We start from the raw sequence: 57,671 nt of genomic DNA on the forward strand, positions 1-57,671 counted from the left end.
GACTGAAACGTAGGAAGAATGCCGTATACAATGAGGATCAGCGCCCCGGCGATTCCGTAGCCGGCTGGCTTTGCCTCTCTCAGCCATAGCCAAACCAGATATCCGCCGCCAATTTCGGCAAGCCCTGCCGCGAGAAATAAAAGAATGGTAATCAGCATCATGAGCACTCCTCAATTTGCATTTATCTTTCATTATAGAGGAGGAGAGCTTTTAAAGCTTCGGATGATTCTCAAATTCCTTCAAATACGCTTTTCGCTGAACCTCTGTAAATTGGCTGATCCAATTGTTTTGAGCCTCTTCATTCAAATGGGGAAGTATATAGCGTTCAACCGCTTCGAAAAACAGCGGATTCGCGATGATGTTCCAGGTCGGGATTCGAACGATTCTGCCGTCTGTTTTCTCGATGATAATATCCTCAAAAAAGATCCCTTTCAAACTGTATTGATGGCGTCCCATATAAAGCCGCTTCACCTCGGAAAACAGCACGCTGCGCTTTCTCGAGAAGATTTCGCCACTAGGTCCGGTCTTTATGGTGAAAATGACATTTCCACGGCTTGTGAACGCAGGAAAAGCCATAAAGAATGTGATCAATCCATAAATCATCGCCAGTAATCCGCCGCCCAAATAAAGCAGGGCATATTTAGATTCAAACGTGAGGGCTTCAGACACCAGCCAGACTCCCACAATAAAGGCGCCCCCTGTAGCGAGGAACAGCCAAGCCCTTAGAAACATCATGCTTTTTACTTCAATCATGTGCTGCCCCTAAAGCTTCGGGTGATTCTCAAATTCCTTCAAATACGCACTGCGTTGGATGTCTGTAAACTGTCCGATCCAATTGCTTTTCGCCTCTTCATTCAGATGGGGAAGGATATAGCGTTCAACCGCTTCGAAAAACAACGGATTCGGAATGATGTTCCAAGTGGGAATGCGAATGGTCTTCTGATCAACGGTTTGGATCAATATATCTTCCTGGAAAATTCCTTTAAGACTAAATTTATGGCGGCTCATCTCAATTTTCTTGATATCAGTAAACGTAACAGACACTTTGTCAGTGAACACTTCTCCATTTTTTCCTGTCTTGATGCGGAAAATGGTATTTCCCCGCGGGGTGAAAGCCGGAAAGAAGATGATAAATAAATATAAACAAAACAAGGTGAACAGAAAGCCAGCAGGAATGGCTAATAGGTAATATTTCGTTTGAAACGTAATACCCATATAAAAGAGCCACAAACATGCTAATCCCATACCGGCAGATCCGACAAAAGCCCATATTCTCAGGAACATTTTGCTTTTGACTTCAATGATTTCTTGGTTTTTCAATGCTTTTCTCCTTTTGTTAATTCAATTCTTATCATTTTGAAATGATTTGATTTACAACATCCTTATGAGCAGGGAGGATAGAAAATTCATTCTGGGTGATGCCTGTGACAAGCCAAGTATGGTGGGCCCCCGGCAGGACAAATGCCATGTCAGCCACTTCAGGAGTGTTATCTTTGCCATATGCCAGACGCATAAGTGTATCCATTTTCCCTTTCCGCAAAGCCAGATCATTTGCAAATCGGGTAACGTCCTCTTGGTGGTCATGTTTTTCAAGGAACTCTTTTAGATATGAAGGGTTGTCTGAAGCGCCCTCCAAGAGTTTTTCAAATTCATTTGATGTCAATGTCACAATCGATTCTCTTTTATCCTCTGTATCTATTATATGTAAAAACTCATCTGTCTTAGCAAGTAACCCTTCACTTGATTCCATTTTTGTAATGCGATGGACTTGTTCATCAAAAAGGAGTTCGTGAGAGTAGGTGCCGAATTTTGATACATGGCAGGACACATTCTGTTCGGCGCCTTGCCCGTTAAATTTAGAAAGCTTCACTGTATAGTCAGCGTCGTTTAATACATGGATAAACGGACAGTACTCGTCCTTTAACCGATATTGATGGTTCCGATATTCCGCTGCATCCTTAGCTAAGAGTGAGCGGCAAGCTGCTTCGAACAAAGCGCCGAGCTGTTCATCTTCTATTTCCGGAAAATAGGCCTGCTTCAAGGCCATCCCCTGTTCAAAAAACCCTTCGCTGTAAAAGCAAAACAAGAGTTCTTCTATGCTAATTGTAAACTGCTTCATTGTTTATTCTCCTATCCAAATGAAAATTTCCCTTTAAGGAAATGGGTTGCGCCGTGTATAAGCGAATCCGCTGTTTTCTTTGCTTTTTCCATTCCTTTTTTCGCGCTGTCTATCCCTTTATGTATCGATTTATTCGCCGCATCTATGCCGTCATTCACTGATTTGACGACTTTGCCGGCGGATTCCAGCCCTTTTTTGGCTGTATCAACGACAGCATGGATCGGTTCTTTCAGCTTTAAGGCTGCTTTTTCGGCAAAACCGGCTGTATATTTGGCGATTTGTTCTCCGACGACTCCGCCAATGTATGAACCTGCTGCCCCAAGAAGGACAGTACCCACAGGTCCTGCAAAGCTTCCAATTGCACCGCCGATGACAGCACCAGCTGTGGCACCGCCGGCAACAAAAATCGTATTATTCACAGCATTCCCGACAGCCTTGGCGTTTTCACGCTTGAGAACTTCGGGTTTGTCCTGGTATTTTGCATAATTTTCAGCAATTTTCACGCCTGCTCCGAATGTTTCGGTCGCACCGGTAATCAGTGTGGCGGTAATGGCATTTCCTTTCGCGAATTTCAAGCCCGTTTTTCCCACATCCTTCAAAGTGGAGCGTACGCCGGCTTCATTAAGAAATCCTTTTGTGTAGCTTCTGACGCTGTTTGAAAAATCCACCGTGTCCTGAGGGAAGTATTTTGTAAACTTTTTATGTACCAAATCTGAAAATGGACGGTTTGTCTTTTTCAACAAATATTTAGGATTCAAAAGCACTCTTGCCGCTTTTTGATAACGTGAGCTGTCAACGGCCCTGGAAATATCCAAGAGCAGTTTTGAGTGCTGGGCTGTATGCAAGCCGCTTGGCTGTTTCACAAATTTTGTAAGCCCTAACCCGTAATATTTTCCCTGTGTCAGCATAAGAGCGGTTAAGCTTGTCATCGTACCGTATTTGTCGTAGGCATTGTAGAGCTTTCGCAAAATATCATCTTGTTCCACAAATTTATCGCCCGTTTTTCTGATGAAAATCTCATTGTCACTTAGCTTAGTGACGAGCGCTTTTCCTGAGCTCCACGCATCGCCGACTCCGGAAAAACAGCTGCTGTAGCGGGGATCGCATTGCAAAATCATCTGCCCCAGCTCCACATGCAGGTCCTTATATTTGTTTTCCATATCAGTTAATTCAGTGACTACATCATTTGCAAGCTGTTCGAGCTTATCCGGATCAACTGCAATGTTTCCTGACACACCGTTCACCTCCCGAGTTTATGTCTTTCCTCTCTTGCTTTACGCTCCAGTTCTTCCATTCTGGCAATTTCAGCTTTTCGTTCTTCTATTTTGACAGCGGCAGCCTTCAGCTCTTGGCTTGTTTCAAGCAGCTCCTGTTCGAATTGATCGTAGGCGGCTTTCGTTTCCTCGAAATCCTGGTCAAATGAATCTCTTGCTTTTCCCTGCCAAGCATCTCCCAATGCAGATAACCGGGATTCAAGCAGCATTTTGGAGCTTCTGACCTCTTCTGCGGCCGCACTGTACTTGTTTGCCAGCTCAATGACTTTATATGAGTCCAACTTTTGTCCCCTGCCTTTTCTAAATTCACGCACAATTGGATGTTTTATATAAATGATTATAAATAATTCGGCATGTATCCGAATCGTACAAAAGAACCTTTTCATAAGAATTGGAAGGGCGTATATTCACTTAAAATTCACAGTTGGTGAGACTTTAAGATTACAAAAAAGGTAAAAAAAACAAATCCCTCAGACATAAGGCAAATGAGAAATTTCCCGCTCTATGGGAAAAAACACTAAAGTTGATCAAATGACCTAAGTGCGCCAAACGTGTTACAGGACGCGCTTTCTCATGGTATAAATGAAATTGTAAACGTTATCAAGGAGGTCGTCATATGAAGAAAAAATCATTCTCAATCGTAATAGCGGGCGGAGGGAGCACTTTCACTCCAGGGATCGTACTGATGCTCTTGGACCATTTGGAGGAGTTTCCGATCAGAAAGCTGAAGCTGTATGATAATGATAAGGAGAGACAGGATCGAATTGCAGGCGCCTGTGACGTTTTTATCAGAGAAAAAGCGCCTGATATTGAATTTGCAGCGACGACTGACCCGGAAGAAGCTTTTACAGATGTCGATTTTGTTATGGCGCACATCAGAGTAGGGAAATACGCGATGCGTGCGCTTGATGAGCAAATTCCGTTGAAGTACGGAGTTGTCGGCCAGGAGACGTGCGGGCCGGGCGGGATCGCATACGGTATGCGTTCGATCGGCGGTGTGCTTGAAATATTAGATTACATGGAAAAATACTCGCCTGATGCGTGGATGCTCAATTATTCCAATCCGGCGGCGATTGTGGCTGAAGCTACGAGACGCCTTAGACCGAATTCTAAAATTCTCAATATCTGTGATATGCCGGTTGGGATCGAAGACCGGATGGCGCAAATTCTTGGCTTATCCTCAAGAAAAGAAATGAAGGTCCGCTATTACGGATTAAATCACTTCGGCTGGTGGACATCAATTCAGGATCAAGAGGGCAACGATTTAATGCCGAAGCTGAAGGAGCATGTATCTCAATACGGCTATATTCCGAAAACAGAGGCTGAAGCGGTGGAGGCGAGCTGGAATGACACATTCGCCAAAGCGCGTGACGTGCAGGCCGCAGATCCTGACACACTGCCGAATACGTATTTGCAATATTATTTGTTCCCGGATGATATGGTGAAAAAATCAAATCCGAATCATACGCGGGCAAATGAAGTGATGGAAGGGCGCGAAGCTTTTATTTTCAGCCAATGTGACATGATTACACGTGAGCAGTCCACGGAAAACAGCGAAATCAAAATCGATGACCACGCATCATATATCGTTGATCTTGCCCGGGCGATTGCCTACAACACAGGTGAAAGAATGCTGTTGATTGTTGAAAATAACGGCGCAATTGCGAACTTTGACCCGACTGCGATGGTCGAGGTGCCATGCATTGTCGGCTCAAATGGGCCTGAACCGATTACCGTCGGCACCATTCCGCAATTCCAAAAAGGGCTTATGGAGCAGCAGGTATCCGTTGAGAAGCTGACTGTTGAAGCGTGGGCGGAGAAATCGTTCCAAAAGCTGTGGCAGGCGCTAATTTTGTCAAAAACAGTGCCGAACGCGCGTGTGGCAAGACTCATTCTCGAGGATTTAATGGAGGCCAACAAAGACTTCTGGCCTGAGCTTGATCAAAGCCCGACCCGCATATCATAACTGAAATTCCCCCATTTTCGAATCTGTAATTGTATATAATAGAAAGAAAATGGGGGGATCTGATATGCAGCTCGAAGAACTGATCAATCAGCACTACAGCAAATTGAATGACAACGATTTTCATATTTTAAAATATATATTGAATCATAAGCACACATGCTATCACCTTGGAATCGACGCGCTGGCCAAAGCTTGCAGTGTATCGCGTTCCTCAATTTTACGGCTTGCCCAAAAGCTCGGTTTCAGCGGTTACAGTGAATTTCGCGTCTTTTTAAAGTGGGAAGATCAGCCGGAAGAAGGCGAGAGTATGAGTTTTCAAAAGCTGCTTGATGATATTGAAGCAAATTTGAAGTTCTTACGGACAAAGGACATGACGGACATGTGCCAGCTGATTGATGCAGCAGACCGCATTTTCGTCTACGGTTCAGGAAATGCGCAAAAGATATGCGCCCGCGACCTGCAAAGAATGTTTATTCCGCGCCATCGCTATCTTATTTTAATTGAAGACACAAATGAATTTAATTTGATGCGCGATGATTTTAAAGTAAACGATCTGTTTATCATCATTTCTCTTTCCGGAGAAACACCGGAGCTGATTCCTCAGGCAAGAATGCTTTCTGCAAAGGGTATTCCCTTTATTTCCATTACGAATTTAAAAAACAATGTCCTCGCCCAGCTGACTCCGCATAATCTTTATGCGACAAGTAAACCTGTGACATTAAGCGATAAAACGGAAATTGTCGCTTTTGCACCGTTTTTTCTCGTTGGCGAAGCATTGTTCCGCGCATATGTTGATTACAAAGAGGCAGAAAAAAATGACAATGAGTAGCAGGGGGTTCTGGTATGATGCAAAAAATTCAGCGCTTTGGAAGCGCGATGTTTGTGCCTGTTTTATTATTCGCGTTCGCCGGCATTATCGTCGGTATCAGCACGCTCTTTAAAAATAAAACCCTCATGGGCCCGCTCGCCGATCCTGACGGTTTTTGGTATCAGTGCTGGTATATCATTGAGCAGGGCGGCTGGACTGTTTTTAACCAAATGCCGCTCTTATTCGCCATCGGCATCCCGGTTGCTTTGGCGAAGAAAGCTCAGGCACGCGCTTGTTTGGAAGCGCTTACTGTTTATTTGACATTCAATTACTTTGTCAGCTCGATATTGACGGTATGGGGAGGAGCATTTGGCGTCGACATGAACCAAGAGGTCGGCGGAACGAGCGGGTTAACGATGATTGCGGGCATTAAAACGCTCGACACCAACATTATCGGGGCCATCTTTATTTCTTCGATTGTCGTCTTTTTGCATAATCGCTATTTTGATAAAAAACTGCCCGATTTTCTCGGCATCTTTCAAGGCTCAACATATATCGTGATGATTTCCTTCTTTATTATGATTCCGATTGCCTTGGCTGTGTCTTATATTTGGCCGATGGTTCAATCGGGAATCGGCTCGCTTCAAAGCTTCCTGGTTGCTTCTGGGGCGGTGGGTGTTTGGATATACACGTTTTTGGAACGGATTTTAATTCCGACTGGCCTTCATCATTTTATTTACACGCCGTTTATTTATGGCCCGGCTGTAGCGGAAGGCGGGATCGTCACGTATTGGGCACAGCATCTTGGCGAATATTCGCAAAGCGCCAAACCGCTGAAGGAGCTCTTTCCGCAAGGCGGATTCGCGCTTCACGGCAACTCGAAAATCTTCGGTATTCCGGGTATCGCTCTGGCTTTTTATGTGACAGCCAAAAAGGAAAAGAAAAAACTCGTCGCAGGGCTGCTGATTCCTGTCACACTGACAGCGATTGTCGCCGGGATTACAGAGCCGATTGAGTTTACGTTCTTATTCATTTCACCTTTCTTATTTGCGGTTCACGCCGTGCTTGCCGCCACAATGTCGACAGTTATGTATATGGCCGGCGTCGTCGGAAATATGGGAGGCGGGCTGATTGAGGCGGTAACCTTGAACTGGATTCCGCTCTTTGGCAGCCACGGTATGACATATGTGTATCAAATTTTGATCGGGCTCTCGTTTACAGCAATTTATTTTTTCGTCTTCAGATTTTTAATCCTCAAATTCAATATCGCTACACCAGGACGGGAAAAGGATGAACAGCAGGAAACAAAGCTATATTCGAAAAAGGAATATAGAGAACGAAAAAACAAGGAGGAAACGGCCTCCGCTGCTGAAACGGCTGATGACACCGCTTTTCTGTATATTGAAGCGCTGGGCGGAAAAGACAACATCACTGAAGTCACAAACTGCGCCACCCGCCTCAGAGTCAGTGTCAAGGATGAAACAAAGGTTGAGCCCGACAGCGTATTCCGCGCGCTTGGCGCACACGGCGTTGTCAGGAACGGGAAGGCGTTTCAGGTAATTATCGGATTAAGTGTACCGCAGATGCGGGAGCGTGTGGAAAAATTACTAAATGAATAGTGAAAATTATTTTATCTTGCGCTGTTTAAAGACAGCGCTTTTTTTGTTTGTCATACGTTTGCCACTTATAAGTGCAAGGGATGTTATGTTTCTTAAAAACTGAAACCAATAGGGGGAGTAAAAATGGAAAATTATACAACGTTTTTAGGTCTTTACAAACCTGAAAGCACTGAAAGTATTGAAATTGATTCCAAGCTTGCCGAGAATTTCGAAACGATTGATAGTAAAATTGGGATTGCATTAAGTAATGGAATAACAACTTTTGAAAACTTAAATGAAAGACTCAAAATGTATGAGAACAGATTTGAGTACCTTGATGAACGAAACGTAATGGATTATGGAGCTAAAGGAGACGGAGTCACAGATGATACGCAAGCATTTCATGATGCGATGGCCGAAGGCGGTTATCTCGTAAAAGTCCCTGCAGGCGTATTTAGGGTATCTGGCTTGCTCGTTCCTTCGAATACAATGCTGGTTGGAGCGGGTAAAAAAAGGACCATCATCAAGTTATTAGACGATACGCCAGTTGGTCACTCTGTACTCACCAATAGTGATCATACAAATGGTAATGAAAATATCTACATTGGACATTTGACACTGGACTGGAATAAAGATACGCGTCCTGCTGGATGGAAGATCCCTAAGGGGCCCACTTCAAGCTGCTTGCTTTTTGCAAATGTGGATTACTCTTTTGTAGAGCATGTTTTTGCAAAGAATGCCGGCCTTCACGGGTTTGATGCTACAAGCCCTAATTATAACAGACACGGAGAAAATGGTGATCCTACCTTTTATCAGCCTGGTGGCTGCAACTTTGTAACCTTCTCATATTGCGAAGCAACAGGCTCTGGCGATGATAATTTCACATGTCACTTTGGAAAGCATACGACTTTCAGTCATTGTCTTTCTTACCATCCGATGGGGTTAAATGATGGGTCTTCAAATACAAACTGTTTTGAAATCGATGATGGCTCTCAGGATGTAATGGTTGATAGCTGCATCGCAATTGGAGGAGTTCGAGGATTTGAAATTAAAGCTCATGATTATGCTCCGGCTGCAAAAAGAGTTCAACTTGTGAACTGCCGTGCCTATGAAAATGCAATTAGTTTTTGCATTCGGCATATAGGACACCACACAGCAAGTGATCCTCAATCAGCATCAGCTCATGACGTTCAGCTGGCTAACTGTATCGCATATAACCCTAAGCCGAGTGATCTGTACAAAGGGGCAGGGCCGAATGCATTGCAAATTTCAGGTTACGATGGCGTCAATGTGGTTAATTTTCATGCTATATGCGATGATTCCTCCATTAACTATAAGGGAAATTCAGTCGTAAGCGTGTATTATAAAGGGCGTCTAATCAATTTAAAGAATATAACGATTCGAGGATTTAAAACTGCTGATAATGATCTTTATATTGTAGGTGGCGACAATTCTGTCGGCAAGGTAATGATTGATGGTGTGACATTGATCGATTCAGCCGAAAAGGGTGTTGTTTTTGGGAGCGGTATGTACGAGTCTGTAGTTAGTAATGTATGGGGGCAAAGATCGCCTAAAAATAACAGTGGTACAGTTGGGATTTTTTCTGTTGACCCTGATCTTAATGTTTCTAATTGTGACTTTTCAGGCTACGAAACAGATTTTAAGATTGGCGGCGTCGTGACGCCGTACTTTTTGTTTAAACATAAAGGAAGCGGGATTATTGGCTCTCGTGATTCCCACGCTACTGGAAATAATAATTTTGTAGCTGGATCTGTTCGAAGCAGAGCAACTGGGGCTGCTCAATCTTCTGTGATAGCCTCATATAATACGATCAATCCGAACTCAGACTCAGTTGCTCTAGGATGGGCAAGTGGGAGCACACCATCCTCATCAAACAGAAAGATAGAATTTCATGCAAAAGATGGAACGATTAAGGCTTCAGGAAGCATAAAAAGTTCCCAAACGTTCTCGGATTACGCTGAATATTTTGAGAGCCTAAGCGGTGAAAAAATTCCGGCAGGAACCCTAGTTACTTTGGAGGGTGATAAAATTAGACCTGCAAAAAAAGGTGACTTTATGCTTGGAGTTATTTCTGAAACAGCTGGTGTGATACTTGGTGAGTCAAGCTTCCATTGGTCTGGAAGATACCTGAAGAATGATTTTGGCGGGTATATTTATGAAAAACAGAAAGGTGCCAATGGCCAAATCGTCATGGCGCCTATGGAAAACCCTGATTATAAGCCAGATAAGAACTATGCCTCTAGGGAAGAGAGGGATGAATGGAATGTTGTGGGCCTTGTAGGACAGGTTTATGTCAGATGCGACAGCACAGTAGAAGCCGGAGACTTTATTCAAGCGCATAACAACGGAATTGCTACAAAAACGGTATCTCCTAAACAAAGGTGGCAGGTCATGAGAGTCATCAAAGAGTTCGACAAAAGTAAGGGATATGGAGTGGTTTTAGTTTTTATTCGGTAACAGTAAAATGTACAGATTCTAAATAGAGTGTTTAACAATGCACTCTATTTAGAGTTTTAATTAGATTTTAGAAATTTTTCACCGCATTTTTATCAGATTATATTCCTCGCAAAAAGTCTTCGTTTTAAAATTTATATTTTTCATTATTCCTACGGTTCCAGCAATCTTTCTAATTTATCTAAGTCCATCCAGCACCTCAACTTTAGTAGAGTAAAATCTTTGATGTTTTTTAATGAAAGCAGATCAGCAGTGAATAGCTCTCGAATAAAAGATAAAGTGATTTTGGTTATCGATAAATTCAGTGCTTTTCTATGTTTTCATAACACTTCATGACAGTAAAATTCTTTCATCAAGCCCTATAAACAATTAAAATAAAAAGTACATATTGCTAAAAGGGGTTTGGAGGCTTTTACATGCAAAAGGCTTTGTCGTTTTTAAAACCATATTCATTGCTGGCGGGAATCGCTCTGATTCTTATGTTGACGGAGCTTGCAGTTGAACTGATGCAGCCTTTATTGATTGCAAAAATCATCGACGATGGGATATTGAAGCAAGATCTGCGGCATGTATGGATATGGGGCGCGGTCATGATCGGGCTGACCGTGTTATCCTTTGCGGCGGGGATGCTGAATTCCTTTTATGCCGCCCATGTCAGCCAAAGCTTTTCCTATGATACGAGAAGAGGGCTTTTTCAAAAAATCCAGTCCTTCTCCTATTCCACATTTGGACAGTTTTCGTCCTCTTCTTATATTACAAGGCTGACAAACGACGTCACACAGGTTCAAAATATGATTTTTATGAGTTTGCGGTTTATGCTGCGGGCTCCCTTAATGATTGCAGGCGGCATTGTGCTGTCGCTTGCTGTTAATGTGAAGCTCGGCTTTTTTCTGCTTGTGACCATTCCGATCCTGATCTTGTTTTTGCTATGGGTATTAAGGAAAGGCGGAGCACTGTTCCGCTCAGTGCAGAAAAGGCTGGATCAAGTGAACACCATCATGCAGGAAAATTTAATCGCAATCAAGCTGATCAAAGCGCTGCTTCGCGGCAGCCACGAAGTCAAACGATTTATCAAAGCCAACACAAGGCTGATGGAAAAAACGGTTTCGGCCTTTCAGCTTGTGGAATTCACGATGCCTGTACTGATGCTGCTGATGAATCTCTGCATCCTTTTGATTTTGTGGGCGGGGTCCTACAGTATTACGAGCGGAAGCACTCAGGTTGGCGATGTTGTTGCGATAATTAACTACGCAACACGAATTACAGGCGCGCTTTCGATGTTTCCGTTTTTGATTATGATTTTCACCCGGGCGAAGGCTTCAGGGGATAGAATCGGTGAGGTGCTTGAAACAGAAGGCGACGAGCGGGAGGAAGGCATCATATCTGATCGTTTGTCAGGACGGATTGAGTTTCAGCATGTATCCTTTCGCTATCCTGAAATGGACAGAGAAGCGCTCAGGAATGTCTCATTTTCCGCAAAGCCAAGAGAAACGATCGCGATTCTCGGTGCGACGGGCTCGGGCAAGTCCACGCTTTTTCAGCTCATTCCGCGGCTTTATCAGCCGGATTCAGGCCGCATTTACATAGATGAAAAGCCGGTTCAAGATTTTCCGGCTGAAGGGCTGCGCAGGCAAATTGGATATGTACCGCAGGAAGTCCTCTTGTTTTCCGGCACAATCAAAGAAAACATCGCTTGGGGCAAAGAAAATGCTTCACTAGATGAAATAATGGATGCGGCCAAACATGCGCAAATTCATGAAACGATTTTGAAGCTCCCAAATGGATATGACACTGTTTTGGGGCAAAGAGGCGTCAACCTGTCCGGCGGCCAGAAACAGCGAATTTCCATTGCGCGGGCACTGATTCGAAAACCGGCTATCCTTCTATTAGATGACAGCACAAGCGCGCTTGACCTGCAAACGGAGGCGAAGCTGCTTGAAGCAATCAGCACATACCATTGCACAACTTTGATCATTACACAAAAAATAACCACGGCGATAAAAGCTGATCAGATTTTGCTGCTTGAGGACGGCGAACTGATTGAAAAAGGCACTCACAGTGAGCTGCTTTCTGAATCTCAGTTATACAAGCGCATTTACGAGTCACAATTCGGAAGGGAGGGGAGCGAGTCATGCTAAAAGACATCCGCAAGCCATTCCAATATCCCAAACTGCCAATTGACAAAAAAGAAGGCGCGAAAAAGCGGGCGAAAGCAAAGGATACAAAGGGCACACTGAGACGAATCTGGTCTTACTTGGCTGAACGAAAAGGACTGCTCATCCTTGTCATGCTGATGGTTGTCATCAGCGCGATATTCGGGCTCCTTGGCCCCTTTGTGATCGGAAAGGCCATCGACCATTTTATCGTCGGGAAAACGGTCAGCGGCTTGATTCCCGTTTTGCTTCTTCTGCTTGCTATCTATATCATTCAGTCCCTGTCGCTTTGGTTTCAAAACTATTGGATGATTACGATCTCGCAGGGCACGGTTTTCAGAATGAGAAGCGAATTGTTCACCCATCTGCATGAGCTGCCGATTCCATTTTTTGATAAACAGCGGCACGGCGAGCTAATGAGCCGGGTGACGAATGACATCGAAAATGTCAGTTCTACCTTAAACACGTCAGTCATTCAAATTTTGTCAAGCGTGATCACCTTTGTCGGGACGATTGCGGTGATGCTGTACATGAGCCCGCTCCTTACATTGATTACGCTGACCATTATTCCGGTGATGGCAGCGAGCCTGAAATGGATCACCAACCGAACGGGAAAGCTGTTTAAAGAACAGCAGAAAAACCTTGGTGATCTGAATGGGTATATTGAGGAATCTGTTTCAGGCGCAAAGGTCATCAAAGCATATTCACGTGAGAAGCAGATTACTGCTGAATTCCTCGAAAAAAACGCTGCACTCAAGACGTCGGGCTTTTGGGCGCAGACGATTTCCGGGTTTATCCCGAAGGTCATGAACTCTTTGAATAACTTAAGTTTTACAATGATAGCGGCAATCGGCGGTTTGTTTGCGCTGAAAGGCTGGATCTCGATCGGCTCCATCGTCGTCTTTGCCGAGTATTCAAGGCAATTTACACGCCCTTTAAACGATCTGGCCAACCAGTTTAATACGATACTGTCCGCAATCGCCGGCGCTGAACGGGTGTTTGACGTGCTTGATGAAAAAGAAGAGCGCGAGGATGAAAAGAACGCCGTGCATCAGCCCATCCAAACAGGCAGCATTGAATTCCGGGATGTGTCCTTCGGTTACGATAAAGGGCAGCAGACCCTGAAGCATTTACAGTTTACCGTGCCTGCGGGGCAGTCCATCGCGTTTGTCGGACCGACGGGGGCGGGGAAGACAACCGTCACCAACCTTCTCGCCCGTTTTTACGAGCCTAACGATGGAAAAATTTTAATCGACGGTACAGATATTAAAACCCTTACTAGAGCAAGCCTGAGAAAAAACATGGGGTTTGTTCTTCAGGATTCTTTCTTATTTCAGGGAACGATCAGAGAAAACATTCGCTACGGCAGGCTTGATGCTTCTGATCAGGAAGTCGAAGCCGCTGCAAAAACAGCGAATGCCCATAGTTTTATTGAAAGGCTGCCAAAAGGGTATGACACCGTGCTGACGCAAAACGGTTCGGGCATCAGTCAAGGACAGAAGCAGTTGATTTCTATAGCAAGGGCGGTGCTTGCCGATCCGGTTCTTCTCATTTTGGATGAAGCGACAAGCAACATTGATACCGTTACAGAAGTCAACATTCAAGAAGCGCTCGCCCGTTTAATGGAAGGAAGAACAAGCGTCATCATTGCCCACAGGCTGAACACCATTCAAAGAGCGGACCAGATTGTGGTGCTAAAAGACGGTGAAATGATTGAAAAAGGCAGCCATGACGAGCTGATTCGGCAAAAAGGATTTTACAGTGACTTATATGAAAGCCAATTTGAGAAATAGACCTTTGTCCTGCACAGAGGTCTTTTTTGTTACAGTTTTATAGTACTTTTATTTCATTTTCGTAAAATGTAACAAAATTACTTGACGTAAACAAGTTATGTATATATACTAGCTTACATTAAGTAAGTGATAACATTTATCAAGGAGGATAAAATGAATAAATCATTTGAAATTGGCACATTACTTTTAAGAGTTATTACAGGTATTATCTTTTTTGTTCACGGTTTATCAAAGTTTCAGGGGATGGAGGGCACCATCCAATTTTTCGGCAGCATAGGCCTTCCAAGCTTTATGGCGTATGTCATCGCAGCGATTGAACTCATTGGCGGAGTGCTTGTCTTCTTCGGATTGGCTACACGTATTGTCGGTGTCCTGTTCGCTCTTACACTGATCGGCGCCATCATCACTGTTAAGCTGAAAGCGCCATTCATGGGCAATGCAGAATTTGATTACCTTCTGCTTTTGACATCCATTCACCTGGCGCTTACTGGAAGTCGATTCCTGGCGCTGGACCCATTTGTGTTTAAAGGAAAAAAGAACGAAAACGTTTCAGCATAAGAAAAGAGGCATGCAGCATGACCAGCATTCATGAGGATACACACATTGGCTATGCCAAACTCACAATTCGCAGTCTGGAGCGTTCGCTTCAGTTCTACTGTAACGTTATCGGTTTTCAAGTCTTAAAAAAGACGGATCGCCAAGCTGAATTAACGGCTGACGGGAAACGCGTCCTGCTTATTCTTGAAGAAAATCCGAGCGCTGTCGTCTTGCCTGAACGGTCTGTGACAGGCCTTTATCACTTTGCGATTCTTCTTCCGGACAGGAAAGAACTTGGGATCGCGCTCGCCCGCCTGATTGAACACGGCATTGCTATCGGACATGGAGACCATGCTGTCAGCGAAGCGCTCTACCTGTCTGATCCTGACGGAAACGGCATTGAAATGTACGCTGACCGCCCCCGCAGCACGTGGCAGCGTGATCTGGAAGGAAACTACGTCATGACGACAACCGCTGTTGACATTGAGGGCCTTCTGGAAGAGGCAGGAGATGAGCGGAAAACATCGCTTCCGAACGATACAATCATCGGACACATTCATCTGCATGTCAGTGATTTGAAAGAAGCAAAGGCGTTTTATACAGATATACTGGGCTTTGACATTGTCGGAAACTATGCGGGCATGTCCGCCCTCTTCGTTTCAGCCGGGGGGTACCACCATCATATCGGCTTAAACATTTGGGCGGGAAGAAATGCGCCGCCTAAACCGACAAATGCCAGCGGACTAGACTATTACACTGTTGTCCTGCCTCACCAAGAGGAGCTGGATTTGGTGGCAAACCGAGTCAAACATGCCGGGTATTCAATTGAAGAGACGGAAAACAGCTTTCGTGTGAAAGACCCTGTTTCCGGCGCCTATATTAGATTTGTGATTTGACTGTAATCCCCTTGCCGAAAAAACGGCAGGGGGATTTTTTATTTTTGTCCGCCTTGTTATGATGGGAGAACCAACTTGTTAGGAGGCGTTAACATGGAACTCAACCACCTTGTGACGGGCAAAATAGTATTAAATCAATATGTGCATCGCTTAGAGCAAAAGGATGTTTCATTTTACGTCCATTATTGGGGAGCAATGACGAACCACTATAACACACTGCTTCATAAGCATTCCTTTTATGAAATTTGTTACGTGGTAAGAGGTGAAGGATATTACCTTGAAGGCGATCGTACATATCCGCTTCGGGAACAGACGATTTTTTTGTCAAAGCCGGATCATTTGCACCAAATCAAAAGTGAAACAGGACTGTTCATTTTTTATGTCGCTTTTGAGCTGAGCGAGGATCAATCAAGCGCTGAATGGATCAACGTGATGGAAGAAGTGAAACAAAGTCCCCTTGTCACAGTGCAAATAAAAGATGGCGAACCTCCGGGCATTCTTTGGAAAACGTTAATGCTGCAAGCAGCTCAGCCAGTCAATGCTTTTGACAAAGAGATCCTATCCCAATTGTCGCACGCATTGATCCTGTCATTAATCCAAACCTTTCTCCCGTCCGCCCGCCGCCCGAAAAACAAGCAGTTCATTCAAAGCTCATCTGCTTTGCTGACGGAGGTCAAACTGCACATTAAAGACAATCTGTCACAGTCTTTAAAGCTGACGGATGTTGCCGGCCATTTTCATATCTCAGGCAGGCACTTATCACGTTTATTTGCAGCAGAACTGGGTGTCAGCTACTCTGAGTTTGTCCAAAATGAAAAAATCAATAAAGCCGCCGCCCTGCTGAAGTCAACGAATCTATCGATAAAGGAAATAGCAGAAGAAATAGGATTCTCTGTACATTATTTTACACGCGTATTTTCTGCCAAAATCGGCAGCTCTCCAGGGCTTTTCCGTTCCCTTTATAAAGACTCAAAAATGACCGCATTTCAAATCAATAAGCCTTTTCAAAAAATCGAACAGGCCGAGCCGCACGAATAAGATGTCCTGAAATGACAAAATAATGTCTCCATATGATAAAGACGCAAGAAATCTCGTTGTCTTATAATTTTTTAAGAAAGCGGTTTCTGTTTGAAAGCCGTCTTTTCTTAACATTTCTGTCCCATGTACATGATCGAATTGACATCGGTAATTTGCTGTACGATGGCGGATTCCTATCCCAATGAATAGACTGCGCCTGATCTACAGCTCTTGAAAATCTTTTAAAATATGTGCCTGAAACAAAAGGGCGGTCACTTGAACAGCTTGAGCAATCATTCCGCCAGTATGGCCGCCAAGCTGATCAGGACATGCCGACTCAATCGACTCACTTATCGTAATCCGCAGAGATCAGGAGGAATCTATCTATGAAACTATCTTATGTAACAGACAGCCTAGGGCATTTGCCTTTTGAAGACATGCTCGATTTTGCTGCAGAGCTTGGGATCGATACACTTGAAATGACAACCGGGGGCTGGTCGCCGGCACCTCACTTGAATCTTGATGAACTGCTGCAAAGCAGCGAAAAAAGAAAAGAATTTTCACAAGCGCTGGAAAAGCGGAACATGACACTTTGCGCATTAAACTGCTCGGGGAATCCTTTAGATCCAGGCGAACTGGGCAAATCGCACAGAGAAGTAACGGACAAAACGATGGAGCTGGCTAGATTATTAGGTGTCAAAAAAGTGATCATGATGAGCGGCCTGCCAGCCGGCGGCCCGGACGACAAAGTGCCGAACTGGATCACATACACAGTGAGCTGGCCTCCCGTTTTAAAAGATATCCTCAACTATCAATGGGAAGACGTTGCGATTCCGTATTGGAAGGAACTTGTCAAAAAAGCGGAAGCCTGCGGAGTTGAAAAAATCGCGCTTGAGAACTTCAGCTCTCAATTAGTCTATAATCCTGAGACTCTCTTTCGACTCAGAAAAGCGGTCGGCCCGATGGTCGGTTTGAATCTTGATCCGAGCCACTTATTATGGATGGGTGCAGACCCGATCATCGCAGCAAGGGATCTCGGCGAAGCCATTCACCATGTTCATGGAAAAGATGTCAGAATTGAAAGATATTTAGTTGCGGTAAATGGGTTTTTAGAAACAAAAGAAGTGACAGATCCTGCGAACCGGGCATGGAATTACGTAGCAGTCGGCTGCGGACAGGATTTACAGTGGTGGAAGGAATTTTTTTCAGTTGTAAAAATGATGGGATATGATGATGAGGTTTCTTTAGAAATGGAGGATCTGACGATGTCACCTGAAGCGGGCATCCGCACTTCTGTAGAAGCATTAAAACAAACCATCAGCCAATAGGAGGTTTTCATGATGCTAAATGGAGAAAGAATCATCTCCAAGCCGCTGCGCTGGGCAATGGTAGGCGGCGGACGGCTTAGCCAGGTTGGGTATAAACATCGTACTGGAGCGCTGAGAGACAATACTGCTTTTCAATTAACTGCCGGCGCTTTTGATATCGATGCCGAAAGAGGAAAAGACTTCGGGATGAACCTTGGAGTGGATGCGGAACGCTGTTATCCCAACTATCAAACCATGTTTGCCGAGGAAGCGAAAAGACAGGATGGCATAGAGGTAGTATCGATTGCCACTCCGAACGGCACTCATTATGAGATTTGTAAGGCGGCGCTTGAAGCAGGACTGCATGTCATCTGTGAAAAACCGCTGTTCTTCACTTCAGCAGAGGGTTATGAAATTAAAGCGCTCGCAGAGAAAAAAGGGAAAATTGTCGGCGTGACGTATGGTTTTTCAGGCAATCAAATGCTTCTTCAAATGCGTGCGATGATTGAACAAGGAATGATCGGCGATATTCGCGTGGTTGACTTGCAGTACACACACGGTTTTTGTTCAGCAGATGAGGGCGAGAACATAAGCGCTGCACAGAAATGGCGTGTCGACCCTGCGATCGCCGGGCCAAGTTTTGTACTAGGCGATTTATCTACCCACACGTATTATATGTCACAGCTTATTCTGCCTAAGATGAAAATTAAAGAGCTGCTGTGTGATCGACAGAGCTTCGTCGGCAGCCGCGCACCGCTGGAGGATAATGCCCATGTGCTGATGCATTATGAAAATGGAGCGGTTGGAACAATGTGGACATCGTCAATCAATGCCGGATGTATGGATGGCCATAGAATCCGGATTGTCGGCTCAAAGGCAAGCATTGAGTGGTGGGACAGCATGCCAAATGAACTGACGTATGAAGTGCAGGGAGAGCCGAGCCAGACACTCGTTCGCGGCATGCCGTATTTAGATGATGTTTGCAGCGCCGATGAACGACTAGGCGCCTTACACAGCGAAGGGCTGTCTGAAGCATGGGCCAATATTTATCTTAAATTTGCCATTGCGATAGACGCCAAAAACCGTGAAGAGGAAGAAATCTTGAATAACTTGGTTTATCCTGACATTGATGCAGGGATTGAGGGCATTCGCTGGATTGAGAACTGCGTGCGCTCGGCAAACCAAGGGTCAGTTTGGGTTGAATTTAAATAAATGAGGGGATGCGCCGCATATGACATAAAGTTCATATGCGGTTTTTATTTTCCAGAAACTCCTGTCAAAAATGCCCTGAGGCAGGTATGATAAGAAGGGAATTGGGTAACGGGAGTGATGAGCGTGAAGGCTCTTTTTTTTACGAGAATGTTCACCTTGATGGTGAGCTGTTTAATGTATCTGTCCATTGTGAAAGAGGATAACTGGTTTGGATATGTATTTATAGCAGCAGGTGCTGCCATGTATGCAGCCAATCATGTTTTGCTGACAAAAGAGACAAATGCCATCTGGTTCTGCCTGATTGATATTGCAATCGGCTTTTCGTTCGGATTTATCTTTCCCGGCACAGGTTTGTTCATTATTATGCTTTGTCCGGTTGCGGTCGCCTTTTTTCTGCGGGGGTTTCCTAAAAGAACAGCATGGTCTGTCTTATGTCTTTCCTCTATTTTATTTTTGACGGTCCTCATCCGTACATATGCGATGTTCGGCAATGAATTTGTCATTGATCATTTAACTAGCATGACATTCGTTGTCTTCTGCGGTGTCGTGGGCAAATTAATCCGCAAGCTGACGGATGCGCAGGAAACGGCAAAACAGCAGTACCGGGAACTGACAGAATCCCACTTGGCGCTGTCTTCCGCACATCAGGAGCTGCATTTATATGCGAAGCAGGTTGAAGAGCTGACCGCCATTTACGAGCGGAACAGAATGGCAAGGGAAATCCATGATACAGTGGGGCATAAAATGACGGCCCTTCTCGTCCAGCTGCAGCTTTTGCGTGAATGGCAAAAAAGAGACAGCCAAAAAGCGGATGAGACAGTAGGTGTCTGTGAAACACTTGCCCGTGAAGCGCTTGATGATGTCCGCTTATCAGTACGCACTCTGCAAACTGAAAACGATCCTTCGCTAATCGAATCGCTGAAACAGCTGACAGAGGACTTTTGCAAAAATGCAGGAGTCACAACAGAATTTGCGGTCAGCGGTGATCCTGCAATTATCCCGCTGTCTCTCCATCCGACCCTGATCAGAACGGTGCAGGAAGCACTGACCAATGCCAAACGGCACGGCGGCGCCGCAGGTTGTTCGATACAGCTTGCCTGCACAACGGACAGCATCAGCCTTGTCATTAAGGATGACGGAAAAGGCAATCCCGAGGCAGCACTTGGATTTGGTCTCTTGAATATGAAAAAGCGGGCAGCGGAACATGGCGGTATGATCCGCTTTGAAAGCGAACGGGATCAAGGATTTACTGTAATCGCCGAATTTTCACTTGCCAATAAAAAATGGAGCTTCAGACCCGTGCAGCAAAAGGAGAGTTTATCATGATTAAGATCATCATTACCGACGATCAGGATATCGTCAGAGAAGGGCTGGCATCCTTGCTTCAGCTCCGAGAAGAGCTCGATGTGATCGCAACGGCGCGAAACGGACAGGAAGCCTTCGAAAAGGCGAAAGAGCTGGAGCCGGATATCGTGTTAATGGACATCCGCATGCCGGTCTCCAATGGTGTCGAAGGAACAAAATTGATTACAAGCTCTTTGCCCGGCGTAAAGGTTTTGATGCTGACAACCTTCAAGGACTCAGAGCTGATTGCTGAAGCGCTTGAAGAAGGAGCAAGCGGGTACCTATTGAAGGATATGTCGGCAGATACGATTGTAAAAGCGGTGATGACTGTTCATTCTGGCGGAATGGTGCTTCCTCCGGAATTGACTGCCCAAATGCTGAACGAATGGAAACGTGAAAAACAGCTGAAAGGAATAAATGAGATAGAAAAACCTAAGGAGCTGCTCGACCTGACCGAGCGCGAATTCGAAGTTCTGGCTGAGCTGGGGTACGGGCTGAATAACAAAGAAATTGCCGAAAAGCTTTACATTACAGAAGGCACAGTCAAAAATCATGTTTCAAATATCATCAGCAAGCTGGCTGTCAGGGACAGAACCCAAGCAGCCATTTACTCGGTCAGATATGGTGTATCTGTCTTTTGACATATGACGTTTTGCATATACGCTTCTCTGAAAAGGCCTTTTACAGGCCTTTTTTTCATGCCCTATGTTCTATCTGCCGCTACATGCCGCACGCCTTTCTTTCTTCTACAATGGCAATGGATCAAAAAAAGGAGTGAGACGACGTGCTGCAAGCAGAAAACATCAAAAAGGCATATGGAAAAAAAACAATCGTGAAAGGCATTTCTTTTTCCCTCCAAAAGGGGGAGTCGTTCGGTCTGCTCGGGCCAAACGGTGCGGGGAAGTCCACAACCATCTCGATGATTTCCGGCCTTGTGCCGCATGACAGCGGGAACATCACGGTGGGCGGCTATGTCATCGGAAAAGAAACGGCCAAAGCGAAACAAAAAATCGGCATTGTTCCGCAGGAAATTGCATTATATCCGACGCTGACGGCTCATGAGAATCTTATGTTTTGGGGGAAAATGTACGGACTTACGCACGGTGAGGCCAAAAAAAGATCGGCTGAGGTCCTTGAATATGTCGGTCTGGCTGAGCGGGCTAAAGATAAGATTGAAACGTTCTCCGGGGGGATGAAACGAAGAATCAACATCGGTGCGGCTTTAATGCATAAGCCCGAGCTGCTGATTATGGATGAACCGACTGTCGGTATTGACCCTCAATCGAGAAATCACATTTTAGAAACGGTCAAACAGCTCAACGAAACGGGCATGACGGTGATCTATACGAGTCATTACATGGAAGAGGTTGAGTTTTTATGCGATCGGATCGGAATTATTGATCAGGGGGAAATGATTGCAATCGGTACAAAAACTGATTTGTGCAGCCGTCTTGGAGGCGATACCATCATTCAGCTCACGGTCAGCGAAATCGATGAAGCGTTTCTTTTGGCGATCCGTTCCCTGGCTCATGTCAATGATGTAACAGTCCAGGAGTCAGAGCTCAAAATTGACATTTCTGCGGCCCATCATGAGAAAGTCGTCACCAGTCTGCTTGCTGAAGCCGCTGCTCATCATATAAACCTGCTGTCTCTTCAGGTGCAGGAACCGAATCTAGAGCGCCTGTTTTTGAATCTGACCGGCCGCACGTTGCGGGATTAGGAGGGACGGCCATGAAAAAAAGCATATGGATCGCATGGAAAGATGTCAAAATCAGAATCACGGACAGAAAAGGGTTTATGATGCTTATCCTAATGCCGCTGATCCTAACCTGTATTTTAGGCGCGGCGCTCGGATCAGTTGTTGACGGAGGCAGCGGGATTGATGACATCAAAGTCGGCTACGTTCAACCAGACCAGTCAGATGCAGCGAACATGTTTACGAAAGATGTGCTTAAAAAAATAAAGTCAATAAAGGTCACAAAAGCCGGCAGCGAAGACAAGATGAAAAAACTGCTTGATGAAAAGAAAGTTGATGTAGGTATCGTCATCCCGAACCATTGGGAAGCCGGCAAAACCTCAGCTGTTGTTTATGCCGCTCCTGATCAAACATTGAAAAGTTCCATCATCGAAACAGCTGCAAGCTCTTTTATAGAGCAATATAAAGCGGTAAAGGAAGCCGCGTCAGCCTCGATGGACTACATCAGCAAAACGGAAGCTGTAAAACAAGGAAAACTTGACCCTGCACAGTTTGCAGAAAAGCTGGCAAAGACGCTTGAAAAAGAAACAGGTGACAAGCTGACTATTGCAGAAAAATCTGTCGGCAGCAAGGCCGTTACCAGTTTTCAATACTATTCGGCGGCAATGCTTTGCATGTTTATGCTGTTTCATATGACAGTCGGGGCGAAATCGTTTTTACAGGAAAAGGATACGGAGACGCTTGCCAGAATGCTGATGACGCCTGCGCAAAAATCCGTCATTCTCTTCGGAAAATGGCTTGGGACGTATCTGTTTGCCATCATGCAATTTTTCATATTTCTGATCGTTACAATCAATGTTTTTGGTGTGGACTGGGGCGGCAATTTGCTGTTTGTGAGTGTACTCGGGCTTTCTTACGCCGCAGCTGTATCCGGCATTTCAATGCTGCTTGCGTCGTGCATCAGCGATATGAAATCTGCAGATGCGATAGGCGGCTTCGGCATTCAATTGCTTGCGGTTCTCGGCGGGTCCATGCTGCCGCTGTACCAATTTCCGGACGTCTTGCAGTCTATATCCAAAGCGGTGCCAAATCGCTGGGCGCTTGACGGATTTCTTTCTTTAATGGAAGGGGGAGGCTGGGCTGACCTTCAAAAGCCTGTGCTTCTTTTTGCGGCGATTGGCCTTTGTTCACTTGTAATTGGTATCAGACGGCTTCATACAAGATAAGGAGGTACACTAGGGTGAAAAAAATCATAGCCATTTGCGGCATTGAGCTTTCTCTCATTTTTAAGAAGCCGCAGAACTATTTGATCATGTTTGCTGCCCCGCTTTTGCTTACCTTTGTATTTGGGAGTATGCTCGGCGGCAATGATGATAAGGTGCGGCTTGCAATCGTTGATCAGGACGATACGATTCTCTCACAGCATTATATTCGGCAGCTGAAGGCACACGATGATATGTATACATTCGAAAACGTGCCTGAAAACAAAGCGTCAGAAAAGCTGAAACAAAAGAAAATTGCCGGGATCATCGTCATTTCCCGCTCGTTCCAGACACAGCTGGAAAGAGGCAAAAAACCTGAGCTGATTTTCCGTCACGGCCCTGAGCTGTCTGAAGCGCCGATGGTCAAACAATATGCAGAAAGCACATTGGCAACGCTCAATATTCAGGTGACCGCGGCGAAAACAGCATCTCAGACAGCGGGAGAGAACTGGAAGGCGGCGTATAAAACGGTTTTCGCCAAAAAACATGAAGATACAGTTCCGGCAGTAAAACGACAGACGCTCAGTGATAAAAAAGAGGGTGCGGAAGCAAGTGACACAGCCTCCAGAGCAGCAGGTTTTTCCATCCTGTTTGTCATGCTGACCATGATGGGAGCGGCTGGAACCATTTTAGAAGCAAGAAAAAACGGCGTCTGGTCCAGATTGCTTACAGCCTCTGTCAGCCGAGCTGAAATCGGTGCTGGGTATGTGCTTTCCTTCTTTGTCATTGGCTGGATTCAATTTGGCATATTGCTTCTTTCAACCCATTGGCTGTTTGGCATCAACTGGGGGAATCCGGCTGCGGTTATTGTATTAGTGTCACTTTTTCTATTGACCGTTGTCGGCATTGGATTGATGATTGCGGCCAACGTAAGAACGCCAGAACAGCAGCTTGCGTTCGGCAACTTGTTTGTCATCGCAACATGAGTGGGCGATGAGCGGGCTGACGGAGATTATCGCTAACGGTGCCCGCGTCACAGATATTCTGGGGATCTGCGGCATCTTGCTTGCTTTTGCAGCAATCACTTTCGCAGCGGGGCTTAAGGTGCTCCGAGCCTAAAAAAAAAATCATCTGTCCCTCGGACAGATGATTTTTGCAATTATTTTGTTTCTTTTTCTGACAGCTGCAGCCTCCGTTCCAAATGCTGTTTCACGGATGGCCACTCACTGTCGATGATGCTATAAAATACCGAATTGCGGAATGTTCCGTCTTTTCTGATCATTTGGTTTCGCAATATGCCTTCTTTAATTGCCCCCAGCCGTTCAATGGCCTTTTGTGATCTGATGTTCCGCTCATCCGTTTTGAATTGCACCCGAATCGTCTTCAGCTGTTCAAAGCAATATTGTAACAGCAAATATTTGCATTCAGTGTTGACTGAGGTGCCCCACACTGAAGGGTGAAACCACGTCCAGCCGATCTCAAGGCTCCTTGAAGCGGATGACATATACAGAAACCGTGTCGTGCCGACCATTTTTCCAGTCTTACGATGAATAATCACGAATGGACATTCTGTTCCTGTTTCTTTCGTTTGCAGCGCCTCCTCAACAAAAGCCTCCGTACCACGCAGTGTTGTGATCGTTTTCGGTAAATGGGTCCAGATGTTTTCATCATTTGCCGCTTCATATAAACCTTGAATATGGCTTTTGTCCATCGGCACCACTCGAATCAGTTCCCCTGTTAATTCGTGCAATGTCACATTCATCGTTCTCCCCCCGCATTACGTATTGGAGCAGCCTGAAGGCCGCTCCCGGTTAATCCTTATCTATCATAGCTAAAATTGATTCCAGCCATGAAACGTAATTTTTCTCCCGCTCCAGCGCTTTCGTCAGCACAAGATAGTGGCCGAAGTCCGGTGAAGAAAATGACATCGGCTCTGCTGAAGCCATAAGCTTTTCATAGCTTCCCTGTAAGTCAGAAAGCTTGGCCTGGCGTTTTTGCAGCTGGTCTTTGAACAAATCAGAAGCCTCCTGGCGCGATAGACAAGAAATGAAATAAGCCTTCAGCATAAATTCATCTTTTACCGTCTCGGGTATCGGCTGGTGGCGGATCAGCCAGTCATGCAGCTCCTGCTTTCCGCTGTCTGTCAGGGTGTACATCTTTTTCTCCAGCTTTGTGCCCTGAATCGTTGTCCGAAACGTGATAAATCCTTCATCCGTCAGCTTTTTGAGCTCAGGGTAAATCTGGCTGTGCTTGGCGCTCCAAAACTGGCCGAGCTCCTCTTTAAAATAACTCGTAATATCGTATCCACTCAATTCGCCTTTTCGCAAAAGCCCTAATATGGCGTATTTTAATACTCTCATGCGATCCTCCATGTCTATGGCTGTTTCACAAAACTGATGAGCCGGTGCTCAACTGTGATTCTAACTGCCTATTCCCCTTATTATAGAAAAGGGAGGAAGGGAACACAACCGGGCCACTTTGGAAATGAAAATAAAAGGGATGTCAGAAGGTATCCGATTTATCTCCGTCAATATAAAAGAGATTTAAATTTAATTTTCAGAAAAAATAGTAACTATATTGATTTTTTATGTATAATAGGAAATTGGTGGTATCAACAATTTAAGGGGGAATAAACGTGAAAAAAGTACTTATGGCATTCATTATTTGTTTATCGCTGATTCTATCTGTTTTAGCCGCTCCGCCGTCTGGCGCAAAAGCTGAATCAGTACATAATCCTGTCGTTCTTGTTCATGGAATAAGTGGTGCATCATACAACTTTTTCGCTATTAAAAACTACTTAAATTCTCAAGGCTGGCAAAGCAACAAACTGTACGCAATTGATTTTTATGATAAAACAGGAAATAACCTAAATAACGGCCCGCAGCTTGCTTCATATGTTGACCGTGTTTTAAAAGAGACGGGGGCAAAAAAAGTAGATATTGTGGCTCATAGTATGGGAGGCGCCAATACGCTGTACTATATTAAATATTTAGGCGGGGGCAATAAGATTCAAAATGTCGTAACGCTTGGAGGGGCTAATGGTTTAGTGTCATCAACGGCGCTGCCGGGTACAGATCCTAATCAAAAGATCCTCTATACATCTATTTACAGTCTCAATGATCAAATTGTCATCAATAGCTTGTCTCGGTTACAAGGAGCGCGAAACATCCAGCTTTATGGCATCGGTCATATTGGCTTGCTCTCTAATAGCCAAGTGAACGGCTATATCAAAGAAGGGCTGAATGGCGGAGGCCTCAATACAAATTAATATCTTCATCAAAAACCTGCAGTCTCCGTTACGGCAGGTTTTTTGCATTTTTCTAGCAATCTCGTCTGAGAAAGATACACCAATAAGCCAGAGGGGTTTATGACCTTAGTCTATCATGCATACGTCAATTTATGACATCAGGCACTTTTTCAAATAGAGCGGACATGTTAAGGTACAACCATCGATTTCTATTAATTTGAAATAAAAGGAGCGCTGTTATGCAAATTAAAGAAATTTTTATGATCCGCTGCATTTCGTGCTTAAGTGTCGTCTTGCTCCATATCATTTCAATGGTCCTGATGCTTCAGGCAGAAGCTCTCGCAGATATTTCTCACACCGTAGATTCTTTCCGCACACTCCTGATGTTCAGCACGCCTGCCTTCATTTTCATCTCTGAATTTTTGCTGGCCCGTTCTTATCCTGACGGGGTGCCAAACGGTTTTTTAAAGAAGCGGGGAAAAGTGATTTTCGTTCCTTTTTTATTTATCGCGGCCATCGATGCACTGCTGATGACCAGTGCGATGGGGGGAGAGATCACCTTTCTCGCGATCGTGCAAAAGTATTTGGCGAACGTATTGTTAGGAAACTTTATCGGATACTTCATTCTCGTCATCTTTCAATTTTACATTCTGCATATGATGTTTCATGAGTATTTGAAAAAAGCATCGCCGAAATGGGTGCTGTCCATCTCATTTGTGGTGACAGCCGCCTATTTAAGCTATTTTTCAGCAGTCAGCCCGGCTCCCGCTTCAGAAGAGGGCGGTGGGTTTCCGTTCTTCTGGGTTCCGTTCGCAGGCTGGCTTTTCTACTTTTGTCTTGCCTACTATTGCGGAAAGGAGTATAAGCGCTTTTTAGCCTTGCTGAACCAATACCGCTTAGTGATATACGGCGCCGCGCTAGCTTCTGCTGCGCTGGTTGTCACTGTTTCTTATGTCGGTGAAATCGGCATGATCAGCTCAAAACGGCCTGATATCATGCTGTATTCGACAAGCATGATTTTCCTGTGCTTTCACTTGTTTTCTAAAATGAAGCATGTGCCGAAAATCATGATGTTTATCAGCAACTATTCCTTTTCGATTTATCTGCTTCATGCTTATTTTATGATCATAGGCTACGTTTTGCTTTTAAATATGCCCGGGATTCCTGCCGTACCGGCTGTTCTCCTGTTGTTTGCCGTGTGCACAGCCGGCCCGATTCTGACCTCATGGGCACTGAATAAATTCAAATACGGTTATTTATTTGTGGGGAAGATTTATCAGCCAAAACAGAAGAAAGCCACATTAGAAGTGCGTGATCACGCAGGGTGAAAACAAGCGGCAGGAGAGAGGTTCCTGCCGCATTTCTTTATTTCTCATCTACTTGCAGTACCGTTTTTAAATACAGTTTTGCAGCTTCAGCAAGTCCAGATACATCAGCCTTTTCTTCATCGAAATATAGCGCGTTCTGGATGATGCCGTCATTCATATTGAGGAAAAATTTCGCGATCGTCGCCAGAGGCTGCAGAGGCTGAAATTCCCCCTGATCGATTCCTTTTTGCAATAGCCTTGAAAACCTTGCCACAAAAAGATCATACCGATTTTCCAAATACTTCCGCCGTTCTTCATTGCGCCAAGCCGTCACTAAATATTCAAACTGCACCGGCGCCAGTGTATCCGCTGCATCACGCAGGCCTTCAGCCAGTTCATCCAAATAGCTGGAGATGGCGGCCCAAACACTTCGGTGTTCAGCTGAGTCATCAAGCTTTCGGAGCCCTTCATCTAGCCCTGCTTCAATGATTCGCCGAAACATCTCCTCGGTGCTTGAAAAATAAAGATAGACACCGCCTCGGCTGAAACCTGACTCTTCCACAACGTCCTTCATTGTCGTTAATTCGAATCCTTTTCGTTTAAAAACCGTTTTGGCAGCCTCTAAAATCTCTGCCTGCCGTTTATCCTTGTGCTCCTTTGTTACTTTCGGTGACAAGATATCGCCTGCTTTCTGCAACTTTCTTACCTACAAGTGTAATCAACCCGACCATGATCAGCAAGCAGCCACAGACAAGAAAAGCAAGTGATACACCGATCCATTCCGCCAGCACGCCCCCGCCCGCCATGCCGAGGATGGAGGCGAGGGTTGTCGCGCTCTGAATGGCGCCAAACACCCTGCCGCTGTAATCGACAGGCACTGTTGTTTGCACGAGAATTTGAAATGGAATATGGACGAGACCGAAAGCCGCTCCCATGATGAAAAAAGCGAAAATAAAAAGAGCAATGCCGGCTATTCCCATTCCGCTCAGAAATGGCATACCTCCAGTTGCTAGTCCAAGCAGAAAGGTCCCAGATGAGAAATAAAGAAAATAAGAGGTGATTCGCCGTCTGCCGGCAATTGCCGCCGTAAGGAGCATGCCGGCTCCGCTTACGGCCATGCACCAGCCTGCAAGCTCAGGCGGAGCGCCTGAAAAAGAACGGATAAGAATGATAGCCTGGGAATCACCAATCTGCAAAACAAAGAGAACGACGCAAGCTGTGAGTAAGCCTGTTAAAAGAAGCGGCATCCGTTTCAAATACTGAAGGCCTTCTTTGATAGAAGCAAGTGCTGATGTTTTTTCTTGAGGTGTATTTGCTTTTTGTAAAAAAGCATCTTTGGGGAGGAAAAACAAAATGACAGCGGAAAGAAGAAAGGCGCCGGCGTTGATATAGAAAACAGAATGTATAGAGACAGCAGCGATCAGCATGCCGCCAAGGGCAGGGCCGAAGATTTTTGCGCTGTTATCAATGATGCTGCTGACGGAAACGGCCTGCTGAATGTGTGCTTCCGGAGCCAATTCCTTAAGCTTTCCGTTTTTAGCAGGTGAAAAAAGTGAAGAAAAACAGCTCTGAAGGCATAGCAATACATAAAGCTGCCAAAGCTCACTGACATAAACGCAGCTGATAACAGTGAGGGCACGGCCGATTTCAGACAGAAACATGATCGTTTTTCTGTCAAAACGGTCGGCAAGCAGACCCGATACAGGTCCGAGTACAATGACAGGCAAAGCAAACGACATCATTAAAAGCGACATATCTAATGGTGAAGCATGAAGCTGAAAAGCGGCTAATGTTAGCACGGCCAAAATGTGAAGCCAGTCTCCAAGTGAAGAAATGGTTTGTGAGGCTAACAGTGTCATCAGTCCTTTTTGATTGCGAAACAACGGTTTTTCCATGATTCATCCTCCTGATCATTAAAATGACACTTGTGTCGTTTTTATTGTATGGGAAAAAGACACAATATACAATCTTTTTCTTGTAAAATAAAGGAGAAGATTGAACAGAAGGGAGAACATACATGACAACAGCCAATCTAAGCTATCCAATAGGAGAATACCAGCCGAGGGAATCGGTATCGAAGGAGCAAAAAGATGAATGGATTCAAGTACTTGAAGAAGTGCCGGCAAAATTGAAGCAAGCTGTAGAAGGCATGACGGACAGCCAGCTTGACACACCGTACCGGGACGGTGGATGGACCGTTCGGCAAGTTATTCATCATCTGGCTGACAGTCATATGAACAGCTATATTCGTTTTAAATTGAGCTTGACGGAAGAGACACCGGCTATCCGTCCGTATGATGAAAAAGCATGGTCGGAGCTAAAAGACTCGAAAACGGCAGATCCGAGCGGCTCACTCGCGCTTTTGCAGGAGCTTCACGGAAGATGGACGGCTCTGCTCCGCACTCTGACGGATCAGCAATTTAAGCGCGGGTTTTATCACCCTGATACAAAGGAAATCATTACCATGGAGAACGCGCTCGGCCTGTATGTCTGGCACTCACATCATCATATCGCTCATATTACGGAGCTTTCCAGACGGATGGGGTGGTCTTAACGCTTTTGCCGGCGGAACACCGGAATACTGATAGCCGCAATCACCAGAAGTGAGATCACAGCAGCCGCTGCATATAAATGATCATAGCCGCTGGCGACACTCGCATGAATGGCGTCGCTTATCGCGGTTTTGACTTCAGGAACGGGAATGTGTTCGATTTGTTCTTGTAAAGAAGAAACATCAGAACTGTCGATCTCCGGAATCATCTGCATCGCCTTTTCCGAATGTCCGCTGTCCGATAAGCGGCTGCTGATCTCATCACCTATTTGGTCAAACCCGGCTGTGATAAAACCTGCATAAAGAGTAGGCGCCAAGGTCAGTCCAATTTGCCTTACTAATGAAAGCGTGCCAAGAGCTGTACCCTTATTTGTTTTTGCCGCTTCTGATACAAGGACGTTCAGCGGAGCGCCTAACAGAAAGCCAAAACCGATCCCAGCTGCCACACTTGCGATCACAAACTCCCATTTTTCCGTTACCCAGAGCGGAAATAAAGCAAACCCCGCACATGAGATGATTCCCGAAAGAATAACGGTTTTTACAGGACCTTTTTTGTCGGTAAGCGCTCCGCCAAGCCAAGCGCCGATTCCGGAAGCCAACGCAAGCGGTGTCATCCAATAGCCTGCTTTTGCGGCAGGGACACCCAAATACTGCTCGACATATGACGGGATAAAAATGACTGCCGCCAAGAGCCCCCCGGATAACAAACCGATGATAAGCGTGCGCTGAAACATATGGTTTCGCAGCAGAGAATACGCCAAAATGGGATCGCCTCCTCGCATTTCAACTCTCTTTTCATACGAGATAAGCGCTGCAAAACAAAGCATGCCAAAAATAATACATCCATAAACCTCCGGATTCCCCAAGCTGTGTAAGAGATTTGCCCCGTCAAGGTTCGTCATGCCGTACATCACGGCTAAAATCGACAGGGATAGAAGGAAGATTCCGGCGGCATCGAGGCGCTTAGCCTCAGGTGCTTTTGTTTCCGCAATAAAACATGCGCCGAAAACAACCAATAGCACGGCAATCGGCAAATTAATCAAAAACAGCCAATGCCAAGACCCGGTCCAATCAAGCAGAAAGCTTCCGATATTTGGCCCGAGCACAGCGGCCATCCCGTTCATTGCGCCAAGCAGCCCAAGCGCCTTCCCCTGTTTTTCCTTTGGGAGGGTCGCGAGAATGTGAGAGCTTCCGATGATGAAAATCCCGCCGCCTCCAAGCGCCTGAATCAGCCGCGATATCAGAAAGAGCGGGAAGCTTTGGCTCAAAGCAACAAGCAAAGAACCAAGTCCGAACAGGCAAACCTCAATGAGAAAGAGTTTTTTTCTGCCGTAGCGGTCGGAAAGCTTTCCGACGATTGGCACACTGACGCTAAGACCGAGCGTATAAAGGGTAATGCCCCATGATCCCCAGGAAGGTGAAACGGCAAACGACTCGTTTATCGTTGTTAAAGCAGCTGAAATAATTCCGTTATCCAGCGCAGCCATAAACACACCAATCGTAAACAGGCTGATCGCCCACTTTTGGCTTTTCTGCTCTGTTAATGCTTCAGACATATTCATCAACCCCTTTTTGGTTCACTCGAAATATATTATTCATTTTAAATGAACTAAATGTCAAATAAAAAAAGCCTGCTCCCGCAGTTTGCGGATGACAGACTTACAGATTTATTCTTTTTTCGCTTTCTCTAATGCTCTTGAAAGGATAGACAGCCCTTCGGAAACAGCCTGCTTTTCTTCAGGGGACAGCAGCTCTAATGAACGCTTCAATTTCAGGTGGCCTTTTTCATACAAACCCCGGAAAATATTTTTCGCATTCTCTGTCAACTGAACAACTACAGAGCGGCGGTCCTCTTCAGAATGTGAGCGTTTGACAAATCCTGATTTTTCAAGCCGGTCAAGCAGCCCAGTTGTATTGGACAGGGAAGCCCCCATTTTTTCAGCAATGTCGCTCACTTTCAATGTTCCATGGTTGTTTAATAGCATCAGCACCTTCATTTGCGGCATGCTCATATCCAGCTTCATCCACTCGGACACATCACCGAGCCCGGCGGAAGTTAAGACTTTCATATAGAGCACCCATATTTCCCGTTCTTCCGATGAAAGAATGTTTTCGTTTAATACTGTTGTATCGTGTAAATTATATTCCATTTCATCACTTCCTCATCATTCACTCCTCTTACCATATTACTCGATTTTCATACCTGAAAGAAAGTGAGCAGAAACCGCATGCGGGACTTTGTCCGAAAAATAACGGTAGTGTATAATGAGTTGGAGATTATTGGGGGAGAGGATCGAACTAGAATATGATTGGAGAGACCATTGCTGATTAAAAAGAATGCTATATCAATATTAAAAATCGTTTTTCCTATTGCTGTTTTGCTATTTGTTATTTATCAATCGAAAAAAGAACTGACAAATCTGTCATTCAAACGTACGCTCATGGTCATCAACGGACTGGAACGAACGGACTTATTCATGCTTGTGTTGATCGGCTTGCTGGCTGTTGCGGCCATGTCGCTGTATGATTACGTCCTGAAATACTCACTGCGCCTATCGATCACAAATGGAAAAGTATTCAGGGTTTCCTGGATCGCCAACTCATTTAATAATGTGCTGGGCTTCGGCGGTTTAGCCGGAGTCGGGTTAAGAATGATGTTCTATAAGGAGCATACGAAAGACCATAAGGCACTCGTAAAAGGAATCGCCTGGCTCACATCATCTATGCTGCTCGGATTATCTGTTTTCAGCATTTTCGTCGCTGCGAGAGTGCTGCCAGTGGATGAAGTGATTCATGAAAAGCCTTGGCTATGGGCGGTCGTTATCGGTTTTGCGCTGATATTGCCGCTATCTTTGGCGGTGTCCAAAATAAAAGACCGCAAAGCTGGGGACGAAGAGAATGCGGATAAAGTGAAAAATCCGATTTTCGCATATATTGGAGCTTCAGTTGTTGAATGGCTCATGGCCGGGACCGTCATCTATTTTGCTTTGTTCGCTATGGGCATTCATGCAGATATCAGGTATGTGTTCGGGGTGTTCGTCATTGCGGCGATCGGAGGAATGATCAGCCTCGTGCCGGGCGGCTTCGGCTCGTTTGACCTTTTATTTTTGCTGGGGATGGAGCAGCTTGGCTATCATCAGGAGGCCATCGTTACTTCTATTGTGTTGTACAGGCTCGCCTATTCATTTATCCCATTTATCTTAGGACTGTTCTTTGCCGCAGGCGACCTGACGGAAAATACAATGAAGCGGCTCGAAACGAACCCGCGCATCGCACCGGCAATTGAGACGACAAACGTTCTGCTTGTTGTTCAGCGTGCGGTATTAGTGAGAATTTTGCAAGGCTCGCTTTCCCTTATTGTGTTCGTAGCAGGTCTGATTGTCCTGGCCTCAGTTTCCTTGCCGATTGACAGGCTGACGGTTATACCGCACATTCCGCGCCCGGCGCTTTTGCTGTTCAACGGCCTGTCCTTAAGCTCAGCGCTCATTCTGCTGATTTTGCCGATCGAGCTTTATAAACGGACAAAACGTTCCTATACGATGGCCATTACAGCGCTTGTCGGCGGCTTTGTGTTCAGCTTTTTAAAAGGGCTTAACATCAGCGCGATATTCGTACTGCCGATGATTATCGTATTGCTTGTGCTATTGAAAAAACAATTTGTCCGCGAACAGGCATCCTATACACTGGGACAATTGATATTCGCTGTGGCGCTGTTTACTGTGGCGCTCTTTAACTACAATCTGATCGCGGGCTTTATTTGGGACCGGATGAAGAAGGTGCTGCGTCACGAATATTTCGTCCACAGCACCTCGCATATTACACATGCAACCATCATGGCGATCATTATTGTGCCGCTGTTCTTCTTGATATTTACAGTGGTCTATCATAAGAGAACGAAACCGATCGGAGAGAAAGCTGACCCTGAGCGTCTTACTGCGTTTCTCAATGAAAAAGGCGGCAACGCGCTGAGCCATCTTGGTTTTCTTGGAGATAAGCGGTTTTATTTTTCTAGTGATGGGAATGCACTGCTTCTGTTTGGGAAAATCGCCAGAAGGCTGGTCGTGCTCGGCGATCCGTCTGGCCAAAGAGAATCATTCCCGCTCGTGCTGGAAGAATTTCTGAACGAAGCGCATCAGAAGGGATTCAGTGTTTTGTTCTATCAAATTGAACGAGAGGACATGGCGCTGTATCACGATTTTGGCTACAACTTCTTTAAACTTGGCGAGGAAGCATATGTAGATTTAAATACATTTACCTTGACTGGGAAGAAAAAAGCCGGCCTTCGGGCAATCAATAACCGCTTTGAGCGGGAGGAGTATACTTTCCATGTGGATCATCCCCCATTTTCTGATGCGTTTTTGGAGGAGCTGAAGCAAATCTCAGACGAATGGCTCGGCTCGAAAAAGGAGAAGGGATTCTCGCTCGGATTTTTTGATCCTTCTTATTTACAGAAAGCGCCGATCGCCTATATGAAAAATGCAGAGGGAGAGATCGTTGCATTCGCAAATGTCATGCCGATGTACCAGGAGGGAGAGATATCGGTTGACCTAATGCGCTATCGCGGCGACGTTCCAAATGGCATTATGGACGCATTGTTTATCCGTATGTTTTTATGGGCAAAGGAAGAGGGCTGCACGTCATTTAATATGGGGATGGCACCCTTGGCTAATGTCGGCACTGCCTTTACATCCTTCTGGTCCGAAAGGTTTGCCGCTGTCATTTTTAATAATGTCAGATACATGTACAGCTTCAGCGGCCTAAGAGCCTTTAAAGAAAAATACAAACCGGAGTGGCGAGGGAAATACTTAGCGTATCGGAAAAACAGATCTCTTTCTGTTACCATGTTCCTCGTTACACGTCTGATTGGCAAAAGCAAAAAAGACTCCGTCTAATAAGACGGAGTCTTTTTTTTATTTCGTTTTTAAGAAGTAGGTTTCAATATCATCAAGCAGATAGTTTGCGGCTTTAATTCCGCCTGCGGTTGTCCACACGACGTCATCGACTTCATGTGCATTACCTGATTTCACGGCCTTTAGGTTTTTCCATAGTGAACTGCTTGTCCACTGATTGGCCCATTTTTCATTTTCCTTTGCATTATCGGCTTTATAAGTGAAATAAAACAGCACATCAGCATCCATATCAGGAATAGATTCTTTACTGTCGGTTGAGAACGTAAATTGGTCCTTTTGTTTCTTGAACAGTTCTACTTGTTTTTCAGGGCGTTTGAAGCCAAGCTGGTCTAAAATAATCCCAGGGAATGAATCGGTATAATAGATTCTTGACTCACCGGATAAAAAGCGTACGACAGAAACGGTTTTGTTTGTCTGGTCGCCCAGCTTGTTTTTTAAATCAGAAACGCGTTTATCAAAATCGGCAATGACTTCCTTGCCTTTGTCCGCCTTATTCACCGCGTTGGCGTATAGAGTCAGGTTATCCTTCCAGTTCCCGGCCAAAGATTCAGCGAAAACAGTCGGCGCAATCGCATTTAACTGATCATAAATTTTTTCCTGGCGCACTTTGTTTCCAATAATCAAATCAGGCTTTAATTCTGCGATGGCTTCCACATTCGGTTCCGTTTCAAGACCGACGTTTTTAACACCTTTCATGTCATCTTTCAGATAGTCATACCACGGGTCGCCCTTCCATGACTTTACGGCTCCGACCGGCTTAATGCCAAGCGCTAAGAGCGCCTCTGTTCCTTCATTAGTTAAAACAACAATCCGTTTTGGATTGGCGGGAATGTTGTCTGATGTCCCCATTGCATGTTTGACCGTTCTTGTTTTGCTGCTTGACCCCTCGCTGTTACTTGAACTTTCTGAACTATTACAGGCAGAAAGTACTATAACGGCCATTAAAAATACGAATAGCATGCTGATATGCTTTTTCATCTTTTTCCTCCCAATATTGAAATTCATTATCATTTAGATCATAATAAGCAGTGTTAAGAGTGTCAATCCCTAATTGAGGATTATTCTCAAAAACAAACATTACATAGTAAATAACTAGGAGAATTAGATCATGATCTGCAAAAAGGCATCTTCAAAATGGATTGTGTTAGTATGTCTGATTTTCATTTTACTGGCGGCTGTCTGCGCAAGCGTCGTGTACGGCTATACAGGTACGTCATGGAGACAGGTCTATCAGGCGTTTACTTCCTTCAACGGAACAAATGAGCATGTCATCATCAAGGATGTCAGGCTTCCACGCGCTTTGGTTGCGACAGTCGTCGGCGCCTCGCTGGCAGCCGCGGGCGCTCTCATGCAGGCGCTCACAAAAAATCCGCTTGCGTCACCGGGGATTTTCGGAATTAACGCCGGTGCAGGTTTTTTTATTGTTGCCGGATCGTTTTTTCTGCATATTCAGTCACCTCAGGCATTAGTATGGAGCTCGTTTCTGGGGGCAGCATTTACCGCCGCGATCGTCTATGCAGCAGGCTCGCTTGGGAGGGAAGGGCTGACGCCAATCAAACTGACGCTGGCGGGAGCTGCCATGGCAGCCATGTTTTCTTCTCTGACACAGGGCTTGCTGTCTGTCAACGAACTCGAGCTTGCCCAGGTGCTTTTTTGGCTGACTGGCTCTGTGCAGGGCCGGAGTCTGGATCTGTTGATGACGATGTTTCCATATGCAGCGGCAGCGCTGGTAATCTGCTTCTTTCTCGGCCAAAAAATTAATCTCCTCGTTATGGGAGAAGATGTGGCAAAAGGACTCGGCCAAAAAACAGGCCTGCTGAAATTTGTGATGGCGCTTTGTGTTGTCATGCTTGCAGGGTCCGCTGTCGCCATTGCCGGGCCGATTTCTTTTATCGGCATCATTATTCCGCATTTTGCCCGCTTTGTCGTTGGTAATGATTATCGCTGGGTTCTGCCATTTTCCGCTGTTTTGGGTGCCATTTTGCTTGTTTGCGCGGATATCGGTGCGCGATATATCATTATGCCTCAGGAAGTTCCTGTCGGGGTCATGACCGCCATCATCGGAATGCCTGTGTTTGTGTACATCGCAAGAAGGGGGGCGAAGCTATGAAACTTCGTTTTGGCGTTACTGCGGCTGAAAAGAAAGCGTGGATCGTCTTTTTGGTTTTACTGGGGTTAACAGCTGCTGTACTCATCATAAGCGCTGGTCTCGGACAAAGGTTTATTCCTCCCTGGGATGTAGCAAAAACATTCTTTGGTGCAGGTTCCAAGCTGGATGAACTGATGATCATGTCGTTCCGCATGCCAAGAATTTTGACGGCTTTATGCGCCGGCGTCTGTCTGGCAGCGGCAGGCGCGATATTGCAGGGGCTCGTCAGAAACCCTCTCGCATCTCCGGATATTATCGGAATAACAGGAGGAGCGGCGGTAGCGGTCGTGCTTTTAATGATGTTCTTCTCAGACCGCAGCAGTTCACTTACGATCAGTCTGTCATGGCTTCCAGCAGCCGCATTTATCGGCGCATCGGCTGTCGGGCTCATCGTCTATTTACTGGCATACAAAAATGGCGCCTCCACATTTCGGCTGGTGCTTATCGGAATCGGATTTTCAATGTCGGCGCAGGCGATGACTACCCTGTTGATGATCAAAGGCCCCATTTACCGGGCATCACAAGCCAATGTGTATATCACTGGGTCAGTTTATGGGTCAAACTGGCAGCATGTAAAAATAGCTATTATCTTATCTGCCATTCTCTTATTCATTTGTTTTGTCGCGCTAAAAAATATGAATATACAGGTGCTGGGTGAAGATATTGCGGCGGGTGCGGGAAGCGCTGTGCAGCGAAATCGTTTCTTCTTGCTCCTTTTGAGTACGGCTCTTACGGGTTGTGCAGTTTCAGTTGCCGGCACAATCGGTTTTGTCGGGCTGATGGCGCCCCATATTGCAAGACGGCTTGTCGGCTCATCTTATGGCGCGCTACTCCCAGCGTCGGCACTTATTGGAGCTCTGCTCGTTTTAACAGCTGATATCGTCGGCAGAACCTTATTTGCTCCGGTGGAAGTGCCGGCCGGCGTCTTTACAGCGGCTATCGGCGCACCTTATTTTATTTATTTGCTCTATAAAACAAGAAATTCTTGATCGTTACACCCATTTTCTTAAAAAAGAAAATGGGTTTTTTTGATAATGACTGAAGATTCGTAATTATTTTTGCTATACTGACAGAGACATTGATAAAGAAAGGGCGGCAGATGAATGAAAGAAGCAGAGGTATTAAAATATGAAGCATTTACAAGCAGTCCCGGCAAAGGAAACCCCGCAGGTGTCGTATTGCAGGGAGACGATTATACGGAAGACGAGATGCAGATCATAGCTGAGCGTGCCGGGTATTCAGAAACCTCCTTTATCCGAAAAAGCGAGTCGGCCGATCTTGAACTCCGTTACTTTACACCTGGACACGAAATGAATTTGTGCGGTCATGCGACAGTTGCTTCTCTTTACGCATTATGTGAGAAAGGAATGCTGGAGAGCGGTAAAACGTACAGCATCCAAACGAAAGCGGGTATCCTGCCTGTGAAGATTTCTGAAAAAGATGGCCGTATTCATATCACGCTTGAACAGGCCTCTCCGCAATTCAAACCATTTACAGGCGATCGGAAAAAACTTGCGGACGCACTGGGTATCACCGATGAAGATTTTCATGAAGACCTTCCGATTGTGTTTGGCAGCACTGGCATATGGACAGCCATCGTTCCGCTTAAATCATTGGAGGCTTCCAAAAAAATGGTGCCAGATAACAAACAATTTCCGGAAGTGTTAGTTGATCTGCCAAAAGCTTCAGTCCATCCGTTTACCTTTGAAACCGTCCATCCCGACAGCGACCTGCACGGGCGCCACTTTTCATCCCCGTATTCGGGAACGATTGAAGACCCCGTGACCGGCACAGCATCCGGCGTGATGGGGGCTTATATGAAACATTATGGCAATGCCAAGCAGCATAAATTTATCATTGAACAAGGGCAGGAAATTGGAAAAGACGGAAAAGTGGAGATCGAAATGAACGAAGCCGGCGGCCATGTGAAAGTGAACATGACAGGAACAGCCGTTTACTCAGAAACCCGTATTCTTAAAATCTAATACGGATGATGGTTTACAAAAAGATGCACTTTCCGTTATCATTATGAAATGATAATCATTTTCAATTGCATAGGAAGGTGAGACGGTATGCCTCAAACCGAACAAATACATCAGCATTCAGCACTGCGGGACATCATACGCAGCAGAAGATCGATTCGAAAGTTTAAACAAGAGCCAGTACCTTCAGCAGTCATTCTTGACATGCTTGAAACGGCAAAATATGCGCCAAATCACAGAGTGACAGAGCCATGGAGATTTATTTACGTTTCCAGTGAGACAGGTAAAGCGAACCTCATCAATACATTTGCAGCGTTCTCTAAGAAATTCAAGCCGGATATGACAGAGGAAAAGCTTCAAAATTTCAAAAACACACTTGGGCGCGTACCGGGATTTCTCCTCGTCGTATTTCAGGAAGATGAAAACGAAAGAGCGCGGGACGACGATTTTGCGGCAACAAGCTCGTTAATTCAAAATCTTCAGCTTCTTGCTTGGGAAAAAGGAATCGGCATGGTTTGGAAAAGCGGAAAAATCCTATACGACAAAGAAGTCCATCAGGCCTTTGGTTTGCAGGATAATGAGCGTTTCGCCGCCATCATACAAACAGGTTATCCTGACGAGGCGCCGGATGTGAAAAAACGCACACCGATCCGCGACCGGTTCATTGAAATGTAAAAAACCCCTTGTCTCAAACGGAGACAAGGGGTTTTTCATTAACGAGATTTCTTTTTCGCTCTGTTGTCGGCTGCTTTCGCACGCTCTTGCGCTTCGCGATCATCTGCATCAGCAAGTTCGCTTGAATATTCTTCGTAAACGCCGTCAGTTTCCCTTTTTAATGCATCGGGAACTTGTGGAAGTTTTTGTTTGTTTTTATCACGGTTTTTGTGGATATGATTTCTGCCCATATCAAATTCCCCCTAAAAAGTGATATCAAACAAATATAGTATTTGGTTTTAAGGGGCTATGTATTCCTACTTCCGCTTAGCAGCTTTTTCCGCTTTTTTAAATTCGCCTGAATAAAGAACTTCCTGCATTTTTTTCAGGTTGGCGCCTTGCTGATGCTTCTCCCTCTTTTTTTCCATAAAAAGGACCTCCTTCAACCAAGTTATTCTTAAGGTTGACGCTTCCTGCTGTTTTTATACAGTCTTTCGATCCGCTATCAGCTGTGAGAGTGCAAATTCAAGATCTGAATATGTAAAACGAAATCCAGAGGTTATCGCTTTTTTAGGAAGAGCGCGCTGTCCTTTCACAATCAAAAGACTCATTTCACCCAATGCTTTTGATAAAAAGAATTCCGGTACGGGGAGCCAGTGCGGGCGGTGCTTCACCCGTGCAATCGTTTTTCCGAATTGCTTCATGTCCACAGGATTGGGCGCGGTGACATTCATTGGGCCTGAGATGCCGGCGTTTTCCGCCGCATATCGGATCATCTGGGCCGCATCCTCGACATGAATCCATGACAGCCACTGCCTTCCCGTTCCGATCGTTCCGCCGGCCAGAAACTTATAGGGGAGAACCATAAGCGGGAGAGCGCCTTTTTCTCCAAGCATCACGCCAAATCTCGCATAAACCGTCCGGATGCCCATCGCCTCAATATGCTGTCCTTCCTTTTCCCACAGGCGTGCAGTATGGCTGAGAAAATCCTCATCTGACGTTGCAGAATCCTCTGTGAAAGTTTTCTCAAGGCTTGTGCCGTAAATACCCACGGCACTGGCTTGGATCAATGTCTTCGGCTTCTCCTTCTGTTTCTGAATAAGCCGCTGCACTTCACGCGTCGCATTGATACGGCTGGAGAGAATGTGCTGCTTTGTTTTATTTGTCCAGCGGCCAAAAATCGATTTTCCCGCAAGGTTTATCCAGACATCAATATGAGGAAGTTCCTGCTCCGGGGAGGCTCCTTCCGTCAGCCATTGGACATATGTCATATTTTTTTGTTCAGTTTCCCTTGCGTTTCTTGATAAAATATAAACATGGTGTCCCTGGCGGGTAAGAACGCCTGTCAGATGCTGGCCGAGAAAACCGGTTCCGCCCGTCATTGCGATATTCATGAACATCTCTCCTCATCGTTCTAATAAATATACTTTACCTCATTGTAATAAAAGAAAACGTGTTTCAGGCCTGAGAAGGGAGATTAAGATGCCGTTTATTACAAAAATATCAACGCAAAAAAAGAATACGGAACGCTTCAATATTTTTCTGGATGATAAATACGCCTTCAGCGTGGACGCGGATGTGCTCGTGAAATTTGAGCTCAAGAAGGGAAAAGAACTCGATGATCTTGACATCATTGAGATTCAATACGGCGATGAAGTGAAGAAAGGCTTCAACCGTGCGCTTGACTTTTTATCCTATCGAATGCGGTCGACGAAAGAGGTCGAGGACCACTTAAAGAAAAAAGAAACCTCGCCCCCCGTCATTGCGGAAGTCATCCATAGGCTTAACGATTACAAGTACTTAAACGACCAGGAATTTGCCGCAGCCTATGTCAGCACTCACAAAAAAACAAACGGAAAAGGCCCTGATGTTTTGTTCAGAGAGCTAAGAGCGAAGGGAATTGATGACGATACAATTAAGGAGGCGCTAAGTTCCTTTTCTTTTGAAGATCAGACAAGAGAAGCGGTCAAGCATGTTGAAAAGCTTCTCAAAAAAGATAAAAAGCTTTCGACGAAAGAACTCAAACAGCGCGCCCAGCTGCAGCTTCAGCGCAAGGGCTTCTCATTTGATGTTATCAGCGCGGCGATGGATCAGATTGAATATGAAAATGATGAAGACACAGAGAAAGAAGCGCTGCGCCTTCACGCGGAAAAAGCGTTTAGAAAATACCGCTATGACGGCTCATATGAAAGCGCCATGAAGGTCAAACAATTTTTATTCCGTAAAGGATTCTCACTCGATTTAATCGAGCAATTACTGCAGGAAGAGGAGTACTGAAATGGAGAAACGATACAGTCAAATGACACCTCACGAACTCAATACCGAAATCGCATTACTTTCTGAAAAAGCAAGAAAAGCCGAACAGCATGGAATCATAAACGAACTGGCAGTGCTCGAACGGAAAATTACGATGGCAAAAGCATATTTACTGAACCCGGAAGATTACTCACCGGGAGAAACATATCGTGTGGGAGATACTGAGGACGAGTTTACCATCAGTTATTTAAATGGCGTTTTCGCATGGGGATACAGAACCTCTTCCCCTCAGCAAGAGGAAGCGCTGCCAATCTCAGTATTGAAAGAAAAAGAATAAAGCGTAACGGGGAGGCTGATTATCAGCCTCTTTTTGTTTGCAGCACATTTACACGAATTCTTAAAGAAAAAATCATTGAATTCACTTCAAAAATCTTTTAAGATGAAACTCGTTGTTTTTTAAAATCAAAGGAGGCGATGACGTTGAGTATCAAAAACCCATCTGTAAAATTTATTATATTTGTTCTTATGATTTGTACATTTTCAATCGGCTATACAGAATACGCGGTGATGGGTATTTTGACGTCGATTGCCAATGACTTTCATATACAGGTTTCATCCGCAGGGCTTCTTGTCACGGCTTATGCGGCAAGCGTTTGTTTGACAGGACCGCTCGTCACCATCATTTCCGTCAAGCTTCCGAGAAAGCCTGTGCTTCTTGGGCTGATGGCGATATTTATCCTTTCAAACCTGATGAGCGCACTGGCGCCGAATTTTGCTGTATTGGCCATTTCAAGAATTTTATCTGCGTCCATACACGGCGCTTTCTTCGCGATTGCCATGGTATTCGCAAGTGAAATGGTTCCGCCGGAAAAGCGTGCTGCAGCTGCTGCTTCAATGAACGGCGGACTGACAGTGGCTCTAATGCTTGGTGTTCCATTCGGCTCTTATCTTGGAGATGTCCTGAATTGGAGAGCGGTGTTTTCCATCATTACGGCACTTGGTGTCATCGGATTTTTAGGCCTTATGGCTGCAGTGCCGAACAGAAAACCAAAGGTGATCCCAATGCTTATGAATGAGTGGGGGGTTTTTAAACACAAACAAGTGCTGTTTTCCTTCGCGATTACCATTTTAGGCTATTCCGGTGTCTTTATCGCCTACACCTTTATCGAACCCATTTTGAGGCATTCAGCCGGATTCAGCACGGTTGGCATTACAGGTGCTCTCTTTGCGTATGGATTAGGAGGCGTTGCCGGGAATTTCTTTGCGGGAAAAGTACCGCTGCCTTTGCTGACTCGGACGATGATCGGCGTAATGATCGGTTTAATCGGTGTTCTGGCTGTATTTCCTTACATCGCCATTTACCCGGCTGCAGCCATTGTGGCAACGTTCCTATTCGGGGCATGCGCATTCGGCACGCCGCCTCTTCTGCAAACAAAGGTCATTTCCTCATCTGAGGGCGGCACAACCATTGCCGCAGCTGTCAGCGTATCAGCATTTAACCTTGCCAATGCCCTTGGTGCATGGATCGGGGGAATGATTTTAAACGGAACAGGCTCTTATTCCTGGCTGTTTGCAGGAGGTGCGCTTATGACTGCATGCGGACTTGTGCTTTCTACCTTCGCACACTTATCAGAAAAGAAGAGCGTCTACGAATATCAAGTCAATAAAGGGTAAAAACAGCTGCAGTGTATGCAGCTGTTCTTCTTTACCGTTTGCCTGAGGCTCTCATTCTTTCTTGAGGATGCTGATTGATAGATCCGTCAGCACGCTTTGAAGCATAGTCGTCCTTTGCTCTCGGTTCACCCTGAAATTTGTTTTCGTTTTCGTAAGGAAATCCTTTTTCTTTATTTCGGACCATGTCATATCCCCCTAGATTCGAGATCAAAAAGTTGCGTCTTTCCAGATGAAGACGTAAGGTTAGTATATGGAGAACACCGCGTAATAAAGCGTTATTTTTTTCCTGAAGAAAGGAGACTGCACACATGAATATGTACATTGAGAAACTGACTAATCTGCTTCTGGAAAAGAACGAGATGATCAGCTATATACAGGCAAAAACGTGGGTGGAATTGTTATGGAGCGATTTCGAAGCAACCTATGCAAAAGCCGGACACGCCTATCAAGGTGAAAAAATGACTGAAAAAATCGTCACACAATGGATTGAAAACTATGGCGGCCAGCTTCACCTTTTTCAAAGCTCCCGTAACGACGTGAATGATTACTTACATCAAAGCAGAGGCCTTTTGCATTAAAAACCTGCCGTTAACGACCGGCAGGTTTTTTCATTTTCTTAAAATTACCTTAACAGGAAGAAATCATAAACAAAACATGTTTCACCAGCCTGTCAATCAGGGAATACCACTTATATCTTGTCAAAATGCGAGGAGGAGCTTTATATGAAAAAGAAACAAGTAATGTTCGCTTTAACAGCTGCCGCAGGACTGGGTTTGACAGCACTTCATTCCGCTCCCGCAGCAAAAGCTGCGCCCCTTCATGACATATCTGTCAGCATGCCATCATCCGATTCTTACATCATAAAAACAGGAAAGCTGAATGTCCGGACTGAGCCAAATCATAAAGGTGACATTCTCGGCACTGTATCATCAGAACAAAAAGTAAAAGTCTATGGATTTGTAAATGCCGATTGGGCTCAAATTCATTTCAAAGGAAAAAAAGCGTATATTTCAACCCACTTTTTAATGAAAACCGCAAGCCAAGCGAAAACAATGAAACAGACAGCCTTCTATGCACCGACGCCCGAAAATGGAAAAGCTAAACAGCTCTCATCTGGAACAGAGGTGACAATACTTGGGTGGGGATTCAGTGAAAACGGCGGATTTGACTTCACTTGGGCGTTCGTGGATTATGGCGGAGTTAAAGGCTATATTCACACAAAGGATTTACAAATGCGATAAAAAGGCAGGCCGAGGCTTGTCTTTTTGCCTATGCATGAAACATTTCTTCTTTCTGCACGTAACAATGAGAAAGGAGATGATGATATGACGGGTTTAGTCGGCGGAGGGCTTATGATCATTGCGGGCATACTGATCAAACTGTTTCCTCCCAAATCGATCAACAGTGTGTACGGATACAGAACGAGACGCTCAATGTCAGATCAAAGATTATGGAATGAAGCGAACCGTTACAGTGCATCATTAATGATCCTGTCAGGCTTGGTGATTGCGGGAATGGGTTTGCTGCTGGGATCAAACTTGTTTATTCTTCAGCTTATCCTGCTGATTGCCGCCTGTGTCATAACATTTATGCTGACGGAGAAAAGGCTGAAAATCATGACGCACAGTCAAGGAGGAGATAGAAGTGGACGGAGTTAAATGCCAGTTTGTCAATACGAACGGAATCACGCTCCACGTTGCAGCCGCAGGACCGGAAGACGGCCCGTTAATTGTCCTGCTCCATGGATTTCCTGAGTTTTGGTACGGCTGGAAAAATCAAATCAAACCGCTTGTTGATGCGGGTTACCGGGTCATTGCTCCTGATCAGCGGGGCTACAATCTCAGTGACAAGCCGGAAGGAATTGATTCGTATCGGATTGATACATTAAGAGATGATATCATCGGGCTCATTACGCAATTCACTGATGAAAAAGCAATTGTCATCGGGCATGACTGGGGAGGGGCTGTTGCATGGCATTTGGCTTCCACACGCCCGGAGTATCTTGAAAAACTGATCGCGATCAATATCCCGCACCCGCACGTCATGAAAACCGTAACGCCGCTTTATCCGCCGCAATGGCTGAAAAGCTCGTATATCGCATACTTCCAGCTCCCCGATATACCGGAGGCATCACTAAGGGAAAATGATTATGAAACATTAGATAAAGCGATTGGATTATCCGACCGTCCCGCGCTTTTTACATCCGAGGATGTCAGCAGGTACAAAGAAGCGTGGAAACAGCCGGGCGCGCTGACAGCTATGCTGAACTGGTACAGAGCCATCAGAAAAGGAAGCTTGGCAGAGAAACCCTCTTACGAAACAGTACCTTACCGAATGATCTGGGGAATGGAAGACCGCTTTTTGAGCAGAAAGCTTGCGAAAGAGACGGAAAGGCATTGCCCGAATGGACATCTCATCTTTGTTGATGAAGCTTCCCATTGGATTAACCACGAAAAGCCAGCCATCGTCAATCAGCTGATTTTGGAATATCTTAAGAACCAATAAGCCAAAATTTCTCTCCATCCGTCTGTCATAATGGCAGACTTTTTCTGTGCGTTTTTTTCATAGTCTGTTTTAAACATGACAAAATAACATTAAAAATCATGAATGTCACCATAAAATTGTAACAAAAAACAGGTTTAAACGACTTTAAAAAAAGGAATAGCCTTACTGAAGATTTGTGTAAAACTCCCCTAAGGCAATACTTAAAAAGAATAATAAAAAGAAGGTGCCTTAATGAAGCAAGGATTAATCTCGATTATTATCCCGTCTTACAATGAAGGGTATAATGTCAAACTCATTCATGAATCTTTAAAAAAGGAATTTAAAAACATTCATTATGACTATGAAATATTCTTCATAAACGACGGAAGTGTTGATGACACGCTTCAGCAGATCAAAGACTTGGCAGCGACGTGCAGCCGGGTAAAATATATATCTTTTTCTCGAAACTTTGGAAAAGAAGCCGCAATTTTGGCGGGCTTTGAGCATGTTCAGGGCGAGGCGGTTATTGTCATGGATGCCGATCTGCAGCATCCGACATATTTGCTGAAGGAATTTATCAAAGGCTACGAAGAAGGGTATGACCAAGTCATTGCCCAAAGGAACAGAAAAGGGGACAGCTTTGTCCGCTCACTCTTATCATCTATGTATTACAAGTTCATTAATAAAGCGGTGGAGGTCGATTTGCGTGACGGTGTCGGTGACTTCAGATTGTTAAGCCGCCAAGCTGTGAATGCACTTTTGAAGCTAAGCGAAGGAAACCGCTTTTCAAAAGGCCTTTTTTGCTGGATTGGCTTTGATCAGAAAATTGTATTTTATGAAAATGTCGAACGAAAAAACGGCACCTCCAAATGGTCGTTCAGCAGTCTGTTTAACTACGGAATGGACGGCGTCGTTTCATTTAATCATAAGCCGCTGAGATTATGTTTTTATACAGGCATTTTCATCCTGCTGCTTTCCATCATTTATATCATTGCCACATTCGTTAAAATTCTGACTAACGGTATTTCTGTGCCTGGGTATTTTACCATTATCTCAGCAGTGTTATTTCTTGGCGGAGTACAGCTGTTAAGCCTCGGAATTATAGGCGAATATATCGGCCGAATCTATTATGAAACAAAAAAACGCCCGCATTATTTGATCAAAGAAGCGAATATCCCGAACAAAGACCTGCCTGAAACGAACGAATTAAAAAGCATGCGGCGTCTGACAAAAATGCACTGAAAATACCAAGCGCCATTGGCAGTGCTTTTTTTGCGTGTCTATTATCTTAAAAGCAAGACTGGAGAATTTATATGAAAAGAAAACATATCATGATCTACGCGGCCAGTCTGCTGGTGTCCGTTCTGGCACACGCTTTTTTTGTGAAAGAATGGGCGGAAGGCAGGTATATGACAGGTCCGGGTGACGGGCTTGCGCAAATGATCGTATTTAAAAAATTATTATTTGACCAATATACAAACGGGAATCTTTTCTACAATTATTCATTCGGACTTGGCGGCGGCACATTCAGTCAGCTCGGCTATTATTTTTCTGCGTCTTTTCTTTTTCTTGCTGTATCCGCCGCTGTTTGGATGCTTCAAGCCGTCCAGCTGATCGGAGAAGCGGATACGCTTTTTTGGGCTGAGTCAGCTGTTTTTATCAGTATTTTCAAATTGAGTTTGATCATCTTTACGTCCGCTTCTGTTTTTCATTATCTTCTCAAGCACAGGGCGGCATCGTTCACGGGAGCTGTGTTATACGGCGTCTCAATTATTTATTTCCGTCACGAAGCATATTGGGAATTTTTTACCGATACAATGGTTTGGCTTCCGCTGCTTGTGCTTGGCGCAGAAAAAATTATTAGAGAGCGGCGCCCGGCGTGGTTTATCGTTGCGTGTTCGCTGACGTTAATCAACAATTTTTACTTTGCATACATAAACCTTATATTCATCGGAATCTATGTGCTGTTCAGATGGCTGATCCGACTGGAACCACATGAAGAGAAAAAATGGATTCAAAGCAGATTATTTCTGGTTTCAGGCTTCATTTCTTTTGGCATCAGTGCGGCGGCGTTTGTGCCGGTGGTATACGGTTTTTTAAACAACCTGCGCCCTCCATACAGCCAGAAAATAGAGTGGCTCAATTTCGATGATAATATCTTATTTTCCAGCCGGATTATCATTGTGCCGGCCGCTTTTCTGCTGTTTTTGTTTATTATTTCTTTTTACAAAAACCGTGTGTTTCGTCTCTTTGCCGGATTGAGCCTGCTGTTTATTCTTTTTCATTTCAGTCCGTATGCGGCAAGCGTCTTTAACGGCTTTTCCGCCCCGCAAAACCGGTTTGAATATGTTCTGGCCTTTACCATTGCGGGAGCAGCTGCGGCTGGTTTGTCACAGCTGTCTGATTTGAAACGGAAAGAACTGCTCTTGGCCGCAGCTGTCGTCCTGCTTCTTTACTTGTATCATATTCAAAGGTATAAGCTCGATATATGGAAGCCTGCGAATGAAAGTATTCTATTGCTCTTACTCATGACAATCGCAGCCTTGTTTGCTGCAGCTTTTGCGAAAAAACGGGCAAAAATGGCTGTGTACGGTATAATCATTCTTTCTTCACTGTTTGTCGCCAACTCCTATCAAAAATACGCACTCTCAGAGGGCGGCGATTTGGACAGTGTGACAAAAGAATATCTTACAAGTGAGGAATACAGAGGGCGGGAATCATCTGAGCTCATTAGACGTTTACAGAAGGAAGACGATGATCCGCTCATGAGAATCGACTGGATGAACGGGGTCCGCAATAATACGCCAATCATTTACGGGTTTAATGGCTTCAGCGCGTATTCCAGCATTTTAAACAAAGATCTGCTGGCCTTCTATTGGAATGATTTAAGCATCGATATGGGCAGGGAAAGCGTCAGCCGTTACGCGTCATTGGGAGACAGGGCGAATTTATACAGCCTGCTTTACGGCAAATATTATATGACCGAAAAAACAAACGAAGCCTGCGTCCCGTACGGCTTCAAAAAGCATTTAGAAACAGAGCATTATGCAGTTTATGAGAATCAGTACATGCTTCCATTCGTCAAAACAGCCGATGCCATATACAGCGAAAGTGAGCTGGACCGATTGCCCGCTCTTGCGAAAGAACAGGCGATGCTGAAAGGAATCATATTAAAAGATCCATCAGGAAAAACGGAGCAGACACCAAAACCGTCCAATTTGATAACCAAGTCGGACATTACCGCAAAACAAGCCCAGTATCAAAACGGGCTGCTAACCGTAACTGGAGAAAACGGAGGAGAGCTGATCATCACCCCGAAACAGCCATCATCCGCTCCGGGAGACTACTATGTCAGCTTTTATTTGAAAAGCAAAGCAAAAGACAAAGGATTTACGTTAAAGGTAAATGATTATGTCACAACAAGGAAATCGAACAAATCGATATATAAAACCGGAGTAAATAATATAACGGTAAGAGTGCCTAAATCAGGACATATCTCAATCCATCTTCCGAAAGGAACCTATGAGCTGAGAAACATAGCGCTCTATGAAGAAAATTACCAAACGCTGAAAAACGCTGTAATGAAAAATAAAACAGAGAAAGCAGACAAACTGAATTGGAACAAAAATCGACTGACCTTTGCATATCATCTGTCAAAAGACCAGTACATCATGCTTCCGATCCCATATGAAAAAGGCTGGGAGCTGAAGATCAACGGAAAAACACAGAAGATCGAAAAAGCGGATTATGCTTTTATAGGCTTCAAGGCGCAAAAGGGAGACAATCACATTGAGCTGACTTACTATCCGCCATACTTCAAAATATCGGCGCTCATATCTCTTGTCAGTCTGCTGCTTGCTGTTTTCTATATAAGACGTAAAAAGCCCGGCTCTATATAGAGCCGAGCTTTAATTTTTTCTGAAGTTTTTCTTCGCTGAATATCCATCCCGTATAGGACGAACGAATCGTGAGATCATGGCCGATGTGAACAATTGCGACAAACGGATAATGGCCTTTGCTCCGATAGCGCAGGTCGATAAATCTCACCTCATAATGATCTTTAAACGTATCCACTTCCCACCGGTAAACCGGAGAAAAGGACAGAAACGCCGCGATGTTATCATCCTGCTTTGCCGCATGCATTACATCGGTTTCAGGAACAGGCACCCGATTAAATGTATCCAGAATCACGACATGTCCTTCCATGCTTCTTCCTACATAGAAAGCATGTGCTGTCGTCACTGCGATTCGCCATTGCCTGAATTTCATCGTTGGAGAAATAATAATGCTTTCGATCTCATCATGAATCATCTCATGAAGCTTCCGTTTAATTCTCAGCTGCATGATCAGGCGCACCAAGTAGTAGCCTGCCAATATGATATATAAGCTGAGAAACGTGATGCCGGGACTCCCGCCTGCATACCAAATCGCAATAGCTGCCAGATGGCTGATAAAAATAAACGGATCAAACGTATTAATCAGCCCGAGCGCAACCCATTTTTTCGAAAACGGACGAATGGCTTGTGTTCCATAGGCGTTGAATATATCAACAAAGACATGCAGAACGACTGCCAGCAGTGTCCACAGCCACAGGTGCAGAAAATCGGCCTGAGGATAAAATAAATACAGAATCGCCGGGATGATGACAGACCAAAACAAAACGGCGGGAATTGAATGGGTAAATCCTCTGTGATTCCTTATATAAACAGCATTGTTTTTAAGCTTTAACACAGTATCAATATCCGGAGCCTGAGAGCCCGCAAGCGTTGCGATCATAACAGCGTGAGCCATTGCCGGATCTGATCCGACAACAGGATCAAGCGTCGCAATACCGCCCAGTGCGATGCCCATAACGACATGTGTGCCCGTATCCATAGGTGACCTCCTTGCAGGATGATCCTGCACATTCACTTTGTAAGAAATTCCCCATTTTCATATACCCAATTTTTAAACTGATTCAATCGTTCTCATATGTTTCCGCTTTTTCTTTATTACTATTTAATGTAACATATTATCGTACTGTGCCCTTAGTGTACAACAAAAAACAGTCTAAAGAAAAGCGGGGCGCGAAAGACTGGGGAGAAACACATATGAACGTACTTGAAGACAAATTAAAACAAAAAGACATACAGCAATTTCGCGATGATTTAATCTCATGGTTTGAACGAGAGCAGCGCGTTTTGCCGTGGAGAGAGGACCAAGATCCTTATAAGGTGTGGGTATCTGAAGTGATGCTGCAGCAAACGAGAGTAGAGACAGTGATTCCTTACTTTCTCCGGTTTGTGGAACAATTCCCGACAGTGGAAGCGCTCGCTGATGCTGATGAAGAAAAGGTGCTGAAAGCATGGGAAGGGCTCGGCTATTATTCGCGAGTCAGAAACCTGCAAAGCGCGGTAAAAGAAGTGAAACAGGAATACGGCGGCATTGTCCCTCCAGACGAGAAAGATTTTGGCGGGTTAAAAGGCGTCGGCCCTTATACAAAGGGAGCGGTGCTCAGCATTGCCTACAATAAACCCATTCCCGCGGTTGACGGAAATGTGATGCGTGTCATGTCCAGAATTCTTTCTATTTGGGATGATATTGCCAAACCAAAAACAAGAACGATCTTTGAAGACGCCATACGGGCTTTTATTTCCAAAGAAAAACCATCTGAATTTAATCAGGGCTTGATGGAGCTTGGAGCCTTGATCTGTACGCCAAAATCACCCTCATGCCTGCTTTGCCCGGTTCAACAGCATTGCTCAGCATTTGAAGAAGGCACTGAACGGGAGCTTCCGGTAAAAAGCAAAAAGAAAAAGCCCGGGATCAAAACCATGGCTGCGATCGTACTGACTGATGAAGACGGACAAGTGTATATCCACAAACGGCCGTCTAAAGGTTTGCTCGCCAACCTGTGGGAATTCCCTAATCTTGAAACACAAAAAGGGATCAAAACTGAGCGTGAACAGCTCATTGCTTTCTTAGAAAACGAATATGGAATACAAGCTGATATCAGTGATCTGCAAGGTGTAGTCGAGCATGTTTTCACCCACCTGGTATGGAATATTTCAGTGTTTTTCGGTAAAGTAAAACAAGTGTCGGATACCAGCGAGCTGAAAATAGTAACGAAAGAAGAGCTCGAACAATTTGCGTTCCCGGTGTCACATCAAAAAATCTGGAAGATGGCAGTAGAAGCAGCCGCTATCTCGGCTGCTCCGTAAACCATTCTTAATCGTAAGAGACGCGCGTGCCGTGGCTGTAGTCCGCTTCATTGCGCTTCATTCCGCCGCGCGCTTCAATTTCTTGCGTTAATTCCCGGTATTTTGATTGGCCTTCTTCGTTCAAATAAGGCATAATTTGCTGAAAGGCATGATGAAAATAAGCGAGTTCACTGTTCTTCCAATCTTTTTTGGAAACCATGTTCAATTCGCTCATATCACGTCCGACATACATAACAGAAGACCCCCTTTAAAGTTCTTGCCATTATTGTTTGTGGAAATAAAAGAACTATACGCTACAAGGAGATGAGGAAAAATGGAACAAAATAAATGTGCACTCGTAACAGGAAGCAGCCGCGGTGTCGGAAAAGCGGCCGCGATCAGACTTGCTGAGAACGGCTATAACATCGTCATTAACTATGCACGCAGCAAAAAAGCAGCATTAGAAACAGCGGAAGAAATCGAAAAGCTTGGCGTTAAAGTGCTTGTCGTAAAAGCAAACGTAGGACAGCCTGCAAAAATCAAAGAAATGTTTCAGCAAATTGATGAAACGTTCGGCAGACTTGATGTTTTTGTCAATAATGCCGCTTCAGGAGTACTAAGGCCTGTCATGGAATTAGAAGAAACACACTGGGACTGGACGATGAACATTAATGCGAAAGCATTGCTTTTCTGCGCTCAGGAAGCTGCAAAGCTAATGGAGAAGAACGGAGGCGGGCATATTGTCAGCATCAGTTCATTAGGCTCTATCCGCTATCTTGAAAACTACACCACGGTCGGTGTATCAAAAGCAGCGTTAGAGGCTTTAACCCGTTATCTTGCGGTTGAGCTTTCACCAAAACAAATTATCGTCAATGCTGTTTCAGGCGGAGCGATCGACACAGATGCGCTGAAACACTTCCCGAATAGAGAAGATCTGCTTGAGGATGCGCGCCAAAACACGCCGGCGGGACGCATGGTCGAAATTAAAGACATGGTTGATACTGTTGAGTTTCTAGTGTCTTCCAAGGCTGACATGATCCGCGGACAGACAATTATCGTTGACGGCGGACGCTCACTGCTCGTTTAAAAATTTTTAAAAAAGAGGAATAGCTATACGATCACCTGCACATTCTAATGACCGTGGAGGTGATAACAATGGCTAACTCAAATAACTTCAGCAAAACAAACGCTCAACAAGTTAGAAAACAAAACCAACAATCAGCTGCTGGTCAAGGTCAATTTGGCACTGAATTTGCTAGCGAAACAAACGCTCAGCAAGTCAGAAAACAAAACCAGCAATCAGCTGGACAACAAGGTCAATTCGGCACTGAATTCGCTAGTGAAACTGACGCACAGCAGGTAAGACAGCAAAACCAATCTGCTGAACAAAACAAACAACAAAACAGCTAATCACTGAAACAGAAAAAAGCACTTCATCTTCGGGTGGAAGTGCTTTTTTCTGTTTGAAAAACGACAAAACTTGTGGAAGGTCTACAGAATGAGTCAAAGGGTTTGCTTTATGGAGATCGAAATGATTAAAGGAGGAAATGTTTATACTTTCATCAGGCTGAAGGAGGAACCGATGACGGAATTTGAAAAGCTGGTAAGTGAACAGATGAAAACGATGGATAAGCTTCTCGATCTCCAATCAGAGCTCGACCGCTGCAAACAAATTGAGGCGGAACTCCGGCATTTGGAAAGGGATGCAAGGCTGCGTGGGATACAGGCTGAAATTGCGGTAAAACGGAAACACCTTGCCGATATACAGGATATGTTTCAAAAGCAGACAGAGCAGGTCATTCGTTCATATCGCAGCTCAGAAAAGCCGTCTTCCTTTGTGTAGTGCAGGAATGTGCCATTCCCCGGCCGGAATGGCTCTTTTATTTTCATTTTTCAATTTGTAACGTTATAATAGGTAAAAGACGTTGTCGGTAAGCAAATTTGGACATACTAACTGTAGGGCTTTATAGAAAGTAGGGGAGAAATATGGGCTATCCCAAGGAAGGAGAAACCATTCAAATTCACAGCTATAAGCACAACGGGCTGATTCATAGAATTTGGAATGAGACAACAATCTTAAAAAGTACAGAAATGTGTGTCATCGGAGCCAATGACCGGACGATGGTAACCGAATCAGACGGCCGGACATGGATAACCAGAGAGCCCGCAATCTGTTATTTTCACGCAAGACAATGGTTTAATGTCATCGGGATGCTGAGGGAAGACGGGGTTCATTATTATTGCAACATCAGTTCTCCGTTTGCCTATGATGGCGAAGCAATTAAATATATTGATTATGACTTAGATGTTAAGGTTTTTCCTGACATGACCTACAATATTCTCGATGAAGACGAATATGATGATCATCGGAAAGCCATGAATTATCCAAAAGAAATCGACAGTATTTTAAGAGACTACTTAAATACGCTGCTCCATTGGATTCACCAGCGTCAGGGACCGTTTGCGCCCGAGTTTGTCGATATGTGGTATGAACGGTATTTGCGCTATACAAAATAATGGTTACGTAAAAACCTGTTGCGGGGTACAACAGGTTTTTCACATGGGCTCACACACATCATGATAAAGAGAGAGGGGGAATCAACGTGGGGGTTATGAAACGCTACATGCAATTCGTCAAACCTTATAAGAAGCAAATTTTCGTTACAGTGTTAATCGGGATCGTAAAATTTTCCATTCCGCTTGCTCTCCCATTGCTTCTGAAGTACGTAGTTGACGACATTATTCAAGGAGGCGGCACGGCCAGTGACAAAACCACGTCATTGTTCACGATTATGGCGATCATGTTCGCCTTATTTTTAATTTTGCGCCCGCCTGTTGAATATTATCGGCAATATTTTGCCCAGTGGACTGCCAGCAAGGTGCTTTATGATATAAGAGCTAAGCTGTTTGACCATATACAAAAACTGAGCCTTCGTTTTTACGCGAATACAAGAACAGGGGAAGTCATTTCCCGAGTGATTAATGATGTAGAACAAACAAAGGATTTCGTCATCACAGGGCTGATGAATATATGGCTCGATATGCTGACGATTTTGATTGTAATCTCTATCATGCTCACACTGGACGTTAAATTAATGCTGATCTCTATCGTATTATTCCCATTATACGGAATCTCAGTGAAGTATTTTTACGGCCGTTTACGAAAGCTGACAAGGGAGCGCTCACAGGCTCTTGCTCAAGTGCAGGGGCATTTGCACGAACGCATTCAAGGCATGCCTGTCATCAGAAGCTTTGCGATAGAAGATCATGAACAGGCTCAATTTAATGAGAAAAACAGCCATTTCTTAGATAAAGCCATCCGCCACACGAATTGGAACGCCAAAACCTTTGCGGTGGTCAATACCATTACAGATTTGGCGCCGCTCATCGTCATAGCGTGCGCCGGGTATTTTGTCATTAATGGACCGCTGACAGTCGGAACAATGGTCGCGTTTGTCGGATATATTGACAGAATGTACAACCCTGTTAGAAGGCTGATCAATTCCTCTACAACTTTGACACAATCAATCGCATCAATGGACAGGGTGTTTGAATTTATTGACGAGCCCTATGAACTCACTGACAAACCAAATGCGATAAAGGCCGATCAGATTCGCGGAGGAGTGGAGTTTCAAAACGTTTCGTTTCAATATGAGAAGGACAAAGAAAATATTCTTCATGATGTATCCTTAAAAGTAAATAGAGGAGAAACTGTAGCTCTCGTCGGCATGAGCGGAGGAGGAAAATCAACGCTCGTCAGCCTGATCCCAAGATTTTATGATGTAACAAGCGGCAGACTGCTGATTGATGGGACGGATATTCGCGATTATGAAGCAAGAAGCCTTCGCAACCAGGTTGGTATGGTGCTTCAGGATACCTTTTTATTTAGTGAAACGATTCGGGAAAATATCGCGATCGGCAAGCCTGATGCCACACTTGAAGAGATAATCGAAGCCGCCAAAGCTGCAAATGCCCATGAATTTATCATGAGTTTTCCAGAAGGATATGAGACCCGGGTGGGAGAACGAGGCGTTAAGCTTTCAGGCGGACAAAAGCAGCGGATCTCAATTGCGCGGGTATTCCTGAAAAATCCGCCGCTCCTCATTTTAGATGAAGCTACATCAGCTCTGGATTTGGAAAGTGAGCATTACATTCAAGAAGCGATGGACAAACTGGCGAAGGATAGAACAACTTTTGTTGTCGCCCACCGTTTATCGACAATCACCCATGCGGATAAGATTGTTGTCATGGAAAACGGCACAATCATTGAAATCGGAACCCATGATGAACTCATGGACTATGAGAGCCAGTACAAGCACTTATTTACCATTCAAAATTTGAACTAAAACATCAATCTTATATCCTTTTAACGAAGGATATAAGATTTTTTTGTATATAAAAAAACCCGGCTGTTTAACCGGGTTACTCTTCTGTTTCTATTTCGCAGTCTTTCGGATGATACGTTTGAAAACTTGTGATAAGTGTTTCCAAATGTTCAAGCTGCTCGCGATATTCTACGGCACTTGCCATAATATTAAGCATGTTGTAATCAATAAGCTCATCATCCGTATTCTGCTGATTTTTTAAAAATGACTTTGTTAAAAGCTGCTTATATCGAATGCCTTCTTCATCTGCGTCATCATGCGGCTTGATTTTGCCGACAAACCTCATCAAAATCAGTTCATGCCAGTAAAGCAGGTAATCAAGCTCTTCAGTCAGTGTTTCCTGAAACTCTTCCGGCATATGATAGATCTCGTTTTCCAAACGATGCAGTTTCTTCAATGTATCAAGCGCCCGATTTGCAGTAATAATGGCCTGTCTGAACAAGACAAGCTTTCTTGATTTTACATAAGTCGTTTTCTTAAAGTAGCTTCTCTCTTC

General features: G+C 44.8%; 58 protein-coding genes and 1 pseudogene (2 of these 59 running past the window's edge). 39 read left to right on the forward strand and 20 right to left on the reverse strand.

Annotation, left to right across the window (positions count from 1 at the left end):
• The 6 genes in view from MHH79_RS04385 to MHH79_RS04410 are tightly spaced (at most 49 nt apart) and all read right to left on the reverse strand, a layout consistent with a single transcriptional unit that may run on beyond the window.
• Window positions 1–161, reverse strand: partial view of a YnfA family protein gene (locus MHH79_RS04385; protein ID WP_015383120.1) — the start only. Its footprint begins 169 nt before the window's first position; only the first 161 of its 330 coding nucleotides appear in the window; its start codon is at window positions 159–161; the stop codon falls past the left edge of the window.
• Between the two features lie 49 nt (window positions 162–210).
• Window positions 211–753, reverse strand: a complete 543-nt coding sequence (locus MHH79_RS04390) for a YfjD family protein (protein ID WP_198511530.1) — start codon at window positions 751–753, stop codon at window positions 211–213.
• A gap of 9 nt (window positions 754–762) precedes the next feature.
• Entirely contained in the window at window positions 763–1,320 is a 558-nt protein-coding gene (locus MHH79_RS04395; protein WP_003244496.1) for a YfjD family protein, read from the reverse strand.
• A gap of 31 nt (window positions 1,321–1,351) precedes the next feature.
• A complete protein-coding gene (locus tag MHH79_RS04400; protein WP_003243767.1) occupies window positions 1,352–2,119 on the reverse strand; it encodes a hypothetical protein in 768 nt (255 codons plus the stop codon).
• An 11-nt stretch (window positions 2,120–2,130) separates the two neighbouring features.
• Window positions 2,131–3,354, reverse strand: coding sequence for a hypothetical protein (locus tag MHH79_RS04405; RefSeq protein ID WP_015482965.1), 1,224 nt, complete (start codon window positions 3,352–3,354; stop codon window positions 2,131–2,133).
• A 5-nt stretch (window positions 3,355–3,359) separates the two neighbouring features.
• Window positions 3,360–3,674, reverse strand: a complete 315-nt coding sequence (locus MHH79_RS04410; protein ID WP_003243177.1) for a WXG100 family type VII secretion target — start codon at window positions 3,672–3,674, stop codon at window positions 3,360–3,362.
• Window positions 3,675–4,009: 335 nt separating this feature from the next.
• On the opposite strand from MHH79_RS04410, the gene glvA reads away from it, so the two are divergent.
• From glvA to MHH79_RS04490, 16 genes and pseudogenes are all read left to right on the forward strand, one after another.
• On the forward strand, window positions 4,010–5,359 hold the full coding sequence (gene glvA, locus MHH79_RS04415; protein WP_014476180.1) for a maltose-6'-phosphate glucosidase: 1,350 nt from the start codon (window positions 4,010–4,012) through the stop codon (window positions 5,357–5,359).
• 64 nt (window positions 5,360–5,423) lie between these two features.
• Entirely contained in the window at window positions 5,424–6,188 is a 765-nt protein-coding gene (glvR, locus tag MHH79_RS04420; RefSeq protein WP_015482966.1) for a MurR/RpiR family transcriptional regulator GlvR, read from the forward strand.
• Window positions 6,189–6,202: 14 nt separating this feature from the next.
• The gene (gene malP, locus MHH79_RS04425; protein WP_251218320.1) at window positions 6,203–7,786 is read left to right on the forward strand and encodes a PTS maltose transporter subunit IIBC; all 1,584 of its coding nucleotides are present in this window, start codon (window positions 6,203–6,205) and stop codon (window positions 7,784–7,786) included.
• 123 nt (window positions 7,787–7,909) lie between these two features.
• On the forward strand, window positions 7,910–10,243 hold the full coding sequence (locus MHH79_RS04430) for a peptidase G2 autoproteolytic cleavage domain-containing protein (protein ID WP_251218321.1): 2,334 nt from the start codon (window positions 7,910–7,912) through the stop codon (window positions 10,241–10,243).
• Between the two features lie 413 nt (window positions 10,244–10,656).
• A complete protein-coding gene (locus MHH79_RS04435) occupies window positions 10,657–12,378 on the forward strand; it encodes an ABC transporter ATP-binding protein (RefSeq protein ID WP_309529777.1) in 1,722 nt (573 codons plus the stop codon).
• A complete protein-coding gene (locus tag MHH79_RS04440; protein WP_340035011.1) occupies window positions 12,372–14,186 on the forward strand; it encodes an ABC transporter ATP-binding protein in 1,815 nt (604 codons plus the stop codon). Before MHH79_RS04435 ends, MHH79_RS04440 begins: the two co-directional genes overlap by 7 nt.
• Before the next feature lie 153 nt (window positions 14,187–14,339).
• Window positions 14,340–14,744, forward strand: a complete 405-nt coding sequence (gene catD, locus MHH79_RS04445; protein WP_015252533.1) for a DoxX family oxidoreductase CatD — start codon at window positions 14,340–14,342, stop codon at window positions 14,742–14,744.
• Window positions 14,745–14,761: 17 nt separating this feature from the next.
• Entirely contained in the window at window positions 14,762–15,619 is an 858-nt protein-coding gene (gene catE, locus MHH79_RS04450; RefSeq protein ID WP_063335705.1) for a catechol 2,3-dioxygenase, read from the forward strand.
• Between the two features lie 93 nt (window positions 15,620–15,712).
• The gene (locus tag MHH79_RS04455) at window positions 15,713–16,657 is read left to right on the forward strand and encodes an AraC family transcriptional regulator (RefSeq protein WP_063335706.1); all 945 of its coding nucleotides are present in this window, start codon (window positions 15,713–15,715) and stop codon (window positions 16,655–16,657) included.
• Between the two features lie 365 nt (window positions 16,658–17,022).
• The gene (locus MHH79_RS04460; protein ID WP_309529775.1) at window positions 17,023–17,964 is read left to right on the forward strand and encodes a sugar phosphate isomerase/epimerase; all 942 of its coding nucleotides are present in this window, start codon (window positions 17,023–17,025) and stop codon (window positions 17,962–17,964) included.
• 9 nt (window positions 17,965–17,973) lie between these two features.
• Window positions 17,974–19,155: a Gfo/Idh/MocA family oxidoreductase gene (locus MHH79_RS04465; RefSeq protein WP_100506800.1), complete on the forward strand. Its 1,182-nt coding sequence runs from the start codon at window positions 17,974–17,976 to the stop codon at window positions 19,153–19,155.
• 123 nt (window positions 19,156–19,278) lie between these two features.
• Complete coding sequence (gene lnrJ / locus MHH79_RS04470) at window positions 19,279–20,481, forward strand: two-component system sensor histidine kinase LnrJ (protein WP_080344173.1); 1,203 nt, start codon at window positions 19,279–19,281, stop codon at window positions 20,479–20,481.
• Window positions 20,478–21,140, forward strand: a complete 663-nt coding sequence (gene lnrK / locus MHH79_RS04475; RefSeq protein ID WP_015383129.1) for a two-component system response regulator LnrK — start codon at window positions 20,478–20,480, stop codon at window positions 21,138–21,140. Before lnrJ ends, lnrK begins: the two co-directional genes overlap by 4 nt.
• Before the next feature lie 143 nt (window positions 21,141–21,283).
• On the forward strand, window positions 21,284–22,219 hold the full coding sequence (gene lnrL, locus MHH79_RS04480) for a linearmycin resistance ATP-binding protein LnrL (protein WP_319932088.1): 936 nt from the start codon (window positions 21,284–21,286) through the stop codon (window positions 22,217–22,219).
• Window positions 22,220–22,230: 11 nt separating this feature from the next.
• Window positions 22,231–23,421 (forward strand): linearmycin resistance permease LnrM, encoded by a 1,191-nt coding sequence (lnrM, locus tag MHH79_RS04485; protein WP_015383131.1) that lies wholly within the window; start codon window positions 22,231–22,233, stop codon window positions 23,419–23,421.
• Between the two features lie 14 nt (window positions 23,422–23,435).
• Window positions 23,436–24,516, forward strand: a pseudogene (locus MHH79_RS04490) (ABC transporter permease).
• Between the two features lie 40 nt (window positions 24,517–24,556).
• Here MHH79_RS04490 and MHH79_RS04495 read toward each other — a convergent pair.
• A complete protein-coding gene (locus MHH79_RS04495; protein WP_251218330.1) occupies window positions 24,557–25,159 on the reverse strand; it encodes a GNAT family N-acetyltransferase in 603 nt (200 codons plus the stop codon).
• Between the two features lie 49 nt (window positions 25,160–25,208).
• Entirely contained in the window at window positions 25,209–25,757 is a 549-nt protein-coding gene (padR, locus tag MHH79_RS04500; RefSeq protein WP_003233588.1) for a transcriptional regulator PadR, read from the reverse strand.
• Between the two features lie 275 nt (window positions 25,758–26,032).
• Between padR and estB the strand changes: the two genes are divergently transcribed.
• Together estB and MHH79_RS04510 are read left to right on the forward strand one after the other, a co-directional pair.
• Window positions 26,033–26,665, forward strand: coding sequence for an esterase EstB (gene estB / locus MHH79_RS04505; RefSeq protein ID WP_100506806.1), 633 nt, complete (start codon window positions 26,033–26,035; stop codon window positions 26,663–26,665).
• Window positions 26,666–26,883: 218 nt separating this feature from the next.
• Window positions 26,884–27,972, forward strand: coding sequence for an acyltransferase family protein (locus MHH79_RS04510; RefSeq protein WP_340035012.1), 1,089 nt, complete (start codon window positions 26,884–26,886; stop codon window positions 27,970–27,972).
• A gap of 37 nt (window positions 27,973–28,009) precedes the next feature.
• On the opposite strand, the gene MHH79_RS04515 is transcribed toward MHH79_RS04510, so the two are convergent.
• Window positions 28,010–28,627 carry a TetR family transcriptional regulator gene (locus MHH79_RS04515; RefSeq protein ID WP_340035013.1) on the reverse strand — a complete coding sequence of 206 codons (618 nt, stop codon included), beginning with the start codon at window positions 28,625–28,627 and terminating at the stop codon, window positions 28,010–28,012.
• Window positions 28,593–29,846, reverse strand: coding sequence for an MFS transporter (locus tag MHH79_RS04520; protein WP_015383138.1), 1,254 nt, complete (start codon window positions 29,844–29,846; stop codon window positions 28,593–28,595). The genes MHH79_RS04515 and MHH79_RS04520 overlap by 35 nt, the downstream gene beginning before the upstream one ends.
• 122 nt (window positions 29,847–29,968) lie before the next feature.
• Here MHH79_RS04520 and bstA point away from each other — a divergent pair, with 122 nt between their 5' ends.
• Window positions 29,969–30,505: a bacillithiol transferase BstA gene (bstA, locus tag MHH79_RS04525; protein ID WP_340035014.1), complete on the forward strand. Its 537-nt coding sequence runs from the start codon at window positions 29,969–29,971 to the stop codon at window positions 30,503–30,505.
• Here bstA and MHH79_RS04530 read toward each other — a convergent pair.
• Window positions 30,502–32,058, reverse strand: coding sequence for an MFS transporter (locus MHH79_RS04530; protein ID WP_340035015.1), 1,557 nt, complete (start codon window positions 32,056–32,058; stop codon window positions 30,502–30,504). The genes bstA and MHH79_RS04530 overlap by 4 nt on opposite strands.
• 111 nt (window positions 32,059–32,169) lie before the next feature.
• Window positions 32,170–32,652, reverse strand: coding sequence for a MarR family transcriptional regulator (locus MHH79_RS04535; RefSeq protein WP_014663255.1), 483 nt, complete (start codon window positions 32,650–32,652; stop codon window positions 32,170–32,172).
• Between the two features lie 171 nt (window positions 32,653–32,823).
• Here MHH79_RS04535 and mprF point away from each other — a divergent pair, with 171 nt between their 5' ends.
• Window positions 32,824–35,394: a bifunctional lysylphosphatidylglycerol flippase/synthetase MprF gene (gene mprF / locus MHH79_RS04540; protein WP_251247842.1), complete on the forward strand. Its 2,571-nt coding sequence runs from the start codon at window positions 32,824–32,826 to the stop codon at window positions 35,392–35,394.
• 18 nt (window positions 35,395–35,412) lie between these two features.
• Here mprF and MHH79_RS04545 read toward each other — a convergent pair whose 3' ends face one another.
• Window positions 35,413–36,390, reverse strand: coding sequence for an iron-siderophore ABC transporter substrate-binding protein (locus MHH79_RS04545; RefSeq protein WP_042975711.1), 978 nt, complete (start codon window positions 36,388–36,390; stop codon window positions 35,413–35,415).
• Between the two features lie 130 nt (window positions 36,391–36,520).
• On the opposite strand from MHH79_RS04545, the gene MHH79_RS04550 reads away from it, so the two are divergent.
• The 4 genes from MHH79_RS04550 (at window position 36,521) to MHH79_RS04565 (ending at window position 40,218) form a co-directional block, all read left to right on the forward strand.
• Window positions 36,521–37,522 (forward strand): iron ABC transporter permease, encoded by a 1,002-nt coding sequence (locus MHH79_RS04550; protein WP_003233570.1) that lies wholly within the window; start codon window positions 36,521–36,523, stop codon window positions 37,520–37,522.
• Entirely contained in the window at window positions 37,519–38,550 is a 1,032-nt protein-coding gene (locus MHH79_RS04555) for an iron ABC transporter permease (RefSeq protein WP_322840049.1), read from the forward strand. Before MHH79_RS04550 ends, MHH79_RS04555 begins: the two co-directional genes overlap by 4 nt.
• A gap of 114 nt (window positions 38,551–38,664) precedes the next feature.
• Window positions 38,665–39,546, forward strand: a complete 882-nt coding sequence (locus MHH79_RS04560; protein ID WP_063335720.1) for a PhzF family phenazine biosynthesis protein — start codon at window positions 38,665–38,667, stop codon at window positions 39,544–39,546.
• 87 nt (window positions 39,547–39,633) lie between these two features.
• Window positions 39,634–40,218, forward strand: coding sequence for a nitroreductase (locus MHH79_RS04565; RefSeq protein WP_340035016.1), 585 nt, complete (start codon window positions 39,634–39,636; stop codon window positions 40,216–40,218).
• A 38-nt stretch (window positions 40,219–40,256) separates the two neighbouring features.
• Here MHH79_RS04565 and MHH79_RS04570 read toward each other — a convergent pair whose 3' ends face one another.
• From MHH79_RS04570 to MHH79_RS04580, 3 genes are all read right to left on the reverse strand, one after another.
• Window positions 40,257–40,448 (reverse strand): YfhD family protein, encoded by a 192-nt coding sequence (locus tag MHH79_RS04570; RefSeq protein WP_014479215.1) that lies wholly within the window; start codon window positions 40,446–40,448, stop codon window positions 40,257–40,259.
• A gap of 66 nt (window positions 40,449–40,514) precedes the next feature.
• Window positions 40,515–40,625, reverse strand: coding sequence for a YfhE family protein (locus MHH79_RS04575; RefSeq protein ID WP_003223230.1), 111 nt, complete (start codon window positions 40,623–40,625; stop codon window positions 40,515–40,517).
• 54 nt (window positions 40,626–40,679) lie between these two features.
• Entirely contained in the window at window positions 40,680–41,591 is a 912-nt protein-coding gene (locus tag MHH79_RS04580; protein ID WP_047182312.1) for a TIGR01777 family oxidoreductase, read from the reverse strand.
• 88 nt (window positions 41,592–41,679) lie between these two features.
• On the opposite strand from MHH79_RS04580, the gene recX reads away from it, so the two are divergent.
• From recX to MHH79_RS04595, 3 genes are all read left to right on the forward strand, one after another.
• Window positions 41,680–42,474 (forward strand): recombination regulator RecX, encoded by a 795-nt coding sequence (gene recX, locus MHH79_RS04585; RefSeq protein ID WP_003243354.1) that lies wholly within the window; start codon window positions 41,680–41,682, stop codon window positions 42,472–42,474.
• A gap of 1 nt (window position 42,475) precedes the next feature.
• Window positions 42,476–42,790 carry a YfhH family protein gene (locus tag MHH79_RS04590; protein ID WP_047182314.1) on the forward strand — a complete coding sequence of 105 codons (315 nt, stop codon included), beginning with the start codon at window positions 42,476–42,478 and terminating at the stop codon, window positions 42,788–42,790.
• 143 nt (window positions 42,791–42,933) lie between these two features.
• The gene (locus tag MHH79_RS04595; protein ID WP_003243500.1) at window positions 42,934–44,127 is read left to right on the forward strand and encodes an MFS transporter; all 1,194 of its coding nucleotides are present in this window, start codon (window positions 42,934–42,936) and stop codon (window positions 44,125–44,127) included.
• Between the two features lie 31 nt (window positions 44,128–44,158).
• On the opposite strand, the gene MHH79_RS04600 is transcribed toward MHH79_RS04595, so the two are convergent.
• Window positions 44,159–44,311, reverse strand: coding sequence for a small, acid-soluble spore protein K (locus MHH79_RS04600; RefSeq protein ID WP_003223241.1), 153 nt, complete (start codon window positions 44,309–44,311; stop codon window positions 44,159–44,161).
• A 124-nt stretch (window positions 44,312–44,435) separates the two neighbouring features.
• Here MHH79_RS04600 and MHH79_RS04605 point away from each other — a divergent pair, with 124 nt between their 5' ends.
• From MHH79_RS04605 to MHH79_RS04630, 6 genes are all read left to right on the forward strand, one after another.
• Window positions 44,436–44,705 (forward strand): YfhJ family protein, encoded by a 270-nt coding sequence (locus MHH79_RS04605; protein ID WP_251218338.1) that lies wholly within the window; start codon window positions 44,436–44,438, stop codon window positions 44,703–44,705.
• A 144-nt stretch (window positions 44,706–44,849) separates the two neighbouring features.
• Entirely contained in the window at window positions 44,850–45,368 is a 519-nt protein-coding gene (locus MHH79_RS04610; protein WP_100506812.1) for an SH3 domain-containing protein, read from the forward strand.
• An 84-nt stretch (window positions 45,369–45,452) separates the two neighbouring features.
• Window positions 45,453–45,785 carry an SdpC immunity protein SpdL gene (gene spdL, locus MHH79_RS04615; protein WP_003242803.1) on the forward strand — a complete coding sequence of 111 codons (333 nt, stop codon included), beginning with the start codon at window positions 45,453–45,455 and terminating at the stop codon, window positions 45,783–45,785.
• Window positions 45,772–46,632: an epoxide hydrolase EphM gene (ephM, locus tag MHH79_RS04620; RefSeq protein ID WP_340035017.1), complete on the forward strand. Its 861-nt coding sequence runs from the start codon at window positions 45,772–45,774 to the stop codon at window positions 46,630–46,632. Before spdL ends, ephM begins: the two co-directional genes overlap by 14 nt.
• A 231-nt stretch (window positions 46,633–46,863) precedes the next feature.
• On the forward strand, window positions 46,864–47,853 hold the full coding sequence (locus MHH79_RS04625; RefSeq protein ID WP_003244113.1) for a glycosyltransferase family 2 protein: 990 nt from the start codon (window positions 46,864–46,866) through the stop codon (window positions 47,851–47,853).
• A gap of 71 nt (window positions 47,854–47,924) precedes the next feature.
• The gene (locus MHH79_RS04630) at window positions 47,925–50,510 is read left to right on the forward strand and encodes a YfhO family protein (RefSeq protein WP_340035018.1); all 2,586 of its coding nucleotides are present in this window, start codon (window positions 47,925–47,927) and stop codon (window positions 50,508–50,510) included.
• On the opposite strand, the gene MHH79_RS04635 is transcribed toward MHH79_RS04630, so the two are convergent.
• A complete protein-coding gene (locus tag MHH79_RS04635) occupies window positions 50,503–51,486 on the reverse strand; it encodes a metal-dependent hydrolase (protein WP_014476212.1) in 984 nt (327 codons plus the stop codon). The genes MHH79_RS04630 and MHH79_RS04635 overlap by 8 nt on opposite strands.
• 215 nt (window positions 51,487–51,701) lie before the next feature.
• Between MHH79_RS04635 and mutY the strand changes: the two genes are divergently transcribed.
• Complete coding sequence (mutY, locus tag MHH79_RS04640; protein ID WP_015482977.1) at window positions 51,702–52,811, forward strand: A/G-specific adenine glycosylase; 1,110 nt, start codon at window positions 51,702–51,704, stop codon at window positions 52,809–52,811.
• 7 nt (window positions 52,812–52,818) lie between these two features.
• On the opposite strand, the gene MHH79_RS04645 is transcribed toward mutY, so the two are convergent.
• Window positions 52,819–53,043, reverse strand: a complete 225-nt coding sequence (locus tag MHH79_RS04645) for a hypothetical protein (RefSeq protein WP_003233542.1) — start codon at window positions 53,041–53,043, stop codon at window positions 52,819–52,821.
• Window positions 53,044–53,124: 81 nt separating this feature from the next.
• On the opposite strand from MHH79_RS04645, the gene fabL reads away from it, so the two are divergent.
• The 5 genes from fabL (at window position 53,125) to MHH79_RS04670 (ending at window position 57,136) form a co-directional block, all read left to right on the forward strand.
• Window positions 53,125–53,877 carry an enoyl-[acyl-carrier-protein] reductase FabL gene (fabL, locus tag MHH79_RS04650; protein ID WP_003223262.1) on the forward strand — a complete coding sequence of 251 codons (753 nt, stop codon included), beginning with the start codon at window positions 53,125–53,127 and terminating at the stop codon, window positions 53,875–53,877.
• A gap of 68 nt (window positions 53,878–53,945) precedes the next feature.
• Window positions 53,946–54,200 carry a gamma type acid-soluble spore protein SspE gene (gene sspE, locus MHH79_RS04655; RefSeq protein ID WP_003233541.1) on the forward strand — a complete coding sequence of 85 codons (255 nt, stop codon included), beginning with the start codon at window positions 53,946–53,948 and terminating at the stop codon, window positions 54,198–54,200.
• Between the two features lie 172 nt (window positions 54,201–54,372).
• The gene (locus tag MHH79_RS04660; RefSeq protein ID WP_003242708.1) at window positions 54,373–54,633 is read left to right on the forward strand and encodes a YgaB family protein; all 261 of its coding nucleotides are present in this window, start codon (window positions 54,373–54,375) and stop codon (window positions 54,631–54,633) included.
• 143 nt (window positions 54,634–54,776) lie between these two features.
• Window positions 54,777–55,307, forward strand: a complete 531-nt coding sequence (locus MHH79_RS04665; RefSeq protein ID WP_003223272.1) for a DUF402 domain-containing protein — start codon at window positions 54,777–54,779, stop codon at window positions 55,305–55,307.
• Window positions 55,308–55,393: 86 nt separating this feature from the next.
• Window positions 55,394–57,136, forward strand: coding sequence for an ABC transporter ATP-binding protein (locus tag MHH79_RS04670; protein WP_340035019.1), 1,743 nt, complete (start codon window positions 55,394–55,396; stop codon window positions 57,134–57,136).
• Window positions 57,137–57,212: 76 nt separating this feature from the next.
• Here MHH79_RS04670 and MHH79_RS04675 read toward each other — a convergent pair whose 3' ends face one another.
• Window positions 57,213–57,671 carry the final stretch of an aromatic acid exporter family protein gene (locus MHH79_RS04675; protein ID WP_014113117.1) on the reverse strand. It continues 603 nt past the right edge of the window, so 459 of the gene's 1,062 nt are visible here — the last part of the coding sequence; its start codon lies beyond the right edge, outside the window; the stop codon is at window positions 57,213–57,215.

Source organism: Bacillus sp. FSL K6-0993 (assembly GCF_037977205.1).
Classification (GTDB): domain Bacteria; phylum Bacillota; class Bacilli; order Bacillales; family Bacillaceae; genus Bacillus; species Bacillus subtilis.

What these genes read in the sequence shown, in the direction of transcription:
- MHH79_RS04575 (WP_003223230.1), bottom strand. Translation starts at nt 40,625, where the DNA reads ATGGAAAAAAAGAGGGAGAAGCATCAGCAAGGCGCCAACCTGAAAAAA.
- MHH79_RS04590 (WP_047182314.1), top strand. Translation starts at nt 42,476, where the DNA reads ATGGAGAAACGATACAGTCAAATGACACCTCACGAACTCAATACCGAA.
- MHH79_RS04390 (WP_198511530.1), bottom strand. Translation starts at nt 753, where the DNA reads ATGATTGAAGTAAAAAGCATGATGTTTCTAAGGGCTTGGCTGTTCCTC.
- MHH79_RS04635 (WP_014476212.1), bottom strand. Translation starts at nt 51,486, where the DNA reads ATGGATACGGGCACACATGTCGTTATGGGCATCGCACTGGGCGGTATT.
- MHH79_RS04550 (WP_003233570.1), top strand. Translation starts at nt 36,521, where the DNA reads ATGATCTGCAAAAAGGCATCTTCAAAATGGATTGTGTTAGTATGTCTG.
- recX (WP_003243354.1), top strand. Translation starts at nt 41,680, where the DNA reads ATGCCGTTTATTACAAAAATATCAACGCAAAAAAAGAATACGGAACGC.
- MHH79_RS04565 (WP_340035016.1), top strand. Translation starts at nt 39,634, where the DNA reads ATGCCTCAAACCGAACAAATACATCAGCATTCAGCACTGCGGGACATC.
- MHH79_RS04580 (WP_047182312.1), bottom strand. Translation starts at nt 41,591, where the DNA reads ATGAATATCGCAATGACGGGCGGAACCGGTTTTCTCGGCCAGCATCTG.
- malP (WP_251218320.1), top strand. Translation starts at nt 6,203, where the DNA reads ATGATGCAAAAAATTCAGCGCTTTGGAAGCGCGATGTTTGTGCCTGTT.
- MHH79_RS04400 (WP_003243767.1), bottom strand. Translation starts at nt 2,119, where the DNA reads ATGAAGCAGTTTACAATTAGCATAGAAGAACTCTTGTTTTGCTTTTAC.
- MHH79_RS04645 (WP_003233542.1), bottom strand. Translation starts at nt 53,043, where the DNA reads ATGTATGTCGGACGTGATATGAGCGAATTGAACATGGTTTCCAAAAAA.
- MHH79_RS04510 (WP_340035012.1), top strand. Translation starts at nt 26,884, where the DNA reads ATGCAAATTAAAGAAATTTTTATGATCCGCTGCATTTCGTGCTTAAGT.
- MHH79_RS04570 (WP_014479215.1), bottom strand. Translation starts at nt 40,448, where the DNA reads ATGGGCAGAAATCATATCCACAAAAACCGTGATAAAAACAAACAAAAA.
- mutY (WP_015482977.1), top strand. Translation starts at nt 51,702, where the DNA reads ATGAACGTACTTGAAGACAAATTAAAACAAAAAGACATACAGCAATTT.
- MHH79_RS04630 (WP_340035018.1), top strand. Translation starts at nt 47,925, where the DNA reads ATGAAAAGAAAACATATCATGATCTACGCGGCCAGTCTGCTGGTGTCC.
- MHH79_RS04455 (WP_063335706.1), top strand. Translation starts at nt 15,713, where the DNA reads ATGGAACTCAACCACCTTGTGACGGGCAAAATAGTATTAAATCAATAT.
- MHH79_RS04465 (WP_100506800.1), top strand. Translation starts at nt 17,974, where the DNA reads ATGATGCTAAATGGAGAAAGAATCATCTCCAAGCCGCTGCGCTGGGCA.
- MHH79_RS04460 (WP_309529775.1), top strand. Translation starts at nt 17,023, where the DNA reads ATGAAACTATCTTATGTAACAGACAGCCTAGGGCATTTGCCTTTTGAA.
- catD (WP_015252533.1), top strand. Translation starts at nt 14,340, where the DNA reads ATGAATAAATCATTTGAAATTGGCACATTACTTTTAAGAGTTATTACA.
- MHH79_RS04440 (WP_340035011.1), top strand. Translation starts at nt 12,372, where the DNA reads ATGCTAAAAGACATCCGCAAGCCATTCCAATATCCCAAACTGCCAATT.
- MHH79_RS04610 (WP_100506812.1), top strand. Translation starts at nt 44,850, where the DNA reads ATGAAAAAGAAACAAGTAATGTTCGCTTTAACAGCTGCCGCAGGACTG.
- MHH79_RS04430 (WP_251218321.1), top strand. Translation starts at nt 7,910, where the DNA reads ATGGAAAATTATACAACGTTTTTAGGTCTTTACAAACCTGAAAGCACT.
- MHH79_RS04665 (WP_003223272.1), top strand. Translation starts at nt 54,777, where the DNA reads ATGGGCTATCCCAAGGAAGGAGAAACCATTCAAATTCACAGCTATAAG.
- lnrM (WP_015383131.1), top strand. Translation starts at nt 22,231, where the DNA reads ATGAAAAAAAGCATATGGATCGCATGGAAAGATGTCAAAATCAGAATC.
- MHH79_RS04435 (WP_309529777.1), top strand. Translation starts at nt 10,657, where the DNA reads ATGCAAAAGGCTTTGTCGTTTTTAAAACCATATTCATTGCTGGCGGGA.
- glvA (WP_014476180.1), top strand. Translation starts at nt 4,010, where the DNA reads ATGAAGAAAAAATCATTCTCAATCGTAATAGCGGGCGGAGGGAGCACT.
- MHH79_RS04625 (WP_003244113.1), top strand. Translation starts at nt 46,864, where the DNA reads ATGAAGCAAGGATTAATCTCGATTATTATCCCGTCTTACAATGAAGGG.
- MHH79_RS04600 (WP_003223241.1), bottom strand. Translation starts at nt 44,311, where the DNA reads ATGGTCCGAAATAAAGAAAAAGGATTTCCTTACGAAAACGAAAACAAA.
- MHH79_RS04535 (WP_014663255.1), bottom strand. Translation starts at nt 32,652, where the DNA reads ATGGAATATAATTTACACGATACAACAGTATTAAACGAAAACATTCTT.
- MHH79_RS04530 (WP_340035015.1), bottom strand. Translation starts at nt 32,058, where the DNA reads ATGTCTGAAGCATTAACAGAGCAGAAAAGCCAAAAGTGGGCGATCAGC.
- bstA (WP_340035014.1), top strand. Translation starts at nt 29,969, where the DNA reads ATGACAACAGCCAATCTAAGCTATCCAATAGGAGAATACCAGCCGAGG.
- MHH79_RS04660 (WP_003242708.1), top strand. Translation starts at nt 54,373, where the DNA reads ATGACGGAATTTGAAAAGCTGGTAAGTGAACAGATGAAAACGATGGAT.
- fabL (WP_003223262.1), top strand. Translation starts at nt 53,125, where the DNA reads ATGGAACAAAATAAATGTGCACTCGTAACAGGAAGCAGCCGCGGTGTC.
- spdL (WP_003242803.1), top strand. Translation starts at nt 45,453, where the DNA reads ATGACGGGTTTAGTCGGCGGAGGGCTTATGATCATTGCGGGCATACTG.
- sspE (WP_003233541.1), top strand. Translation starts at nt 53,946, where the DNA reads ATGGCTAACTCAAATAACTTCAGCAAAACAAACGCTCAACAAGTTAGA.
- padR (WP_003233588.1), bottom strand. Translation starts at nt 25,757, where the DNA reads ATGAGAGTATTAAAATACGCCATATTAGGGCTTTTGCGAAAAGGCGAA.
- MHH79_RS04495 (WP_251218330.1), bottom strand. Translation starts at nt 25,159, where the DNA reads ATGAATGTGACATTGCACGAATTAACAGGGGAACTGATTCGAGTGGTG.
- lnrK (WP_015383129.1), top strand. Translation starts at nt 20,478, where the DNA reads ATGATTAAGATCATCATTACCGACGATCAGGATATCGTCAGAGAAGGG.
- MHH79_RS04520 (WP_015383138.1), bottom strand. Translation starts at nt 29,846, where the DNA reads ATGGAAAAACCGTTGTTTCGCAATCAAAAAGGACTGATGACACTGTTA.
- catE (WP_063335705.1), top strand. Translation starts at nt 14,762, where the DNA reads ATGACCAGCATTCATGAGGATACACACATTGGCTATGCCAAACTCACA.
- MHH79_RS04560 (WP_063335720.1), top strand. Translation starts at nt 38,665, where the DNA reads ATGAAAGAAGCAGAGGTATTAAAATATGAAGCATTTACAAGCAGTCCC.
- MHH79_RS04555 (WP_322840049.1), top strand. Translation starts at nt 37,519, where the DNA reads ATGAAACTTCGTTTTGGCGTTACTGCGGCTGAAAAGAAAGCGTGGATC.
- glvR (WP_015482966.1), top strand. Translation starts at nt 5,424, where the DNA reads ATGCAGCTCGAAGAACTGATCAATCAGCACTACAGCAAATTGAATGAC.
- MHH79_RS04545 (WP_042975711.1), bottom strand. Translation starts at nt 36,390, where the DNA reads ATGAAAAAGCATATCAGCATGCTATTCGTATTTTTAATGGCCGTTATA.
- MHH79_RS04605 (WP_251218338.1), top strand. Translation starts at nt 44,436, where the DNA reads ATGAATATGTACATTGAGAAACTGACTAATCTGCTTCTGGAAAAGAAC.